Raw genomic sequence first — 55674 nt, forward strand, 5'->3', positions numbered from 1 at the left:
GCCCTCGAGGAAGGGCAGCATGAGCACGGCGAAGAGCTGGACGGCCAGCAGGATCGCCGACGGCTGCTTGCGGATGACCGCCATCCAGTAGGCGCGCCCGGACAGCGGCTGCTTGGGCGCGTACCACTCCTGCTGGGACATGACGACAGACTAGGTGGGCGGGCTCACCGGCCGGTGAGCTGCCACGCGTCCTCGTCCTCGTCGTCGTCGGCGGGGATGTCGGTGCCGATGGGGTCCTCGGCGTAGCGGTCCGGGGTCGCCGCCGCGGTCGTCTCGGCCTCGGCCGCGCCCGGCTCGGCGAAGGGCTCGTCGCCCTCGGCCGGACCGGTCTCGTCGCCTGCCTCGTCGGCACCGTCGGCGGATGCCGCGGCGGGCTCGTCGGCGTCGGGCACCTCCTCGCCGCGCATCCGGGCCAGCGTGGTCGGCAGGTCGTCGGGGGTGACCAGCACGTCGCGGGCCTTGGAGCCCTCCGAGGGGCCGACGACGCCGCGGGACTCCAGCAGGTCCATGAGCCGGCCGGCCTTGGCGAAGCCGACGCGCAGCTTGCGCTGCAGCATGGAGGTCGACCCGAACTGGGTGTTGACGACCAGCTCGGCCGCCTGCAGCAGCACGTCGAGGTCGTCGCCGATGTCCTCGTCGATCTGCTTCTTCGGGGCGTCCGGGACGACGTCCTCGCGGTAGCTCGGGGTGAGCTGGCCGGTGACGTGACCCACGACGTCGTGGATCTCGCTCTCGGCGACCCAGGCGCCCTGGACACGCATCGGCTTGGACTTGCCCATCGGCAGGAAGAGCGCGTCGCCCTGCCCGAGCAGCTTCTCCGCGCCGGGCTGGTCGAGGACGACCCGGCTGTCGGCGAGGCTGGAGGTGGCGAAGGCCATCCGGCTGGGCACGTTGGCCTTGATGAGGCCGGTGACGACGTCCACGGACGGGCGCTGGGTGGCCAGCACGAGGTGGATGCCGGCGGCCCGGGCGAGCTGGGTGATCCGGACGATCGAGTCCTCGACGTCGCGGGGGGCGACCATCATGAGGTCGGCGAGCTCGTCGACGATGACCAGCAGGTAGGGGTAGGGCTGGATGACCCGCTCGCTGCCCGGGATCGGCTGCACCTTCCCGGCCCGCACGGCCTTGTTGTAGTCGTCGATGTGCTTGTACCCGGAGGCGGCGAGGTCGTCGTAGCGCATGTCCATCTCGCGCACGACCCACTGCAGCGCCTCGGCCGCCTTCTTGGCGTTGGTGATGATCGGGGTGATGAGGTGCGGGATGCCCTCGTAGGCGGTCAGCTCGACGCGCTTGGGGTCGATGAGCACCATCCGCACCTCGTCCGGGGTGGACCGCATGAGGATCGAGGTGATCATCGAGTTGACGAAGGAGCTCTTGCCGGAGCCGGTGGCGCCGGCGACGAGGATGTGCGGCATCTTCGCCAGGTTGGCTATGACGTAGCCGCCCTCGACGTCCTTGCCGACACCCATGACCATCGGGTGCTCGTTGTGCCGGGCCACGTCGCTGCGCAGCACGTCGCCGAGGCAGACCATCTCCTTGTCGGCATTCGGGATCTCGATGCCGATGGCCGACTTGCCGGGGATCGGGCTGAGGATGCGCACGTCGGCCGAGGCCACCGCGTAGGCGATGTTCTTGCTCAGCGCGGTGACCCGCTCGACCTTGACGCCGGGGCCGAGCTCGACGACGTACCGGGTGACCGTGGGACCGCGGTGGAAGCCGGTGACCTGGGCGTCGATGCCGAACTCGTCGAGGACGGTGGTCAGCGACTCGACGACCTGGTCGTTGGCCGCGGAGCGCTCCTTGTGCGGCGCGCCCTGCTTGAGGTTGGTGCTGTCCGGGAGGGTGTAGGTGACGTCGCCGGCCAGCGCGAGCTGCTCGACGCGCTGCGGCAGCTGCGCGGTGGGCGGCGCCTGCAGGGTGGTCTTGTCCTCCCCCTTCGACCCGGCGGCAGGCTGCACGGCGTTGGGCATGGGGCGCTTCTCGCCGGGCCGGGGGCCGTCGGCGACCGGTGCCGGAACCTGGTCGGGCTCGGCGGTCTCCGGCACGGCCGTGCTCGCCGGGCGGGCCTTCTTGCGGCGCGGCTGCTCGGCCGGGGCCACCTCGGCGGCCTGCTCGTAGGCGGTGTCCCCGTCCCGCTCGCCGGAGGCGGCGTCGTCGTCGGGGCGGCGTCGGCGTGCCCGCCGGACGGCCTGCTGCGGGGCGTCCTCGACCGGCGGCGCGGCCTGCTGCGGGGGCTCGCCGGTGACCGCGGCCCGCAAGTAGGCGGCCCGGACCGGCACCTCGCGCAGCGGGGTGCCGGTGAGCACGAGCAGGCTGAAGAGGCCCAGCAGGACGAGCAGGATGACCGCGGGCCAGGTGGTCAGGCCGGTGACCAGCGGGTCGGAGGCGAGGAAGCCGACGATCCCGCCGGCCGAGCGCATGCCGCTGGCGCCGTCGGGCGGCTGGGGCAGGCCCTCGACGATGTGGGTGAGGCCACAGACGGAGAGGGCGAGCATGCCCAGGCCGAGGCCGACCCGTCCGCTGGCGACCGGGTCGGCGCCGCGCAGCAGCCGCCAGCCGAGGGCGACGAGTACCACCGGCAGGGCGTAGGCGACGAGGCCGAAGGTGCCGGCGGCGACGGCGTGCACGACGTCGCCGACGAGACCGTCCAGACCCCACCACTCGCGGGCGGCGACGACGACGGCGAGGCCCACGAGCAGCAGCCCCAGACCGTCGCGGCGGTGCTCGGGGTCGAGCTCGCTGGCGCTCTGGCCCACCTTGCGGACGCTGGCGCCAGCGGCGCCGGCCACCCCGTTCCAGGTGGCGGTCACGGCCTGGACCGGCAGCGGGAGGCCGCCGCCCTTCGCCGTCCTGGTGCGGGAGGTCGTGGGGCGGCTGGTGCCCTTGCCGGTGCTCTTGCGGGCCGAGCCCTTGGCAGAGGTGGTCTTGGCGGACGTCTTGCGGGCCGCGCCTGCGCTGCCCCCCGAGGTGCGCCCGCTCCCCTTGGCGCGACTGGTCGTCGCGGTAGGGCGGGTCGAGGTCGAGCGCGCCGGCCGCCCGGGTCCGCGGGAGGCGCCGTCGCGGGACCGGGTGGAGCTGCCGGTAGGTGTGGCCATGCTGGCAGGGTAGGCGATCGTCACCCTCTTCACACGTGTCCCACGCGCACCACCCCTCCCGTCACCCCTTTATCGGGTAACCCGATAAAGGCTCGGTCACCTCATAAGGCTTCTCCGGGGAGCGAGAGGTTCTCGGGTGCGGGTGCCGCCGAGGCACCTTCTCGTGGGCCCTCCGGCCGAGCTGGCGAAGGGGGCACCGCGACCGCACCGGAACGTCACCTCGTCCACAGCCGAGACCGACCGACCCGCCGTGCACGAGGCCGCTGACTACGCTGCCACCGTGCTGATCGCCGTCACCGCTGTCGCCGTGGGCCTCGCCGGCCTCGCGCTCGCCGGCACCTGGACGCGCACCGGCCGGTACCGCCGCGAGGACGAGACCGGCCCGCTGCCGCGGCACACCTGGGTCCTCGCCGCGACCCCGCTGATCGTCGCCGCGCTCGCGGTGGCCGCCGCGGACCAGCCCTGGGGGGTCGCTGCGGCGGCGATGCTGCTGGCCGCGGTCAGCCCCACCCTCGTCGCCGTCGACGCCGACGTGCACCGTCTGCCGAACGTCCTCACCCTGCCGCTCGCCCCGACGACGTGGGCGCTGCTCACGATGGCGGCGGCCACGACCGACCGGTGGCCCGACCTGCGCCGCGCCGGCCTGGCACTGCTCGTCCTGGGCGGCCTCTTCGTCCTGGCCAGCCTGCTCACCGGGTCGCGCGGGCTCGGCATGGGCGACGCCAAGCTGGTGCTCACCCTGGCCCCGCTGCTGGCCTGGTTCGGCTGGTCCCCGGTGCTCCTCGGCCTCTACGGCTCGTTCCTGCTCGGCGGCCTCGCCGCACTGGCCCTCGTGGCGACCCGACGGGCGGACCGCAGCACCCACCTCGCCTTCGGGCCCTACCTGCTCGTCGGCAGCCTGGTCACGCTGCTGCTCGTCAGCTGACCCGGGTCCCCTCGCTTCGTCTCTCCTTCGCATCGGTGGAGGTATCCCCACGCGCCAGAGCGCGCCCCATCACCTCCACCCGGGTGAAGGGCGACCCCGGTGGAGGTATCCCCACGCGCCAGAGCGCGCCCCATCACCTCCACCCGGGTGAAGGGCGTGCGGGTGGAGGTATCCCGACGCGCCAGAGCGCGCCCCATCACCTCCACCCGATCGAAGGGCGACCCCGGTGGAGGTGTCCGCACGCGCCAGAGCGCGCCCCATCACCTCCACCCGAGCGAAGGGCGGCGCATCACCTCCACCCACGACCCGCCCACGACAAGCCCCCTGCCCCGCGTCCCGGATGCCAAGACGCGCCGCACCCTGCACGACGGCCCGCCCAGACCTTGCTACTCTCCTGCACAGGTCATGAGCGCCAGCGCAAAGCCCCGGCTCGCTGGCCGGCAACCCTCCAACCGCGGTGGGGTGCTCCGGGTGACGACCAGGCCGTGCGTCGACCGTCGCGCGGCAAGCGCGGACTCGAGGTCACCGCCCGGGTCCGGTGAGGACCAGGAGAGACGCACATGTCAGTGGCCACCCAGACCCGCCCGCACCGCACCGAGGCTCCCCTGCTGCACGCCGTGACGGGCACCCCCGTCCCGGCCACCGTCGCCGCCGGGCTGCCCTGCGCGACCCTCGACGGGCGCACGGTGGAGCACGCCAACCTCGACCACGGCGCTTCCGCACCGGCGCTGACCGCGGTCAAGCAGGCCGTCGACACCGCCACCCGCAGCTACGCCTCGGTGCACCGCGGCAAGGGGCACGCCTCCCAGGTCTCCAGCCGCTACTACGAGGCGGCCCGCGAGGAGGTGGCCCGCTTCGTCGGCGCCCGCCCCGGCGACGAGGTGATCTTCACCCGGCAGACCACCGACGCCATGACCCTGCTCGCCGGGGCCCTGCCCGAGGGCACCGAGGTCGTCGTCTTCGACTCCGAGCACCACGCCTCGCTGCTGCCCTGGCCGGCCGGGCGCACCACCCGCCTGCCGGTCCCGCGCAGCGAGGACGCCGCCGCCGACGCGCTCGAGCGAGCGCTGCAGGCGCGGACCGACCGGCCCGTGCTGGTCGTCGTCACCGCCGCCTCGAACGTCACCGGCGAGCTGTGGCCGGTCCGCCGCCTGGCCGACCTCGCCCACGCCCACGGCGCCCGCATCGTCGTCGACGCGGCCCAGCTGGCCCCGCACCGCGCGGTGGACCTGACCGCGCTCGGCGCCGACTACCTCGCCTTCTCCGGCCACAAGGTCTATGCCCCCTACGGCACCGGCGTCCTCGTCGGTCGCGCCGACTGGCTGGACGCGGCGCCGCCCTACCTGCCCGGGGGCGGCGCCACGGCCGAGGTCGGCCCCAGCGGCGCCACCTGGCGCACCGGCGCGGCCCGGCACGAAGGGGGCAGCCCGAACGTCCTCGGCGCGGTCGCCCTGGCCGCCGCCTGCGCCACCTTCCGCCGCCACCGCGAGGCGATCGAGGCCCACGAGGCGCACCTCTTCGACGGGCTGGTCGACGCCCTGGAGGCGATCGACGGGGTCCGCACGTACAGCATCTTCTCGTCCGCGCAGCCGCGGGTGCCGGTGGTGACCTTCACGCTCGACGGGCTGCCCGCCGACCTCGTCGCCACCGCCCTCTCCCGGGAGCACGGCATCGGGGTGCGCGACGGCAAGTTCTGCGCGCACCCGCTGGTGACCGAGCTGCTCCAGGACCAGAGCGAAGGGGGCTGCGCCGGCCCGGTCGACGGCACCGGTGCCGGGACCGCCGTCCGGGTCAGCCTCGGCCTGGGCAACCGGCCCGAGCACGTCACCCGTCTCGTGGCCGCGATCCGCGAGCTCGCCGGCGCGGGCCCGCGCTGGGAGTACGCCCGCGGCGCGGACGGCACCTGGCAGCCGGTCGGCGTCGGTGCCGCCGAGGAGGCGCCGCTCCCCTGGTGACCCTCCCGGGCCCGACCCGCCCCACCAGCACCGACACCGCTGCGCCCCCGCCACCGAGGTGACGGGGGCGCAGCGGTGCGCGGGGCTCAGGCCTCGACGACCACCGGCAGGATCATCGGCCGGCGACGGATCTTGCCGCCGACCCAGCTGCCGACGGCGCGACGCACCACCTGCTGCAGCTGGTGGGGATCGGTGGTGCCCTTGGCGGCCGCATCCTCGATCGCCTTGACGATCTTCGGCCGCACCTGGTCGAAGATCTCCTCGCCCTCGGAGAAGCCGCGGGCGGTGATCTCCGGGCCGGCGACGATCTTCCCGGTGGTGGAGTCGACGACCACCATCACCGAGATGAAGCCCTCGTCGCGCAGGATGCGCCGGTCCTTGAGCAGGTCCTCGTCGGTCTCGCCGACGCTGGAGCCGTCGACGTAGACGTAGCCGCAGGGCACCGCGCCGGCCACCCGGGCCCGCCCGTCGACGAGGTCGACGACCACCCCGTCCTCGGCCAGCGGCACGTGGTCGGGGTGCACCCCGGTGGCGATCGCCAGGTCGCGGTTGGCCACCAGGTGGCGCCACTCGCCGTGCACCGGCATGACGTTCTTGGGCTGGACGACGTTGTAGATGTAGAGCAGCTCGCCGGCGCTGGCGTGCCCGGAGACGTGCACCCGGTCCGGCCCGCCGCTGTGCACGACGTGCGCACCGAGGCGCATCAGCCCGTTGATGACCCGCCACACCGAGCCCTCGTTGCCGGGGATCGGCGAGGACAGCAGCATGATCGTGTCGTCGACCCCGACGTCGATCCGGTGATCGCGGTTGGCCATCCGGTTCAGCGCGGCCATCGGCTCGCCCTGGCTGCCGGTGCAGATGAGCACGACCTTGTCGTCAGGCAGCTGGTCGAGCTGCTTGACGTCGACGAGCACCCCGTCGGGCACGTGCAGGTGCCCCAGCTCGGAGGCGATGCCCATGTTGCGGATCATCGAGCGGCCGACGAAGGCGACCTTGCGGCCCGCCTTCTCGGCGGCGTCGAGCACCTGCTGCACGCGGTGCACATGGCTGGAGAAGCAGGCGGCGATGATCCGCCGCTCGGCCCCGCGGAAGACCTTGTCGATCGCCTGCGAGATGTCCTTCTCCGGGGCGGTGAAGCCGGGCACGGTGGCGTTGGTGGAGTCGGTGAGGAAGAGGTCGACCCCCTCCTCGCCGGCCCGGGCGAAGGCGCGCAGGTCGGTGATCCGCCGGTCCAGCGGCAGCTGGTCCATCTTGAAGTCGCCGGTGTGCAGCAGGGTGCCGGCCGGGGTGCGGACGAAGACGGCCAGCGCGTCCGGGATCGAGTGGTTGACGGCGATGAACTCGCAGTCGAAGTTGCCGAAGACCTCCCGGCGCCCCTCGGCCACGCCGAGGGTGTAGGGGGTGATCTTGTGCTCCTTGAGCTTGGCCTCGACCAGGGCCAGGGTCAGCTGGGAGCCGACCAGCGGCAGGTCCGGCTTGAGCCGCAGCAGGTAGGGCACGGCGCCGATGTGGTCCTCGTGGCCGTGGGTGAGGATCACCGCCTGGATGTCGTCCAGCCGGTCCTCGATGTAGGAGAAGTCGGGGAGGATGAGGTCGACGCCGGGCTGGTGGTCGTCCGGGAAGAGGACGCCGCAGTCGACGATGAGCAGCTGGCCGCCCTGCTCGATGACCGTCATGTTGCGGCCGATCTCGCCGAGCCCGCCGAGCGGGACGACGCGGACGGCGTGCTTCGAGAGCTTGCGGGGGGTGCCGAGGTCGGGGTGCGGGTGGCTCATGCGGTCACCGCCAGGCCGGAGGCGGCCATCCCCTTCCGAAGGATCTCCAGGTGCTCCGGTGGTCCCTCGACCAGCGGCAGCCGGACCGTGGCGTGGTCGATCACCCCGAGCTCGACGAGCGCGGCCTTGGCCATGATCGCTCCCTGCGAGGTGGTCATCATCGCCTGGACCAGCGGCAGCAGGCGGGTGTGGATCTGGCGGGCGGTGGCCAGGTCGCCGCGCTCGGTGGCGGCGAGCAGCTCGACGTGCTCCCGGCCGGCCACATGGCCGGTGACCGAGACCATGCCGACCGCGCCGATCGCCAGCAGCGGCAGGGTGAGGGCGTCCTCGCCGGAGTAGATCAGGTGGTCGGTGCGGGCGAGCACCTCGGACGTCGCGGCGAGATCGCCCTTGGCGTCCTTGACCGCCTGGATCCGCGGGTGCGCGTCCAGCGCGACGAGGGTCTCGGTGGTGAAGGGGATGGCGGTGCGGCCGGGGATGTCGTAGAGCATCACCGGCAGGTCGGTGGCGTCGGCGACCGCGGTGCAGTGCGCGATCACCCCGGCCTGGGTGGGCTTGTTGTAGTAGGGCGTGACGAGCAGCAGCGAGCGCGCCCCGACGTCGGCGGAGCGGCGAGCCATCTCGACGCTGTGCCGGGTGTCGTTCGAGCCGACGCCGGCGACGACGGCGACCTGGTCACCGACCTCGTCGACGACCAGGCGCACCGCCTCGATGCTCTCGTCCTCGGTCAGGGTGGCCGACTCGCCGGTGGTGCCGTTGACGACGATGCCGTCGTGACCGGTCTCGACGAGGTGGCGAGCGACCGCGCGCACGCCCCCTTCGTCGACGGCACCGTCGGGGGTCATCGGGGTCACCATCGCTGTCGCGACGCGACCGAAGGGGGTGGTGTCAGGCATGCCCGGAGCGTATCGCCTGACCCTGAGGCCGCTGACCAGGCACCGCGGCGCGGCCGGGTAGATTCGCCGCATGCGTCAGTACCTCGAGCTGCTCGAGCACGTCCGAGACCACGGGGTGGAGAAGTCGGACCGCACCGGCACCGGCACCCGCAGCGTCTTCGGTCACCAGATGCGCTTCGACCTCACCGAGGGCTTCCCGGTGCTGACGACGAAGAAGCTGCACCTGCGCTCGATCATCGGCGAGCTGCTGTGGTTCCTGCGCGGCGACACCAACGTGCGCTGGCTGCAGGAGCGCGGCATCTCCATCTGGGACGAGTGGGCCGACGAGGACGGCGAGCTGGGCCCGGTCTATGGGCACCAGTGGCGCAGCTGGCCCACCCCCGACGGGCGGCACGTCGACCAGATCGCCAAGGTCATCGAGTCCATCCGGACGAACCCGGACAGCCGACGGCACATCGTCTCGGCGTGGAACGTGGCCGAGGTGGACCAGATGGCGCTGCCGCCGTGCCACAGCCTCTTCCAGTTCTACGTCGCCCCGCCCGCACCGGGGCAGGAGCGGGGCCGGCTGTCCTGCCAGCTCTACCAGCGCAGCGCCGACATCTTCCTCGGCGTCCCCTTCAACATCGCCTCCTACGCGCTGCTGACGATGCTCGTCGCCCAGCAGACCGACCTCGAGGTCGGCGACCTCGTGCACACCCTCGGGGACGCGCACCTCTACCTCAACCACCTCGAGCAGGCCGACCTGCAGCTCACCCGGCAGCCGCACCCGCTGCCGACCATGGAGATCGCCCCCCGGCCCAGCATCGACGCCTACGAGCTGGAGGACTTCCGGCTCGTCGGCTACGTCGCCGAGCCGGGCATCAAGGCCCCGATCGCGGTCTGAGGAGCGGGCATGCCAGCCGGACCGCGGATCACCCACATCGCCGCCCTCGGCCGCAACCGGGTCATCGGCGACGGAACCGGCATGCCCTGGCACCTGCCCGAGGACCTGCGCTGGTTCAAGCGCCAGACCATGGGCCACCCGATGATCATGGGCCGGCGCACCTTCGACTCGATGGGCGCGCTGCCCGGACGCCGCTCGATCGTCCTCAGCCGCGACCCCTCGCTCGCCCCGGCCGGGGAGCAGGTGCGGGTGACACGCAGCGTAGACGAAGCGCTGGCGCTGGCCGCCGACGGTGAAGGGGGCGACGAGGTCTTCGTCGTCGGTGGCGGCGAGATCTACCGGCAGACCCTGGAGCGGGCCGACCGGCTGCTGCTCACCGAGGTGGACCTGGCACCCGCCGGCTCGGTGACCTACCCGGAGCTCGACGAGGCGGTCTGGCCCGAGGTGCACCGCGAGCAGCGCGACGGCTTCGCCTGGGTGGAGCGGCGGCGCGCCGGCACGGGCTGACACAAGCCACAGGCTTCATCTGGGCGAAATGAAGATATGCTCTTCACATGAGCGAGATGAAGGCCGTCGCTGTCGCGACGCTCATCGGGGACGTCGTGGGATCGCGCCGCAGCCCCGACCGGGCCGCGCTGCACCGGCGCCTGACCGCAGCCCTCGCCGAGGTCGCGGCGGACGACGGGGTGCTGGAGCCGCCCCGGGTCACCGTGGGAGACGAGCTGCAGGCGACCTACGCCACCCTCGGGGCGGCCCTGCAGGCCACCTGGCGGCTGCGCGCCGCGCTCGCCCCGGAGGTCGACATGCGCTTCGGCCTGGGCTGGGGCCCGGTGACCGCCCTCGACGACGAGATCCAGGACGGGCCGGGCTGGTGGGACGCCCGCGAGGCGATCACCGCGGTGGCGCAGGAGCAGCGACAGCAGGCGTGGACCGGCCTGCGCACCGCCTACCGCAGCCGCGCCGACGACGCCCCCGACCCGGCCGCGGTCGACGCCGCCCTGCGCTGTCGGGACTACCTGGCAGGCTCGCTCGACGACCGCTCCCGACAGATCCTCGAGGGACTCATGGCAGGCCGTACCCAGTCCGACATCGCCGCCGAGCAGGGCATCTCGCCCTCCGCGGTCTCGCAGCGCTACCGGGGCGAGGTCGGGGTGCTGATGCAGGTGATCGCCTCGCTGGCGAGCGTGGGCGCCGGCACGGACGGCACCACCGCGCCCGGGCGGTCGACGGAGCCAGGCGCATGAGCGTCCTCGCCGTGCTGCTCGTCGGGGTCGGCCTGGCCGACCTGGTGCGCGCCGCGCTGGCCGCCCCGGACAGCCCGCCGGGCAGCGACGGCCAGGGCCGCCGCGGCTGGCTGGTCGCCACCGTCGTCGGGGTCGTGACGGTCCTCGCGCTCGCCGCGGCCGCCGGTCTGCTCGCCGTCGTCGGCGGTATCGCCCTGACCCTCCTGGCCGTCGTCTCGCTCGTCAGCTGGATGCTGCTCAGCCGCGCCGCCCTGGTCGGCGACGTCGGCCCGCGGGTACCCGGGTCCGTGGGCTACGTGCTGCCGCTCGCTGCCCTGGGCCTCGGCCTGGTGCTGCAGCTGGCGCTCGCCGGGTGGGCACCGCCGGTGGGCGGCTGGATCGACGGCTGGGCCCGGTGGGCAGACCTGCCCTGGGAGGTCGCGCCGGAGCAGGCGATGCTCGTGCTCGGCCTGGCCCTGGTGCAGCTGGCCACGGGCAACGTCGTCGTGCGGCTGGTGCTCGTCGCGACCGGGGCGATGGAGGCGGCGCCCTCGGTCGACGGGGCCGATCAGGAGCTGCGCGGCGGGCGGCTCCTCGGACCGCTGGAGCGCCTCTTCATCCTCGGCCTGGGGCTGGCCGGCGAGGTCACCGCGGCCGGTCTGGTCATCGCCGCCAAGGGTCTGATCCGGTGGCCGGAGCTGCGCGCGCACCCCTCCCCCGGAGCCGGGTCCAGCGACCGGCCGGACGATACCGCGGCGGGGCCGAGCGGCATCGACAAGGTCACCGAGTACTTCCTCGTCGGCAGCTTCGTCAGCTGGCTGGTGGCGCTGACCGCTCTCGCGCTCGCCTCCTGAGCCACACCGCCACCGCGGCGACGATCACGCCGAGCCCGAGGGGTTGATCCCAGGCGCCACGCGCGAAGGGGCCGCCGTCCGTCGCGACCTGCCCCGGCGTCTGCGGCGTCGTCTCGCTGCCACCGTCACCGGCGGTCCCCGTCGGCTCGCCCGTCCCGACGCCACCTCTGTCGCCACCAGCGCTGGCCGCGCCGTCGTCGCTGCCCGAGCCGCCACCAGCGCTGCCCGAGCCGTCGCCGTTGCCCGCCCCATCGTCACTGCCAGCGCCGTCTCCGTTGCCTGCACCGTCTCCGCTGCCCACGCCGTCGCCGTCGCCGTCACCGTCGCCGTCGCCGTCCCCGTCGCCGTCACCGTCGCCGGATCCGGGCTGCACGCACGGGGTGCCCGTCTGTCCCGGAGCCAGCCGCACCTCCATGCCCAGCGTGACCGACTCCCGCTCGCTGATGTTGCCCGAGGTGCTCGGCAGCTCGACCGAGACCGGGATCGGACGCCGCTCCCCCGGAGCCAGCGGTCCGGTCGTCAGCAGCCGGCAGCCGTCCGGCTGCTCGGCGGGCACGCTCACTCCGGACACCCGGACCCGGAAGGTGTCGTCCTCCGCCGTGCCCGCCGGGAGCGAGGTGGTCACGCCACGGGTGATGACGCTCAGGGTCGTGGTCTCGTCGGAGTCGTTGCGCACCCAGAGGTCTGCCCGGGTCGATCCCCCGGGGACGATCCGCGCGTCCTCGTCGAGCAGCGACCCCGACAGGGAGGGCGCCCAGGTCTGACCGTCGCGGGAGAGCAGGAGGTTGGGCTCGGCCGCCGCCGCCGGTGGCGCGAGCAGCACCATCGCCCCCACGGCTCCGAGCAGCTCAGTCCGCATCGTCGCTCACCGCCTGGTGCCGGCGGCGGTCCCGGGCCGCGGACCCGAGGTTCCACAGCGCGTAGGCGAAGAGGGCCACGGCCAGCCCGGTCGCCAGGAGACCCTTGCGCTCGGCGTCCATGCTGGAGGCGACGTGCCCGATCCACGGCACGTGGTAGCGGACGACGCCGCGGGCCTGCTGCTGGCCGATCTCGGTCTCGTCCGGAGTCTCGTTGGCGTCGCCCTGGGTGGTGTACCGGGGCTTCCCGTCCGTGCCGTAGGAGACCTCGACGACCCGGTGGGTGACCAGGGTCGGGTCGTCCGGGTACGGCATGAAGGTGATCGTGGTGCCGACCCCGATCTTCTCCTCGGCCTCCTCGACCGTCTCGACGGGCTCGACAAAGACCTGGCTGCCGGCCGGGTAGGTCGGCTCCATCGAGCCCGACAGGATCGTCAGCGGCACGTAGCCGCGGGCGCGCGGGTAGGCCACCGTGACGACGAGGACGAGGCAGAGGACGACGAGCAGCACGAGGAGCGGCCACCGCAGGACCCTGCCGAGCGCACCAGGGCGTCGGCCGTCCTCGGTCCCCGGCTCGGAGGGCGTCGTCGAGGTCATGGCATGTTGTGCGGGCCGGCGTCCGGGTTCTGCAGCGGCGTGTGGCACTGCCACCGCCAGAGGAAGCCGAAGAGCCTGACCGCCTCGGCCCGGGCGATCCACGACGACTCGACGTAGCGGGACTTGTCGCCGGCGAAGGGGTAGCCGCGCAGCTTGAAGCTGCGGATGACGTTGAAGTTGTTGTCGATGTCGCCGGCATAGAGACCGGCGATGCTGCGCTCGCTGCCGGAGGCGACCGAGTCCCACACCTCCCAGCCGCCGTTGGAGGTCTGGCGCATGATGTCCCAGCCCCCGGCCATGGCAGGCGTCGCGACCGGGTTCACGTAGCTGTCGGTCGGCGCATCCGGCCAGCCCCAGAAGAACCCGCCGTAGTACCCGCTGCCTGACGGGGCGCCGGAGGGGTAGGTGGTCCGGCAGACGTCGGAGGTGGCCGGGGTGACCGGCGACGGCATCGCCAGGCGGTACCGGCTCGTGACGGTCTGCTCCGGCGAGGCCCAGGTAGCCGGCGCCTCCGAGCGCTGGCCGACGACGGTGGTGATGTCCAGGGCGCGACCGGCGTGGTTGAGCAGCAGGGAGCGCTGGCCCGCGGTCGTGTCGGTGTTGTAGCCGTGCCGCACCTGCGGGCACAGGGTCTGGCTGCCCTGGGGGGCCAGGGTGGCGCCGGCCACCTTCGTCGAGGGCCGGGTGTAGGTGGTGCCGTCGGTGATGCTGCCCTGGCCCCGTGCCTGCCAGTAGCTGGACTGCGAGCCGGTGCCGCAGGCACCGGTGCCGATGGTGTAGTCGAGCGCGGTCTGGTTCAGGATGGTGTTGCTGTCGCCGCCCACGACCTTGGTGACGCGAGTGCTCTTCACGTCGACCCAGCTGGAGTGCCGCGTCGACCGGTTGCTCAGGGTGATCGCGGCCGAGCTCTTCCAGGCCGCGCCCGGGCAGGTCGGCGTGACCCCGTCGGGGACGTTCGTCGCGGTCATCGCGAAGGTGTCCGAGCTCGGTCCCGTGACCTGAGAGGACGCCGTGTCGCGCCACTGCGCCTCGGTGCCCCCGGACGGGCCGAGGGTCACGACGAGGCCGCCGGCGAGCGCCACCGCGGCGGCGGTGGTCAAGGTGCGGCTGCGCGCCACGGGCCCTCCTCAGGTCTGGGTGAAGGTGAAGCTGACGGTGCCGTCGTAGAGCTGCTGGCTGGTCAGCGCGCTGCCCCAGGCGGTACCGGAGCGCGACGGCGGCACGGTGATCGCCGCGCGGACGGTGTACGTCCCGAGGCCCTGGCCGGAGGCGACCGACACCGGGAAGGTGGCGGTCGACCCGGTGACCGGGCCCCCGGAGGGTGGTGTGGTCGTCGTGCTCGTGGTGGCGCTGCCGCTGAGCTGCGACAGCGATGCCGAGGTGAGCCCGCGGGCGTCCATCTGCATCGTGCCGGTGAGGTTGTCCCCGGTGGCGGTGAGCGTGGCCCGCTCGATGACCACGACCCGGTCCCCGGGGATGAGGGCCTCCCGCGCGATCGTGCCGGTGATGACGCGACACTCGGTGAACCCCGCGTCGGGCGTGCATCCCGTGGACGAGGCGTAGGTGCGCGAGCCGACCGGCTGCCGCGAGTGCAGCTCGGCGCGCGAGGGCTCGCTCGTCGTGCTGACGCCGCCGGAGGTGATCGTGCCCGGCTCGCGCTCGACCCGGTCCACCCAAGAGGCGCTCGTGCTGCCGGTGCCCGTGAGCACGACCAGCCCGAGCGCCGCGGCCGCGGCGGCTCGGACCAGCCGGGCTGACGGGCTCACCGGGATCAAGGGTTCGGCGTCTGGACCAGCGAGATCTCCATCGAGCTCAGGTCGAGGGAGGTGTCCTCGCCGCCGTCGGGGTCGGTGACGGTGCCCTCGCCGAACGGCATCTCGATGCGCACGACGGCGTCGAAGGACTCCCCGCTGTTGTCCGGGGTCAGGGTCTGCGTCGCCGCGCCGTCGAGGGTGGCGATGGTCGTGACGAAGTCGGCGAGCTCACCGGTGGCGGTGGACAGGTCGCTCTCGAGCTCGGCCTCGAGGTTGTCGCCGACGAGGTCCTGGGTGATCGTCGCGCGGTACTCGATGGTGTCACCCGGGACGACGCGGAAGGTGCTGGCGTCGAGCTCGGTGTCGTCGCCGGTGGCCGTGGTGCCCTTGGTGTCGTACCAGGTCCCGGCGCTCACCTCCATGTCGAGGTGACCGGCGGTCACGGTGCCGCCGTCGAGGTTCTCCGACTCGCTCCACTGAGCGAAGGTGCCGCCGGCAGCAGTGAGCAGGACGATCCCCGCGCCCACGGCGACGACGGACTTGGTGTTTCGGGACATGGCCATGTGGCGCACTCTTCGGGTTCGGGGGCACCTGCCCCGCGTGGTGATGGTGTTCGGGATCCGGAGATGACATGGATCGACGACCCGAAGGGCTGCGCTGCAGCCCGTCCTCCCTGCCCAGGGATTTACTGGGCGGTGTTCAACTACTCTTGCCTATTCGCGACCTGGCGGCCCGCGGCCTGCCTGCTCATGACCTGGCTAGCCCGCGTCGACCGGCAGCCAGGCGATGGCCGGCTCGGCCAGGCTGCCCAGCCACACCCGCCCGTCCTGCTCCCGCACCCCGGTGGCCATGTGCCAGCCGGCGGCGTCGGCACCCAGGTCGTGCACCACCGTGCCGCCGGCGTCCACGGCCACCACCCGGACGCTGCGGCGGGGTCGGGGCTTGGCCACCTGCGGCACCCGGCGCGCCAGCGTCCGCACCAGCCCCGGCGAGCGCTGCAGCATCCCGAGCGCCGGGTCGGGCGGGGCCGCGACCGTCACCCACACCAGCCCGTCGCTGCCGCGGCTGATGTTGTCCGGGTAGCCGGGCAGGTCGGCGCAGAGCAGCCCGCCGTCGCTCGGGGCGCTCGACCGACCGGCCTGCCCGGGCTCGTGACCGGCCAGCGGACGACCGTCGACCAGACCCACCCGCCGCACCCGGCGCAGCGCCGTCTCGGCGACGTAGACGGCCGACTCGTCGGCCGCCAGGGCGACGCCGTTGGCGAAGGCGAGCCCGTCCAGGACGGTCTCGACGTGCCCGGTCGGGCTGCGCCGCAGCAGCCGACCGGTGCACGTGTGCTGCATGAGGTCGTCCTCCCACTGCTCGATGCCGAAGCGGCGGGAGGAGTCGGTGAACCAGATCGTCCCGTCCTCGGCCGCGGCGGCGTTGTTGACGAAGCGCAGCGGCACCCCGTCGACCTCGGTCACCAGCTCTTCGAGATGACCGTCGTCGGGCCGCACGGCGAGCAGCCCGCGCCGGGCGTCGCAGACCAGCAGCCGGCCGTCGGGCAGCCACTCCAGGCCCAGCGGACGTCCGCCGGTGCGCACCACCCGGCGGGTCCCGGCCCCCTCGGGGTCCACGGCGTGGATGCACCCGTCGGCGGTACCGGTCCAGACGGTGCCGTCCCCGGCGACGAGCACGTCCTCGGCGCCCGGCCCGGGCACCCCGAGCACGGTGAGCGGACGGGTGACGGGCGAGCAGACGGCCATGACACCAGCCTATGCGGGCCGCCCGGGACCGTCCTGAGGAACGCGGAACGTCCCACCTATGCTGGCGGCGTGCCCATCCGAACCAGCACCGACGCCGCGGTCACGACGATCACCATCGAGCGGCCCGAGCGCCGCGGGGCCCTCAACCTCGCCCACCTCGAGGAGCTCGACGCCGCGGTCCGGCAGGCGGTCGCGGACGGTGCCCGGGCGCTGGTGCTGACCGGCAGCGACGGGCACTTCTGCGCCGGCGCCGACCTCACCGAGCTCGAGGACGTCTCCTTCACCGTCCGCCTCGGCGAGGTGCTGCAGCACCTGGCCTCGCTCCCGATCACGACGGTGGCCGCCATCTCCGGCTCGTGCATGGGCCTGGGCATGCAGCTCGCCCTGGCCTGCGATCTGCGGGTCGTCGCCGACGGGTCCCGCTTCGCCGTGCCGGTCGCCCGCCTCGGGCTGATGGTCGACCGGTGGACCCTGGACCGGCTGCGGCGGCACGTCGGCGAGGGCACCGCCCGGGCGATGGTGCTCACCGCCGAGGTGCTCGACGCCGACGACGCCTGGCGCCTGGGGCTGACCCAGCGTCGCGGCGACCTGGGCAGCGCCCAGGAGCTGGCCGCGCGAGCGGTCCCGCTGGCGCCGCTGACCCAGTCCGGCTCCAAGCGGGGGCTCGACCTCGCCGACGGCGAGGACGGTCGGGCCTACGAGGAGGCCTTCGCCGCCGCCTGGGCCAGCGAGGACCTCGCCGAGGGCCGGGCCGCCTTCGCCGAGCGCCGCTCCCCCACCTTCCGCGGCCGCTGATGGCACCGCACGCCGACGCCAGCGTCCGCGGCGCCACCGAGAACGACGCCCCGGCCGTCGGGCTGGTCCAGGCGCTGGTGTGGCAGGAGGCCTACGACGGGGTGGTGCCCCCGGAGGTGCACGCCGCCTTCGAGCCGCAGTCCTTCGCCACCGCCTGGCGGGAGTCATTGCGCCGGCCACCGGAAGGGGTGCACCGGCTGCTCGTGGCCTGCGCCGGCGAGCAGGTCGTCGGCTTCGCGGCGATCGGCCCGAGCCAGGACCCGGACGCCTCGCCGGCCACCGGCGAGATCACCGCGATGGGCGTGCACCCGCAGGCCCGGCGGCAGGGGCACGGCTCCCGCCTGCTCAACGCCGCCGTCGACCTGCTGCGCGAGGCCGGGGCCGAGCACGTCGCCGCCTGGACCCTGGCCCGGCACGAAGGGGTGCGCGCCTTCCTCGGCGGCGCCGGGCTCACCCCGGACGGCGCCTACCGCGACCGGGTGGTCTCGCCGGAGGGCGCCACGGCCCGCGAGGTGCGGCTCGTCGCCACCCTCGACGCGCCCACGCAGGAGTGACCGGCCGGTCCGCGCAGCAGCGGGCCAGGCTCAGATCCCGAGGTAGTGCTCCAGCCCCACGGTCACGCCGGGGTGCGCGCCCACCTCGCGGATGCCGGTGAGCACCCCGGGCATGAAGGAGACCCGGTCGAAGGAGTCGTGCCGGATCGTCAGCTGCTCCCCCTCGCCGCCGAGCAGCACCTCCTGGTGAGCCACCAGGCCGCGCAGCCGCACCGCGTGCACCGGCACGCCGTGCACCAGGGCACCGCGCGCCCCGTCCGGGTCGTCGGTGGTGGCGTCCGGGACCTCGCCGAGGCCGGCCTCGGCGCGTGCCTGGCCGATCATCTCGGCGGTGCGCGCGGCGGTGCCGCTGGGGGCGTCCACCTTGCGCGGGTGGTGCAGCTCGACGACCTCGACCGACTCGTAGAAGCGCGCCGCCTGCTGCGCGAACTGCATCATGAGCACCGCCCCGATGGCGAAGTTGGGCGCGATGAGCACGCCCACCTCGGGCCGCTCGGCGAGCTGCTCGCGCAGCGCCGAGAGCTTCTCCTCACCCCAGCCGCTGGTCCCGACGACGACGTGCACCCCCTGGCGCACGCAGCGGGCGACGTTGCCGGGGCTGACGTCCGGGACGGTGAAGTCGACGGCGACCTGGGCGCCGCCGAGGTCGCCGAGGTCGTCCCCCTCGTCGAACCGGGCCACCAGCTCGGTGCCCGGGGCGGCCTCGACCGCCTCGCAGACCGTCGCACCCATGCGCCCGCCGGCGCCGATCACTGCCACCTGGATCGTCATGACGCCACTCTAGTGAGCCCGGACCCACCCCCTCGGCACGCGCCCGGCTGCCCGGCGGAGAGCCCGCCTCAGCGGACGGGCACCCGGCAGGACACGCCGAGCGATCCCGGCGGTGTTCACCTTTCGTTCACCTTGGTGCTAGTCTTTGGTGAACGGAAGATGAACAGGAGGTGTCCACCATGACTGTCACCACGCTTCGTACGCCCCAGCGCTCCGAGCGGCTCACGCTCACCTGGGTGCCCGTCCGCGGTGCGGACGGCCGGACCCGCATGGAGATGCGCTGGACCGACAACACCCGTCGCGCCAGCCGTCGCTCGGCCGCCTGACCACGGATCGTCGGCAGCACGCCCGCTGCCTCGCCTCGGCCGCGTCACCGCACCGGTGACGGGGCCGAGCTGCGTCTGGGGTGCGTCCGAGGTGCGTCCGGGCGGGCAGCCGCCGCGCCGCCCACCACTGGGTCGTGCCCGGCCCCGCCGAACGCACGAGACGGGCCGGCTCCCGTCGTGCAGGAGCCGGCCCGTCGTCGTGGTCCGAGGGACGAGGTCAGCCCTCGTCGCCCTCGCCGGAGGCGTCGGAGCCCTCGTCGCCACGGCCGCCACCGCGACGGCGGCGTCGGCCGCCCTCACGACGCTCGCCGTCGCCGTCACGACCGCCGTCACGACCACCGCGGTCGCCACGGTCACCGCCGCGGTCGCCCTGGCCGGAGTCCAGCTCGGCCTGCTGCTCGTCGGTCAGCACGGCGGCCAGGCTGAGCTTGCCGCGCGGGTCGACCTCCTTCAGCTCGACCTGGACCTTCTGGCCGACGCCGAGGACGTCCTCGACCGCGTCGATCCGCTTGCCGCCGACGAGCTTGCGCACCTCGGAGATGTGCAGCAGGCCGTCCTTGCCCGGCAGCAGCGAGACGAACGCGCCGAAGGTCGTCGTCTTGACCACCGTGCCGAGGAAGCGCTCCCCGACCTCGGGCATCTGCGGGTTGGCGATCGCGTTGATCGCGTTCCGCGCGGCGTCCGCGGACGGGCCGTCGGTGGCGCCGATGAAGACGGTGCCGTCGTCCTCGATGGAGATGTCCGCGCCGGTGTCGTCCTGGATCTGGTTGATCATCTTGCCCTTCGGGCCGATGACCTCACCGATCTTGTCGACCGGCACCTGGACGGTGATGATCCGCGGGGCGGTCGGGGCCATCTCGTCGGGGGTGTCGATGGCCTCGTTCATCACGTCGAGGATGTGCAGACGCGCGTCGCGGGCCTGGGTCAGCGCCCCGGCCAGCACCGACGCCGGGATCCCGTCGAGCTTGGTGTCGAGCTGGATCGCGGTGACGAACTGCTTGGTGCCGGCGACCTTGAAGTCCATGTCGCCGAAGGCGTCCTCGGCGCCGAGGATGTCGGTCAGCGCGGCGTACTGCGTCTGACCGTCGACCTCGTCCGAGACCAGGCCCATGGCGATGCCGGCGACCGGGGCGCGCAGCGGCACACCGGCGTTGAGCAGCGACAGGGTGGACGCGCAGACCGAGCCCATCGACGTCGAGCCATTGGAGCCCAGCGCCTCGGAGACCTGACGGATCGCGTACGGGAACTCCTCGCGGCTCGGCAGCACCGGCAGCAGGGCACGCTCGGCGAGCGCACCGTGCCCGATCTCGCGGCGCTTCGGCGAGCCGACCCGGCCGGTCTCACCGGTCGAGTACGGCGGGAAGTTGTAGTTGTGCATGTAGCGCTTCTTGGTGACCGGGCTCAGCGAGTCGATCTGCTGCTCCATCTTGAGCATGTTGAGCGTGGTGACACCCATGATCTGGGTCTCGCCGCGCTCGAAGAGCGCCGAGCCGTGCACCCGCGGCAGCACCTCGACCTCGGCGCCCAGGGCGCGGATGTCGGCGAGGCCACGGCCGTCGATGCGGACCTTGTCGCGCAGGATGCGCTGGCGGACCAGCGCCTTCTGCAGGCTGCGGAAGGCGGCGGAGATCTCCTTCTCGCGGCCGGCGAAGGCCCCGGGGGCCTCCGGCGTGCCGGCCAGGTCGGCCTTCAGGCCGTCCTTGATCTCGTCCAGCCGGTCCTCGCGCTCCTGCTTGGCCGCGATGGTCAGCGCCTCCGCGGTCGGGCCGGAGACGGCCTGCTCGACGGCGGCGTAGGCGTCGTCCTCGTAGTCGAGGAAGATCGGGAACTCCTCGACCGGCTTCGCCGACCGGGCGGCGAGGTCGGCCTGGGCCTCGCAGAGGACCTGGATGAAGCGCTTGGACGCCTCGAGGCCCTCGGCGACGACCTCCTCGGTCGGCGCCTGCTTGCCCTGGTTGGTCACCAGGTCCCAGGTGGCGTCGGTGGACTCGGCCTCGACCATCATGATCGCCACGTCGTCGCCGACCATCCGCCCGGCGACGACCATGTCGAAGGTGGAGCGCTCGATGTCCGAGAAGTTCGGGAAGGCGACCCACTGGCCGTCGATGAGCGAGACGCGCACGGCACCGATCGGCCCGGAGAAGGGCAGACCGGAGATCTGGGTGGACGCGGACGCGGCGTTGATCGCCAGCACGTCGTACTGGTGGTCCGGGTGGACCGAGAGCACGGTGATGACGACCTGGACCTCGTTGCGCAGGCCCTTGACGAAGGACGGGCGCAGCGGGCGGTCGATGAGCCGGCAGGTGAGGATGGCGTCGGTGCCGGGGCGGCCCTCACGCCGGAAGAAGCTGCCGGGGATACGTCCGGCGGCGTACATCCGCTCCTCGACGTCCACGGTCAGCGGGAAGAAGTCGAAGTGGTCCTTCGGGGTCTTGCCGGCCGCGGTGGTCGACAGGAGCATCGTCTCCTCGTCGAGGTACGCGGCCACGGCGCCCCCGGCCTGCTTGGCCAGGCGGCCCGTCTCGAACTTCACGGTGCGGGTGCCGAAGGAACCGTTGTCGATGGTCGCCTCGGCGGTCTGGATCTCTGGACCCTCCATTGGGCCCTCGCTTTCTCTCTAGCGGTCCCGGTCATCGTCGTTGTGCCGGGAGGTGTCTCTTGGTCTGCGCGGACGGGCGGCCTCGGCCGCCCTCCCCGGGGTCCGGCGTCCTCGCCGGTCGGGACCGTGCCGCGCGCACGGGAGCTTGGGTGGTTGCGCGCGAAGGGGGCGCCTCCCGGGTGATCGGGAGGCGCCCCCTTCGCGTCAGGTCATCGGCGCAGGCCGAGCCGCTTGATCAGCGAGCGGTAGCGCTCGATGTCGGTGGTCTCGAGGTAGCGCAGCAGACGACGCCGGCGGCCGACGAGCAGCAGCAGACCACGACGGCTGTGGTGGTCGTGCTTGTGCTCGCGGGAGTGCTCGGTGAGGTCCTTGATGCGCTGGGTCAGGAGGGCGACCTGCACCTCCGGGGAGCCGGTGTCACCGTCGCCGGTGCCGTACTCGTCCATGATCTGCTTCTTCACGTCAGCGGTCAGCGGCATGCTGGGACACTGCTCCTTGTCTGGGTCGTTGCGCGGCGCGCCCGGGCTGGTCCACCGGGGCTCTGTCGGTCCGCGGCCGATCTCACGGCACCCTCAACGATACCGGGCGCAGGCCCACGGGCCATAATCGCCCATCCGAGGGGCCAGGCGGCGCCGAAGGCCAGGTCGATCCGCGAGCCGCCCGGCACCGCGGCACCCCCGGACCACCACGCACCGAGAGCAGGAGAGCGATGACCGCACCGTCCGCCGAGACCCGACCCGCCGACGCCCCGGCGCCCGGCACCGCAGGTGGCCGGGAGCCCGTGGCCTCCGCCCTCGAGGAGGCGCTGCGCCCGGTGCTGCGCGGCGGCCTCCCGGTGCGGCTGCGCGCCTGGGACGGGTCCGTCGCCGGACCGGCCGAGGGCCCCACGGTGCTCGTGCACCGCCCGGACGCGCTGCGACGCCTGCTGTGGAGCCCAGGCGAGCTGGGCGCGGCCCAGGCCTTCGTCACCGGCGCGGTGGACGTCGACGGGGACCTCGGCGAGGCACTCGACCGGGGCCGCGCGGCGGTCGCCGAGCGCGGACTGACCCGCCCCTCCCCCACCGACCTGGCCCGGACGCTGGCCGCGCTGGGCCGGATCGCCAAGGACCACGGCGCGCTCGGTCGCCCGCTGCCGCCGCCGGCGACGCAGGCGGTGCTGCGCGGCCGGCTGCACACCCTGGGGCGGGACCGTCGGGCGATCAGCCACCACTACGACGTCTCCACCGACTTCTACGAGCTCGTGCTCGACCCGCAGATGGCCTACTCCTGCGGCTGGTACGGCGACGACCTCGCCGCTGACGGCGTCCTGGCCGACGCGCTCGACCCGGCCGCCGAGGAGGCCGCGCTGGAGAAGGCGCAGGGGGCCAAGCTCGACCTGGTCTGCCGCGCGATCGGTCTGCGCGCGGGCATGCACCTGCTCGACGTGGGCTGCGGCTGGGGCAGCCTCACCCTGCACGCCGCCGAGCACGTCGGCGCCCGGGTCACCGGCGTGACGATCTCGGCGGAGCAGCAGGCCTTCGTCCAGGCGCGGGTGGAGCAGCGCGGGCTCGGTGACCGGGTGGAGGTGCGGCTGCAGGACTACCGCGAGGTCGACGACGGCCCGTACGACGCGGCCGCCTCGCTGGAGATGGGCGAGCACGTCGGCCAGGGCAGCTACCCGACCTACGTCGAGGCGCTGCGGCGCAACGTCCGGCCCGGCGGCCGGGTGCTCATCCAGCAGATGTCGCGGCGCACCCGGCCGGGCGGCGGGGCCTTCATCGAGTCGTTCATCGCCCCGGACATGCACATGCGCCCGCTCGGCGAGACGGTCGAGCTCATCGAGGCCGGCGGCCTCGAGGTGCGCGACGTGCGGGCCATGCGCGAGCACTACGTGCGCACCGTGGACGGCTGGATCGCCCGCTTCGAGGAGAACCACGACGCGATCGTCCACCTGGTCGGCGAGGAGATGGCCCGGGTGTGGCGGCTCTACCTCGTCGGCGGCCGGCAGGCCTTCCGGGACGGCCGGATGGGCGTCGACCAGATCCTCGCCCGACGACCCGAGGCTCGCTGACGCGCACGAAGGGTCCGGGAGGTCTACCGTTGAGCCGTTCACCTGCACCGACGCGGTGAGCAAGCCTCAGGCGCGTCGGTCCCGACGGCCCGGAGGCACGCCATGACCTCACCCGCCACCGCCCCGGCACCCGGTGCCGACGGCGGCTACCACATCGCCAAGGTCGTCCAGCTGGCCGTGGTGGCCGCGCTCGGCGGCTTCCTCTTCGGCTTCGACACCTCGGTCATCAACGGCGCGGTGGACCCGCTCGCCGACGAGTTCGGCCTAGGCTCCGGGATGACCGGCTTCACCGTCTCCTCGGCGCTGCTGGGCTGCATGGCCGGTGCCTACCTCGCCGGTCGGCTGGCCGACCGGATCGGCCGGATCCGGGTGATGGTCCTGGCTTCCGGCTTCTTCACCATCTCGGCGATCGGCTCCGGCCTCGCCTTCGGCGCCTGGGACATGATCTTCTGGCGGGTCCTCGGCGGCCTCGGCGTCGGCGCCGCCTCGGTCATCGCACCGGCCTACATCGCCGAGATCTCCCCCGCCCCGATCCGCGGCCGGATGGGCTCGCTGCAGCAGCTGGCGATCGTCATCGGCATCTTCGTCGCGCTGCTCTCGGACTTCGCGCTGGCCGCGGCGGCCGGCGGCGCCGCCGAGGAGCTGTGGTTCGGGCTGGCCGCGTGGCGCTGGATGTTCATCGCCGAGGCGATCCCGGCGGTGGCCTACGGCGTGCTCGCGCTGACCATCCCCGAGTCGCCGCGCTTCCTCATCCGCCAGGGCGACGAGCGCACCGCGCGCGAGGTGCTCAGCGAGGTGCTCACCACCGGCATCGACACCCGGATCAAGGAGATCAAGCGCACCATCGCCGCGGACCGGCGCTCCTCCTTCGCCGACCTCAAGAAGCCCGGGGGCGGCCTGCTCCCGATCGTGTGGATCGGCGTCGCGCTGTCGGTCTTCCAGCAGTTCGTCGGGATCAACGTCATCTTCTACTACTCGACGACGCTGTGGCAGGCGGTCGGCATCTCCGAGGACGAGGCGCTGCAGCGCACGGTCATCACCTCGGTGACCAACATCGTCGTCACCGTCGTGGCGATCGCGCTCATCGACAAGATCGGCCGCCGGCTGCTGCTGCTCATCGGCTCGGCCGGGATGACGGTCAGCCTCGGCATCATGGCCTGGGTCTTCAGCCAGGCGGACATCGTCGTGAACTCGGCCGGCGAGTCGGTGCCCGTGCTCTCGGACTCGGCGGCGATGACCGCGCTGGTCGCGGCGAACGCCTTCGTCGTCTTCTTCGGCGCGTCCTGGGGCCCGGCGGTGTGGGTGCTGCTCGGCGAGATGTTCAACAACACGATCCGCTCGCTGGCCATCGGGATCGCCGCGGCCGCGCAGTGGCTGGCGAACTTCGCCATCTCCACGAGCTTCCCGTCGATGGCCGACATCGGGCTGTGGTTCGCCTACGGCTTCTACACCTTCTTCGCGCTGCTGTCCTTCTTCTTCGTCATGAGGTTCGTGCCGGAGACGAAGGGCAAGGAGCTGGAGGACATGCAGTAGCCACGAACGCACCCGGTCCGAGGGCGGTCGCCCTCGGACCGGGTCGCTCAGAGGTTGATCATGTGGCCGGCGATGCCCTCGACGGCCTCCTTGACCGACTCGGTCAACGTCGGGTGCGCGAAGACGTTGCGGGCCACCTCGTCGGCGGTCAGGTCCCACTTCTGGGCGAGGGTGAGCACCGGCAGCAGCTCGGTGACGTCCGGCCCGATCATGTGCGCGCCGATGATCTCGTTGTGCTCGGCGTCGGCGACGACCTTGACGAAGCCGACCCCGTCGGCCAGGCCCATCGCCTTGCCGTTGGCGCTGAAGGGGAACTTCGCCGTCTTGACGTCGTAGCCCTTCTCCTTGGCCTGCTCCTCGGAGTAGCCGAAGGAGGCGATCTGCGGGTGGCAGTAGGTCGCCCGCGGGATGAAGTCGTACTCCACCGGCATCGTCTCGGCGCCGGCCAGGTGCTCGGCGGCGACGACGCCCTGGGCCTCGGCGGTGTGCGCCAGCATGAGCTTGGCCGTGCAGTCGCCGATGGCGTAGACCCCGTCGACGTTGGTGCGGCCGTACTCGTCGATGGCGATGGCGCCCTTCTCGGTGAGCTCGACGCCGATGTCCTCCAGGCCGAAGCCCTCGACCCGGGGGGCGAAGCCGATCGCCGAGAGCAGCTTGTCGGCCTCGAGGACCTCGCTCTCCTCCCCCTTCGTCACGGTGACCTTGACCCCGGAGCCGGTGTCCTCGACCTGCTCGACCTTGGTGCCCAGGCGCACGTCGACGCCGAGCTTCTTGTAGTGCTTGAGGAGCTCCTTGGAGACCTCCTCGTCCTCGGTCGGGACCATCCGGTCGAGGAACTCGACGATGGTGACGTCGACGCCGAAGTTCTTCATGACGTAGGCGAACTCGACCCCGATCGCGCCGGAGCCGGCGATGATGATCGAGCCGGGCAGCTCCTCGTCGAGGATCTGCTCCTCGTAGGTGACGACGTTCTCGCTGACCTCGACGCCCGGCAGCATCCGGGTGACCGCACCGGTGCCGATGATGAGGTTGTCGAAGGTGATGCTCTGGGTCTCGCCGTCGTTGAGGTCCACGTCCATCGAGGTCGGGCTGGTCAGGGTCCCCCAGCCGTCGATCTCGGTGATCTTGTTCTTCTTCATGAGGAAGTGGACGCCCTTGACGATGCCGGCGCTGACCTTGCGGGAGCGGGCGTGCGTCGGGCCGTAGGACATCGTGGCGTCGCCCTCGATGCCGAAGGTCTTCTTCTCGTGGGTCAGGGTGTGCGCCAGCTCGGCGTTCTTGATCAGCGCCTTGCTGGGGATGCAGCCGACGTTGAGGCAGACCCCGCCCCAGTACTTCTTCTCGACGACGGCCACCTTCTTCCCGAGCTGGGCCGCGCGGATCGCCGCGACGTACCCACCAGGACCGGCACCGAGGACCACGACATCGAAGTCAGACATGGCTCCACCCTAGTGCGGGCGGGGGCCGCGCATGCAGCCGGGACGCGCGCGAGCCGCCGGGCAGATCGCCCGGCGGCTCGCGTGCTCCCGCGGGTGCGGGTCAGCCCTGGCTGAGCGACTCGGTGCAGGTGGTCTGAGCGTCCTGGAAGAGGCTCACGTCGTCGGGGTTGACGTTGTTGACCTCGCTGTCGGCGAGCGCCTGCAGCGTCTGCACGGAGGCGTCGTCGTAGATCTCGTCGACGAGGCAGGTGGTGGCCTGGTCGACGGCGTCCTCGGGCAGGCTGCTCATCATCTCGGTGACGATGGCGCTGTAGCCGTCGATGACGTCCTGCTTCGGCGGCTTCTCGCCGGAGTCGGCGGCCGCGCTGCTCGAGGAGCTGGAGGTCTCCGACGTGCTCTCCGAGGAGCTGCTGGTCTCCTCCGGGGTCTCGCTGGAGGTCTCGCTCGCGGTGTCCTCCGAGGTCTCGCTGGCGGTGTCCTCCGAGCTGGACTCGGCCGAGCTGGAGGTAGACGTGGCGGTCTCCTCGCTGTCGTCGCCGCAGGCGGCGAGGCCGCCGACGAGGGCGAGGGACATGAGCACCGACAGGCCGGTGCGACGGGTGCGCTGCATGGTGTGGCTCCTTGGGTTCAGGACGGGACGCGCCACGGTCCTGCTGGGAGCCCCGGCCACCCGTGGACGCGCACCGGCAGCCTGCACGGCTGCCGGACGCGGTCCGCGGACCGTCCCCTGCCCTCCCATGGTGCAGGCAGGACGCTAGCCCATGGGGGTACCGAGCCGCACCCTCGTCCTCGGGCTGGGACCGCTCAGCCGCGCTCGTGGGCGGCCAGGTGCTCGTGGATGTCGGCGGCGATCCCGGCCGCCGTCGAGCCGCCGGTACCCCCTTCGTCGACGACCACGGCGACCACGTAGCGCGGGTCGGAGGTCGGCCCCCAGGAGACGAACCAGGAGGTGTCCTCCTCACCGAAGACCTCCGCGGTCCCGGTCTTGCCGGCCACCGACCAGGCGGGCAGGTCGGCGTCGGCGAAGGCCGAGGCCGCCGTGCCCTCGGTGACCACGTCGGCCAGCGCGTCCCGGATCAGCGCGCCGGACCCCTCGGGGATGTCCACCTGCTCCGGCTCGGGCGCCGGCAGCTCCTCCTGCTGCCCGTCGACCGTGACGAGCGCGTCGCCGAGGTGCGGCTGCGGCTCGCTGCCGGCCCGGGCGATGGTGCCGTAGACCTGGGCCATCTGCAGCAGGGTCGTGGTGACGTCGCCCTGGCCGATGGAGAGGTTGACCTCGTCGCCGGGCTGGTAGCGGTAGCCGCGGCGGCAGGTCTCCTCGGCGAGCCTCGTGAGGTAGTCGGCCCGGCTCTCGTCGTCGATCCCGGGGTAGCCGTCCTCGGCCCGGGCGCAGGCCTCGTCCTTGGTCTGCTCCCAGTACTCCCGCTTCCACTCGCGGCCGGGGATGCGTCCGTCGACCTCCCCGGGCAGGTCGACGCCGGTGGCCTCGCCGAGCCCGAACGAGCGGGCGGTCTCGATGAGCGGGTCGCCGTGGTCGCTCTCGGCGTCGATGCCGCCCTGGTCGCGCCACACCTGCTCGGCCACCCGGTAGAAGACGGTGTCGCAGGAGACGACCAGGGCCTGGTGCCAGCTGATCGTGCCGTAGGCCCGGGACTCGAAGTTGCGGAACTCGCGGTCCCCGATCCGGTAGCTCGCGGTGCACGGCACCGGTCGCTCGAGGTCGACCCCGGCCCGGACCGCGCCCGGCAGCGTGACCGCCTTGAAGGTGGACGCCGGCGGCTGCGCGACGCCCAGCACCCGGTCCACGAGCGGGTTGTCGCCGCCGGAGGTCAGCTGCTCGTAGCGCTCCTGGGTGACCGGGCCGCTCCACACCGCGGGGTCGTAGGTGGGCCGGCTGGCCGAGGCGACCACGCCGCCCTCGGCGAGGTCGAGGACGACCGCACCGCCGGAGGTGGCCGGCCGGTCCCGGTCCTGGGCGTCGGCCATCCCGTCGGCCAGGGCCCGCTCTGCGGCCCGCTGCACGCCGACGTCGAGGGTGGTCACGAGGTCCCGGCCCGGCTGCGCGGCGGTCCGCGAGACCTCCTCGACGACCACGCCGCGTCCGTCGACGCGCACCACCCGTTGCCCGGGGCGACCGCGCAGCTCCTCGTCATAGTGCTGCTCCAGCCCGGCGGCGCCGGCCAGGTCGCCCTCGGCCAGCGTCCCGTCGCTCTCGGCGACGGTCTCGGCGTCCGCCCGCGTCAGGTAGCCGATCGTCTGCGGCGCCCCGCCCCCGCCGGCGATCCTCGGGTAGCTGCGGACCGGGCTGGTGACGACCTGCACACCCGGGTAGCGCTCGGGGGTCTCGGTGAGCGCCAACGCCTCCGTCTTGGCCACCCCTTCGACCACCGGCACCGGGACGTAGGCGGAGCCGGGCCAGCAGCGTGGCGGGTCGGCGGCGCCGGGTGCGCCGCACAGGGTGGTGCGGGCCCACAGCTCGTCGACGGGCCGGTCCAGCGCCTCGGCGACCCGCCGCACCAGCGCGCGACCGCCGTCGTCGCTGTCGGCGAGCACCCGCCGGTCGATGGTCACGTCGGTGCGACGGTCGTTGTCGGCGATCGGCACCCCGTCCCGGTCGAGGATCCGGCCGCGCAGCGCGGGCACGGCCACCGTCCGGGTGTCCGGGGCGGCTGCGGCCCCGGCCGCCTCGTCCGGCCCGCTCGCCTGCAGCTGACCGAGCCGGCCGACGAGCAGCGCGGCGAGCAGCGCGAGCACGGTGAGCAGCCCGAGCATGCGCACCTGCAGGTGCGGGGCGCGGCGCATCAGGCCCACCGGCGTCGGACGAGAGCGGCGTCGAGACGCTCCAGCAGGGGCACGACGACGAGGCCGAGGGTCGCGGTGGCAACCAGCTGCCAGGTCAGCGATCCCCAGGCCACCGGGCGGCCGACGGCGAGGTCGAGCAGCACCGGCACGAGCCGGGAGGTGAGGAAGGCCAGCGCGACCACCGGCACCGGCCACCACCACGGGTGCCCGGCCCGGCGGTGCGCGGTCCCGGCCACCCAGCCGGCCGCCCCGAGGGTGAGCGCGGTCAGCCCCAGCGGCTCCCCGCCGGGCGGGGCGAGGTCGAGCAGCCAGCCGCCGACGAGACCGAGGCCGGCGCCGGCGCGTGAGCCGGAGACGAGCGCGGCGGCGACGACGACGAGCAGCACCAGGTCGGGAGGGGCGAGCACGCCGCGGGCGGCGAGGGCGAGCACGAGGGTGAGGGCGAGCAGCACCGCGAGCACCCGCACCGACCAGCGCAGCCGCAGCAGGGCGCCGGCACCGGAGCCGACCCGGGAGCTGACGCCGGGACCGACCCGGCTCATGAGCCGTCCTCGGTGCCGGCCGGGGGGATCAGCACCCCGACGACGTCGACCCCGGCGAGGTCGACCGACGGGGCGACCACGGCCGTGTCGGTGAGCGATCCGGGGCGGTCCGGGACCGAGACCACCTCGCCGACCGCGACCCCCGGCGGGTAGGGGCTCTGCCCGGGGCTGCCGAGGGTGACCACCGCGTCGCCGGCCTCGACCCGGTCGCGGGCCAGGGAGGTCACGACGAGCTCGTCCGCGGCGCGCTCGGTGGTGGGGTCGGCGCCGGTGAGCGAGCCGAGCACCCGGTCGGGCCCGACCCGCACCGCCACCTGGGCCCGGGACGAGCCGAGCACCTCGACGTCGCTGGTGCGTCCGGTGACGTCGACCACCCGGCCGACCAGCCCGTCCGCGGTGATCACCGCGCTGCCGTCCACCACCCCGTCCTGGGACCCGGCGTCGAGGGTGACCTGGGTGGGGCCGGCCGCCCCGGCCCGGCCGATGCCGACCACCCGGGCCGGCAGCAGCTCGTGGTCGCCGGCAGCGGCCGAGCCGCGCAGGTCGGCCAGCTGCTCCGCGGTGGCCGCGTCGTCCTCCAGGGTGCGGACGCGCTCCTGCAGGCGGGCGTTCTCCTCGGCCAGCCGGTCCTGCGCGTCGGCGCCCGGGGCGACGACGCGCTCCAGCGGCCCCAGGACGCTGGAGCCGGCGCCGCGCAGCGGTCCCAGCGGCGCGCCCATGACGTCGGCGACGACGACCAGCAGGGTGAGCCCGAGCAGCGCGGCGAGCAGGCGGCCGGGCAGCGAGCGGGGCATCAGAAGCGGTGGCCGTCGACGAGCACGGGCTGCAGCGCGGCGAAGTCGTCGACGCAGCGCCCGACACCGCGGGCGACGGCACGCAGCGGGTCGGTGGCGGCGGTGACCGGCACCCCGAGCTCGTGCTGCATCCGCGCCTCCAGCCCGGGCAGCAGCGCCCCGCCGCCGGTCAGGGTGACGCCTCGACCGAGCACGTCGCCGGAGAGCTCCGGCGGGCAGCGGTCCAGCAGGGCGCGGACGAGGTCGATGATCTGCCGGACCGGCGGGTCGATCGCCCGGCGCACCTGCCCCGAGCCCAGCTCGACGGTCCGCGGCAGCCCGGTGAGCAGGTCGCGTCCGCGCACCCGGGTGCTGTGCTCCTGGGCCAGCGGGTAGGCCGACCCGACGGCGATCTTCACCTCTTCGGCGCTGCGCTCCCCCAGCAGCAGGGACAGCTCGCTCTTGACGTGCTGGGTGATCGCCTCGTCGAGGGCGTCGCCGGCGACCCGGGCGCTGCGCGAGGCGACGACGCCGCCGAGGGCGAGGATGGCGGCGTCGGTGGAGCCGCCGCCGATGTCGACGACGACGCTGGCCTGGGTGTCGGTCACCGGGAGGGCAGCGCCGATGGCGGCGACCACCGGTTCCTCGACGAGGTAGACCGAGCGGGCGCCGACCCGCAGGGCGGCCTCCTCGACGGCCCGTCGCTCGACCCCGGTGACCTCGCTGGGCACGCAGATCACCATCCGGGGGCGCAGCACCCGGGAGATGCCGACCTGGTCGGTGAAGTAGCGCAGCATCTGCTCGGTGACGTCCGGGTCGGAGACGACGCCGTGCCGTAGCGGGCGGACCGCGCGCATGGTGCCCGGGGTGCGGCCGAGCATCTCCTTGGCGCGGGATCCGGCGGCGACCAGCGCGCCGGAGGCGGCGTCGAGGGCGACGACGGTGGGCTCGTCGAGGACGATCCCCTCGCCCTGACGGTGGATCAGGGTGCTGGCGGTCCCGAGGTCGATCGCCAGGTCAGCGCCCACCCACCACCGACGACCTGCCACGGGAGGATGCTACGTCGGCGTCGGTCAGGACGCGATGCCCGGGAACCAGATGGTGATCTCCCGGGCGGCCGACTCCGGGGAGTCCGAGCCGTGCACGATGTTCTGCTGGACGGCCAGCCCCCAGTCACGGCCGAGGTCGCCGCGGATCGAGCCGGGCGCGGCCTCGGTGGGGTTGGTGGCGCCGGCCAGCGAGCGGAAGCCGGGGATGCAGCCGTGCCCCTCGATGACGGCCGCGGTCAGCGGTCCGGAGGACATGAACTCCAGCAGCGGCTCGTAGAAGGGCTTGCCCTCGTGCTCGGCGTAGTGCTGCGCGAGCTGCTCCCGGGTGGCGGAGGTGACCTGCAGGGCGACCAGGGTGTACCCCTTCGCCTCGATCCGGCGCAGCACCTCCCCGGTGAGGCCGCGGCGGTAGCCGTCGGGCTTGATCAGGACGAGGGAGCGGTCGATCTCGGTCACGCGGCCCACCCTACTGGGAGGCCGGTCCGGCCTCCGCGGCGGCGGTGCGGGCGTCGATCTTCGTCCCCTGCCACTGGCAGTAGCCGTAGAGCGCCCCGAAGACCACCGCGATCGCCAGCATGGTCGGCACCCAGATCGCGCTGAGCAGGGTGAGCCCCTGGACCACCCAGCCGAGCACCGGACCGCCGGGTCGGCGCACCATCCCGGCGGCGAGCAGCGCGAGCACGGCGACCGCGCACATCACGACGAAGGGGGTCAGCCCGAGCGGCAGGTCGCTGCTCTCCTCGACCCGCAGGCCGCGGGCGACGAGCGCGCCGAAGAAGATGACCAGCGCCTGCCCGCCGAGGACGGTGGCGAGCATCCGCCAGGTGAACTTGCCAGGGGCCCGCATGCCGCTCACCCTAGGCGACCCCCTCACCTCCCCTTTATCGGGTAACCCGATAAAGGCTCGTTGTCGGGGGAAGGCTTGTCCGGGGACCGAGAGGTTCTCGACACCGGCTGGCGAAGGGCGTCCTGACGAAGGGCGTCGCCGAGAGGTGCGTGCTGCCCCGGTCGCAGAGCGATGTCAGTCGCGGACCACCGTGACCAGGGCGGCCTCGGCCTGGGCGGCGCTGAGGTGCCCGGCTGAGACGAGCAGCGCCAGCCCGTGGACGGTGCCCCAGAGGGCGTGCGCGATCTCCTCGGTCGGCCCCGCCGGCAGCAGCCCGGCGCGCTGCCCCTCGGCGACGACCTCGGCAAGCTCCGTGTCGAGCTGGGTGAGGTAGGGGATGTTCTCCGGCTTCGGGTCGGCCGGGTCGCACAGCTCGGGATCGAAGACGAGGGCGAAGAGGCTCGGTCGGCGCACGGCGAAGTCGAGGTAGGCCCGGCCGAAGGCGAGCAGCCGCTCCCGTGGGTCGTCCTGCCCGGCCACGCTGTCGTGCTGGTGCGCCGCCAGCCGCCGCAGGCTCTCGGTGCCGCAGGCGGCGACGAGCGCGTCCTTGTCGGCGAAGTGGTGGTAGGGCGCCCCGTGCGAGACGCCGGCCGCTCGGGCCACCTGGCGCAGGCTGAGCCGGGTCGCGGGGGTCTCGACGAGCAGCTCGAGGGCGGCGTCGAGCAGCGCCTGCCGCAGGTTGCCGTGATGGTAGGGCGTCGACGCGCTCCCCTGGGCGGTGTCCACGGCGTCGTGGCCGGCCACATCGCGGCCGACGACTCCCTCAGCATCGGCCGAGCCCTCGCCGGCGGAGACCTCCGAGACAGATCTTGACATGCGCAAGATCCTACGTCAGGCTCAGGATCACCCGAACTAGACAGTGACTAGATCAGGGTGAGACTCGGCCCCACGCCGAGGCGCGACGGCCCTCCTGCATGCAGGGCCGAGCCGCGAACCCGCCCGTCCCGAGATGGAGACCCCGATGACCCAGCTGCTCGTCATTGACGCCCACCCCGACCCCGACTCGCTGTGCGCCGCCCTCGCCGACCGGTACGCCCAGGGCGCGTCCGACCGGACGCAGGTCGCCCGGCTCACCCCGCGCGACCTCGACTTCGACCCGGTGCTGCACCAGGGGCTGCGCGGCGCGCAGCCGCTGGAGCCCGACCTCGTCCGCGCCCAGCAGGAGATCTCCGACGCCCGGCACCTGGCGGTCGTCGCCCCGATCTGGTGGGGCTCGGTGCCGGCCCTGCTCAAGGGCTTCTTCGACCGGGTCTTCGAGGTGCGCTGGGCCTACCACTACAGCCCGCGGGGCCTGCCGGTCGGCCACCTCAAGGGCCGCACCGCCCGGCTGATCCTCACCACCGACTCCCCCGGCTGGTACCTCAACCTGCTCAGCGGTCGCCCGACCGAGCGCCAGGTGGGCCGCGGCACGCTCGGCTTCAGCGGCGTCTCCCCGGTGCGGGTGACCCGTTACGGCCCGGTGCGCAGCTCCGATCTGGCGGGCCGGCAGGGCTGGCTGGACGAGGTCGCCAGGCTCGGCACCAAGGATGCGGCGGGGCTGCCGAGCACCCCGCCGGAGCCGGTGCGGCGGACCGAGCCGGCGACCGTCGGCGCGCACTGAGCCGACCACGGTCGGCGCACGCTGAGCGCGCTCAGCCCTGGGGCAGGTCCTCGGTGCTCTCCGTGCCCAGCAGCATCCGCACCTCCGCGGCCGTGATCACCGACCCGGTGGCGACGACGCCGCCGGCGACGCCCCCTTCGTCGGCCAGCTCGGCGGCCCGGTCCAGGGCGTCCGGCAGGTCGCGGACCACGGTCACCCGGTGCTCGCCGAAGACCCCGACGGCCAGCTCGCCCAGCTGGCGGGCCGACATCGCCCGCGGCGAGGTGGTCTGGCTGATGACCACCTCGTCGAGCACCGGGTCGAGGGCCTCGAGGATCTCGGTGGCCTCCTTGTCCTTGAGCACGGCGAGCACCCCGACGAGCCGGACGAAGGTGAAGGAGTCCTTCAGCGCCGCCGCGAGCGCCCGTGCTCCGTGCGGGTTGTGCGCGGCATCGACGAGCACCGTCGGGCTGCGCCGGACGATCTCCAGCCGGCCCGGCGAGGTCGCCGCGGCCAGCCCGGCGCGCAGCACGTCCTCCTCCAGCGGCTGCTCGCCGCCGCCGACGAAGGCCTCGACCGCGGCCACCGCGACCGCCGCGTTGCTGGCCTGGTGCTCGCCGTGCAGCGGCAGGAAGACGTCGCTGTACTCGGCCGCCAGCCCCTTGATCGAGACCTGCTGGCCACCGATCGCGACGTCCCGCTCGGTGATCCCGAAGTCGTTGCCCTCGAAGGCGATCCGTGCACCGACCTGCTCGGCGCGCTCGACCAGCACGCCGATGACGTCCTCGTCCTCCTGGACCCCGACGAGGGTGATCGCGTCGGCCGCGATGATCCCCGCCTTCTCCTCGGCGATGTCCAGCACCGAGTCGCCGAGGAAGTGCTGGTGGTCCAGCGCGATCGGCCCGACCACGCTCACCGGGGCGTCGACGACGTTGGTCGCGTCCCACGAGCCACCCATGCCGACCTCGACCACCGCCACGTCGACCGGGGCGTCGGCGAAGGCGGCGTAGGCGATCGCGACGAGCACCTCGAAGTAGGTCATCGGCGGCCCACCCTCGGCGACCGAGCGGGAGTCCACGGCCTCGACGAAGGGGGCGACGTCCGCCCAGGCGGCGAGGAAGGCCTCGCGGCTGATGAGCTCACCACCGATGGTGATCCGCTCGCGGATGTCGTGCAGGTGCGGCGAGGTGAAGCGGCCGACCTTCAGGCCCATCTCGCGCAGCAGCGACTCGGCGATCCGCGCGGTGGAGGTCTTGCCGTTCGTGCCGGTCAGGTGGATCACCGGGTAGGTCCGCTGCGGCTCCCCGAGCAGGTCCATCACCGCCTGGATGCGCTCCAGGCTCGGCTGCAGGTCGTGCTCGGGGGCACGGGCGAGGATCGCCTCCTCGAGCTCGCGAACCTGCTTGCGCAGCTCGAGCTGTCGGGCGGCCTCGCGCTGGGCGGAGTCGGGTGCGGGCATGCCGAGCATCCTCCCAGGAGCGCGGCGCACCACGGAAACGGGCGTACCCGCCTGGCCGTGGCGGCGGGGGTCGCAGCGGCCGCGGTCACCCTCCGAGGATCGTCGCCCTCCCCGGCCCGACGACGGTGACGAGCACGAGCAGCAGCAGCCCGCCGCCGAGCCCCGCCGCGATCACGCTGGTCGCCGCCAGGCTGCCGCCACCCCACCACCAGGCCACCCCGGCCACGGCGACGACGAGCAGCATGGGCCCGAGCCACCACAGGATCAGCATGATGATCATCGAGCGCGGCGGGACGGCCTGGATGGCCGGCGGCGAGCGGAAGGCGGCCCAGGTGACCGCAGCCAGGCACACCGGCACGAGCGCCGCCGCGAGCAGCAGGGCGCCGGCCCACGACACCCCGTCGACCGCTCGCCCGCCCGGCGAGCCACCGATGACGAGGACCGCTGCCGCCGCCAGCGTCGGCAGCAGCACCCCGGCGAGCGCGGGCAGGGCCTGGTGCCGCAGCGCCTCCCCCTCGGCGGACCAGCCGAGCAGCGGCGGCGCCCCGGACCGGTCGGCCTGGGCGCGCAGCCCGAGACTCCAGCCGGAGACCCCGAGGTGCAGCAGCACCGCGCCCACCGGCAGCAGCAGCGGCAGGTCGTCGAGCACCGTCCGGGCGAGCACCCAGCCGGCGACGAGCAGCAGCAGGCTGGGCACGACCCAGCCGGTGCCGCGGCGCACCGCGAGCAGGTCGCGGCGCAGCACGATCCCCCGGCCCGGCCGCAGCCGGGCGCGACCGGCGCGCGGCGACCGGACGAGCTGCTCGCGCAGCACCGAGCTCTGGCCGAGCAGCGCGCCCCCGGCGACCAGGGTGGTGCGCTCGGCCTGGGCGAGCAGCGAGGTCACCGACAGCCGACGCAGCTGACCGGCCGGCCGCCAGGCGCTCTGCCCGGCCAGGTCGGGTTCGACGAGCGCCTGACCGGTGAGCCAGACCCGGGCCACGAGGAGCCCGGCCAGCGCACCGACGAGCGCGCACAGGGCCGCACCCAGCGGGCCGGTCACCCCGGCGGACCACAGCGAGAGCCCGAGGAAGAGGGCGAGCACCAGCCCCGTGCCGACCACCCCGCCGAGCGCCAACCACCACCACCGTCGCAGCGCCAGCGCCCGGTCCACCGGTGCGGCGACGACGTGCCGGGTCCACACCGGCGGCGGCGCCACCGGCCCGGTGATCCGGGCGCCGCGCAGCGCGACGAGCAGCAGCCCGAGATAGCCGACGGCCACGAGGACGATGGTCAGCGGGTCGCGGGCCAGGCGCTCGACCTGGTCGCTGCCGAGGGAGGCGAAGATCGTCCGGCCGTAGGGGAAGCCGTAGACCGCAGCCAGCAGGGCGACGACGTAGACGACGTAGGCGACCCCGCCGGCGGACCCGGCCGAGGAGCCGCGTCGCAGCACCGTCAGCGCGCCAGCGACCCGGGACCGGGAGCCGGCGGCGTCGACGGCCGTGTCGAGGGCAGGGGCCTGCTCAGCCACCGGCGGCCTCGTGGTCGGCGGTGGTCAGGGTGAGCACCTCGTCGGCCACCGCCTCGGTCAGCTCGGCGTCGTGGGTGGCCATGAGCACCGTGGCGCCGGCGTCTGCGCGATCACGCAGCACGTCCGCGACGATCGCGCGACGCTCGTCGTCCAGACGCTGCTCGGGCTCGTCGAGGACGAGCACGTCACCAGGCCGGAAGAGCACCAGCGCGAGGTCGACGAGGTGGCTCTGCCCCGAGGAGAGCTGGTGCGGGAAGCGGTCGGCCAGGCCCTCGATCCGCAGCAGGTCGAGCACCCGCCCGGCGCGGTGGTCGACGCTCGCCTCGTCCCCGCCCCAGGAGGCGTCGATGAGCAGCAGGTGCTCCCAGACGGTCAGGTCGCGGTAGGCGGCGCTGCCGCCGAGCAGGGTGGCCACCTGCTGCCGGGTGCGTGGCAGCCGCTCGTCGACGACCTGGTCGCCGATCCGTACGCGGCCGCTGCTCGGGCGCAGCAGCCCGGCGACCACCCGCAGCAGCGTGGTCTTGCCGGAGCCGTTCTCGCCGCGCACCGCCAGGCAGGTGCCCGGCTCGACGGTCGCGCTGACCGGCGCCAGCAAGGGCCTCCGGTCGATGGCGACCGAGACCTCCTCGATGACGACCCGGTTCTCGCGGCCTTCGCTGGCGGCAGCGCCGCTCCCCCCGTCTCCCTTGTCGCCGTCGGTGTCCCCCATCAGGGGACGATCTGGTCGCGCGGGTCCCAGGGCACGAAGGCGGGCAGCTCGCTGGCCCGGGAGGTGAACTCGGCCTCCCGCTTGTCGAGGAAGGCGGCCACCCCTTCCTTGCCGTCGCCCATCGAGGTCTGCTGCATGGCGATCGACTCCACGGCGTGCGCCTCGAAGGGGTGCGTGGCCGCGGAGTTGCGGTAGAGCATCCACCGGGTCAGCGCCACGCCGACCGGGGAGCGGCCCTGGACGAGGCGGCGGGCCAGCTCCTTGGCTGCCGGCAGCAGCTCGTCGGGCTCGTGCACGGAGCGGACGAAGCCGAGGTCGGCCATCTCCTGCGCGCCGCGCACCTCGGCGGTGTAGCAGAGCTCCAGGGCGGTCTGCAGGCCGACGATCCGCGGCAGGAACCAGCTGCTCGCAGCCTCCGGGACGATCCCGAGCCGGCCGAAGACGAACCCGATCTTCGCGCTGCTGGAGGCCAGCCGGAAGTCCATGGCGCAGGTCATCGTCGCGCCGATGCCGACGGCCGGGCCGTTGATGGCGGCGATGACCGGCTTGGGGCAGCGGAAGATCGCCAGGGTCACCTTGCCGCCGGTGTCCCGGATGCCGTCGAGCATGTCCGGGTCGGTGGGCCGCTCGGCGACCTCGGCCGGGGTGGGCTCGCGGTCCTCGGCGATCCCGAAGACGTTGCCCTCGGCGCTGAGGTCCATCCCGGCGCAGAAGGCCCGGCCGGCGCCGGTGACGATCACCGCGCGTGCGCTGTCGTCCTGGCCGGCCCGGGTGATGACGTCGATGAGCTCGTGGTGCATCTGCACGGTGAAGGAGTTCAGCGCGTCCGGCCGGTCGAGGGTGATCGTCGCGATGCCGTCCTCGTCGACGGCGTACCGCAGGGTCTCGTAGGTGCCGTCGGTCATCGGGCGCTCCCTTCGTCCATGGTGGCCCGCAGCTGGGTGGCCGCCTCGTCGTACTCGGTGCACAGCTGCTCGACGAGGTCGGCCACCGGCAGCACCTCGTCGATCGCCGCGACCCCCTGGCCGGCGGACCAGATGTCGCGCCAGGCCTTGCTGTCGCTGGCCGCCCCGTCGTGCGGGTTGGTGACGTGCTCGAGGTCGACCCGGTCGGGCTGGGCGAGCCGCTCCGGGTCGAGGCCCGCCGAGACGATGCTGCCTCGGAGGAAGTTCGCCGGGATCGAGCTGATCGAGGGGGTGTAGACGATCTCGGTGGCGCCGTGGCTGGTGATCATCTCCTTGTAGTCGGTGGTCACCGTGGCCTCCTGCGTGGCCAGGAAGCGGGTGCCCATGTAGGCCAGGTCGGCGCCGGCCGCCTGCGCGGCCAGCACGTCCCGCCCGGTGGAGAGGGCGCCGGCGAGCACCAGCGGCCCGTCCCAGACGCGGCGCACCTCGGCGATGAGCGCGAAGGGGTTGATCGCCCCGGCGTGCCCGCCCGCACCCGCGCTGACGAGGATGATCCCGTCTACCCCGGCCTGCGCGGCCTTCGCGGCGTGCCCCGCGTTGGTGACGTCGTGGAAGACGAGCCCGCCGTAGGAGTGCACCGCGTCGACGACCTCCTTGACGGCGCCGAGGCTGGTGATGACCAGCGGCACCTGGTGGGCGACGATCCGCTCCAGGTCGGCCTCGAGCCGCTTGTTGGTGCGGTGCACGATGAGGTTGACGCCGAAGGGGGCGGCCTCCCGGCCCCCGTCGGCGGGGGCGGCCAGCGCCTCCTCGATCTGGGTCAGCCACTCCTCGAAGCCCTCGGTGGTGCGCTGGTTGAGCGCCGGGAAGGTGCCGAGCAGACCGGCACGGCAGGTACCGATGACGAGGTCGGGCCCGGAGGCGAGGAACATCGGCGAGGCGATGACGGGCAGGCGCAGGCGGCCGCGGAGCTGGTCGGGAAGAGTCACGCTGGCCACTGTGCCACGCGTGGTCGGGCACGTCCGAGGGGCCGCACGAGGCGTGGACGGCATCGGCGCGCCCACCCGACCAGCGGGAATGGCTCATAGGGTCAGGTATGGCTACCCTGTCCTCGTGGGCAAGAAGGTCCGGGTCGGGTCGCTGAAGATCAAGCAGAAGTGCTGCGTGAGCAAGAAGCGCTGCAGCAGCTGCCCGGTGCGCCTGCTCAAGGAGGGTCGGCTGCCGCCGGGCTACACCGTGCACAAGCGCAAGCTGGTCACCGTGAAGAAGAAGGCGAAGAAGAGCGCGAAGGCCAAGCAGCTCCGCGAGGAGCGCGCCAAGGCCACCCGCACCGCCGCCTGAACCGGCTGAGAGCGCATGAGATCGCCTGAGATCCGCTCTCTCCCAGGCCAGGACAGGCTCACCTGAGCGCAGGTTGGCTCGCCTCACCTCACAAGACACGCCCGGGATTCCGCCCTACTCTCGAGGCATGACCTCTCGATTCATCGCCCAGCTGAACACCCAGATCGGTGAGGAGTTCGCCGCCCACCAGCAGTACGTCGCGGTGGCCGCGCACTACGACGCCCTGACCATGCCGCAGATGGCCGGTCTCTTCTTCCGTCAGGCGAAGGAGGAGCGCGGCCACGCCATGATGATGATCCGCTACCTCCTCGACGTCGACGCCCCGGTGGAGATCCCCGCGGTCGAGGCCCCGACCAGCGTCTTCGACGGGGTCGTCCCGCCGGTCGAGCTCGCGCTGGCGCAGGAGCGCCGGGTCACCGAGCAGATCCACACGCTGACCCAGATCGCCCGCGAGGAGGGCGACTTCGCCGCCGAGCAGTTCATGCAGTGGTTCATCAAGGAGCAGGTCGAGGAGGTCGCCACGATGCAGGACCTGCTGGCCGTGGTGCAGCGCAGCGGCGACGACCTCAACGACATCGAGAACTACGTCGAGCGTGAGCTCAGCGGGAGCGACGACGACCCGACGGCTCCGCCGATGGCTGACGCCTGAGCGTCACCTGCTGGGCCCGACGGTCACCCGTCGACCGAGAGCGCGCGCACCAGCTCCCGGGCCCGCTCGGCGTCGACCTCGGCGTGCCACGCCTCGCCCGGTGACACCTTGACCACCGGGGCCTGGTTGCACGGGTAGAGGCAGCCGGTCTGCGCCGCCAGGATCTCGTCGCCCTCGCAGGTCCGCGCGATCTCCTCGCGCAGGGCGTCCCAGGTCTCGTCCGCCCCGCGAGCGGTGCAGCGCGGGCCGCGGCAGACCAGCACGTGGTGGTGGTAGTCCGGGGGCTGCTCCCACGCCGGCGAGGTGAGCGGGGCCTCGGTGCCGAGCACCGGTCGGCTGGGCAGCGCGTAGCTCGCCGCGGTGACCGGTCGGCCGGAGGGCGCCATGGCGATCCTCACGGCGAGCCGGCCGTCGTGCCGTCGCACCCAGTCGCCGGCCACCCGCCGGACCCAGGATCCGGCCCGCAGACCGTCCGGGCCGGTGGAGGCCACGATCGTGCACCGTTGCCGTCCGTCGGCGGCGAGGTCGTCCAGGGCTGCTGGGAGGGTGGGTCGCCCTTCGCCCTGCAGGTAGCACAGGGTGGCGTCGCACTCCGCCGCCAGCGCCAGCAGCTCGTCCTCGTGCCGGGTGTCGGTGAAGGCCATCGCCACCAGCAGCCGGCTCTCCGTCGGCGGCTCCGCAGACTCCGTGCTGGCGCCCGGGGCGGTCTCGTCCGTGCTCATCGATCCTCCGTCACCCTCTGCCACCGCAGCCGGTGGCGTCCGTCGTGCTCGCTGATCTCGGTCTCCACGCCGAAGACCTCCCGGACCTGCTCCACGGTGACCACGTCGCCGACCGCGCCGGCGGCCACGACCTCGCCCCGGGAGAGCAGCACCGCGTCGTCGCCGTGGGCCACCGCCAGGTCGAGGTCGTGCAGCACCGCGACCGTCGTGATCGCCAGCGACCGCACCGTCTCCATGAAGCGCAGCTGCTGCCGCAGATCCAGGTGGTTGGTCGGCTCGTCGAGGAAGAGCACCTCCGGCTGCTGGGCCAGCGCCCGAGCCAGCTGCACCCGCTGACGCTCGCCCCCGGACAGGGTGCTCCAGGCGCGTCCGGCCAGGTGCTCGGTCCCGGTCCGGGCCATCGCCTCGGCACAGGCCTGCTCGTCGCCCCGGCCCAGACCGCGCAGGCTGCGCCGGTGCGGGATCCGCCCCAGCGCCACCACCTGGTCCACGGTCAGCTCCAGACCGGTGCTCGGCTGCTGCTCGACCACCGCCACCCGCCGGGCCCGCTCCCGATGGGCGATGCCGTCCAGCCGCTGCTCGTCGTAGGTGACCTGGCCGGTGGTCGGCGTGCGCAGCCCGGCCAGCAGGTGCACCAGGGTGGTCTTGCCGGTGCCGTTCGGCCCGAGCACCGTGGTGAGGGCACCGGGGCGCACCGACAGGCTCGCGCCGGCGAGGATCGGCCGCTCGCCGACGCTCCACCCGAGCTCCTGGGCGACGATCCTCATCCGCGCCTGGCCTGACGTCGCAGCAGCACGACGAGCAGCGGCGCCCCGAGCACCGCCGTCACCACCCCGACCGGGATCTCCTCGCCCTCGCGCACGGTGCGTGCCAGGGTGTCGGCCCAGACCATGAGCAGCGCCCCGGCCAGGGCGCTCAACGGCAGCAGCGCCCGGTGCGTCGGCCCGACGACGATCCGCACCAGGTGCGGCACGGTGAGCCCGACGAAGCCGATCGGCCCGACCACCGCGACCGTCCCGGCGGTCAGCAGCGCGGTGAGCACGAGCAGCGTCCACCGTGCCCGGGTGACCGGGATGCCCAGCGCCTGCGCCGAGACGTCGCCGAAGGCGAAGGCGTCCAGCACCCCGGCGGCCGCGACCAGCACGAGCACCGCCACGAGGCCGAGCACGAGCAGCGCCAGCGCCTGCGTCCAGCGCACCGAGGCGAAGGAGCCGAGGGTCCAGCTGAGCACCTGCCGGGCGAGGTCCCGCTCGCCGAAGACCATGATCGCCAGCGAGGTGAAGGCGCCGGCCAGCTGCGCGACGGCGACGCCGGCGAGGATCGTGCGGCTGGGCGGCAGGTCCCCGCCCCGGCCGGTCGCCATGGCCAGCACCAGGGCCAGGGCGACCAGGCCGCCGACGAAGGAGGCGAGCGTCATCGCCGCCGGCAGCGCCAGGCTGGAGAGCCCGACGCCGAAGACGAGGACGAGCACCGCGCCGACGGCAGCGCCGCTGGAGATGCCCAGCAGGTAGGGGTCGGCGAGGTCGTTGCGGGTCAGGGCCTGCAGCACCACCCCGCAGAGGGCCAGCACCGCCCCGACCGCGGCGGTGGCCACGACGCGGGGCAGCCGCAGCTGCCACACGATGCGGTCGTCGATGGCGCTCACCCCGTCGCCGGCGACCAGGTGCATCCGGCGCAGCACCACCGCGGCGACGTCGGCCGGCGGCAGCCGGACCGAGCCGAGACCGACCGCGACGAGGACGCTGCCGAGCAGCAGCAGGGCGAGCACGACGGCCGGCACGGCCGCCCCGCGCACCCTCGGCGTCACGAGGCGTCGAGCTCGGCGAGCCCGTCGGACAGGCTCTGCGCCCCCTCGACCATGGTCGCGCCCGGGGTGGCCTGGCTGTAGGTGATCTCCACGATCCGGTCCTGCTGCACCGCGTCCAGCTCGGAGAGCACCGGGTCGGACTCGAGGTGCTCCACCTTCTCCTCGGCGCTGGACCAGGCCGCGTCGGGGACGACGATGACGTCCGGCTCGGCGTCCACGACGTCCTCCCACGAGCCGTCCGCCCAGCCGCCCTCGAGGTCGGCGAAGATGTTGGTGCCGCCCACGGCGTCGATCAGCAGCTGCGGGCCCCCTTCGCCGGCCCCGACGAAGGGGGTGTCGTCGCCGGAGTCGTACCAGAGGATGTCCGTCCCCTCGCCGCTCGCCTGCTCGCGCACCTCGTCGAGCTGCTCGCGCTGGCCGTCGACGAGCTCGGTGGCGGTGTCCTCGACGCCGAAGATGGTGCCGACGGTCTCGATCTCGGACCAGACGTTCTCGAAGGTGGTCTCCGGCCGCTCCGCGTCGTCGCCGCAGCCGAAGGGGCTGAGGTAGGTGCCGATGCCGTCCTGCTCCAGCTCATCCTCGCTGGCCACCCCGTCGTCGGCGAAGGCGCTGCCGTAGGAGGCGTAGGCCAGGTCGGGCTCGACGGAGAGCAGCTGCTCCAGGCTGGGGTACTCCTCGGCCAGCACCGGGACGCTGTCGTAGGCCTCCTGCCACCGCGAGGAGACGCCGTCGTCGATGTAGGCGGTGCCGGCCATCCGGTCCTCGAGGCCGAGCGCCAGCATGACCTCGGTGGCGCCCTGGTTCAGGGTGACCGCAGCGGTCGGCGCCTCGTCCAGGGTCCGCTCCTGGCCGCAGCTGGTGTAGGTGACGGATCGGGCCGAGGCGTCCGAGGACGAGCCGTCCTCGCCCTCGGAGGGGGCACCGGCGCAGCCGGCCAGGGCGAGCGCGCAGGTCAGGGACAGCAGGGTGGCAGGGGTGCGTGGCAGCACGGTGCGTGGCAGCACAGAGGGCTTCTCTCTCTCGGAGCCTGGGTCGCGAGGCTCACCGACGGATGGACATGCGTCGGCAGGTCTTCGGACTCGAGATCGACCGCCCTCGGCGCCTTCCCGACCCCTTCGGGTCAGTGGCGTCGTGCCGAGGACGTCCCTCTTACCGCTGCGCGTCAGCTCCGGGTTCGCACCGGATTCCCTGGCACTCTCGTGCGACCGACCCAGCGAGCATAGCGCTCGCTCAGACCGCGCCCGGCAGGAGGCCGAGCCAGCCACCCCTGGGTACCGCCCGTGTCTCCCAGCGCCCCAGGACCGCTTACGTCCGCCAGGACGGGTCGCGCTCGCGCCCGGGCGACAGTCCTAGGATTGTCTGCCCGGACCGGCCGCGCGCGCGGTCCAGGGCGACAGTCCTAGGACTGTCGATCCCCGGGGCGCGAGGGTCAGGCGCGCTTGTCCAGGCGCACCCGCACCGTCTCGCCGCCGGCCAGCTCGGCCTGGACAACCCCGTCGCCGAGCGGCAGCACGTCGAGGTCGCCGGCCGAGCCGAACTGGACCGCCAGGGTCTCGTTCATCACGAGCGTCTGGTGGGCGACGACCGCCTCCCACACCCGGCCCGTGCCGGTCACGGTGAGGCTGATCCGGTCCGAGACGTCCAGCCCGGCCTGCTTGCGGGCGTCCTGCACGGCCCGGACGACGTCGCGGGCCAGGCCCTCGTCGGCGAGCTCCTCGGTGACCTCGGTGTCGAGGACGACGAAGCCGCCGCCGGGCAGCACCGCGGTCGCCCGCGCCCCGGAGCCGTCGTCCTCGGCGACCGCCTCGACGGTGTACTCCCCCTCGACGAGCGTGATCCCGCCGGCGGTGACGGTGCCGTCGTCGGCGACCGACCAGTCGCCGGACTTGCTGCCCTTGATGGCCTGCTGCACCTGCTTGCCCAGCCGCGGCCCGGCCGCCCGGGCGTGCACGGTGAGCCGCTCGCTGACGCCGAAGCCGGCCGCGGCCGGGTCGTCGAGGTCGAGCAGGCTGACCTGGCGCACGTTGACCTCCTCGGCGATCACCGTGCCGAGCTCGGCCAGCGCGGCCGCGCCGGGCACGACGACGGTGAGGTCGCGCAGCGGCAGCCGGGTGCGCAGCTGGTGCGCCTTGCGCAGCGAGGAGGCGACCGAGCAGACCTGCCGGGCGGTGTCCATGGCGACGACCAGCTCGTGGTCGGCCGGGTAGTCGGGCGGGTCCGGCCAGTCGGTCAGGTGCACCGAGCGCCCGCCGGTCAACCCGCGCCAGACCTCCTCGGTGACCAGCGGCAGCAGCGGCGCGGCCACCCGGCACAGCGTCTCCAGCGCGGTGTAGAGGGTGTTGCAGGCGTGCTCGGCCTCGGCCCGCGCCGCCTCGTCGCCGTCGGCCGCCCAGAACCGCTCCCGGCTGCGGCGGATGTACCAGTTCGTCAGCACGTCGGTGAAGCCGCGGGTGGCCTCGCAGGCGCCGGCGATGTCGTAGGCGTCCTGGCGAGCCTGGCTGTCCGCGACGTACTCCCCCAGCTTCGCCAGCAGGTAGCGGTCCAGCAGGTGCGGCGAGTCCGTGCTGAAGCGCGCCTCGTAGCCGGGGCCGTCCGGGCCGCCGAGCGCGTTGGCGTAGAGGCTGAAGAAGTACCAGGAGCTCCACAGCGGGATGAGCACCTGACGCACCCCTTCGCGGATGCCCTCCTCGGTGACGACGAGGTTGCCGCCGCGCAGGATCGGCGAGGACATGAGGAACCAGCGCATCGCGTCGGCGCCGTCCCGGTCGAAGACCTCCGAGACGTCCGGGTAGTTGCGCAGCGACTTGGACATCTTCTGCCCGTCGTTGCCCAGCACGATCCCGTGGCTGATGCAGCTGGAGAAGGCCGGCCGGTCGAAGAGCGCGGTGGCCAGGATGTGCAGCGTGTAGAACCAGCCCCGGGTCTGCCCGATGTACTCGACGATGAAGTCGCCCGGGAAGTGGCTCTCGAACCAGTCCTGGTTCTCGAAGGGGTAGTGCACCTGGGCGTAGCTCATCGACCCGGAGTCGAACCAGACGTCGAGCACGTCCTCGACCCGGCGCATCGTGCTCTGCCCGGTCGGGTCGTCCGGGTTGGGCCGGGTCAGGTCGTCCACCCACGGGCGGTGCAGGTCCGGCTCGCCGTCGGCGGTCAGCGGCAGGCGGCCGAAGTCGCGCTCGATCTCCGCGAACGAGCCGTAGACGTCGGTGCGCGGGTGGTTCGGGTCGTCGGAGACCCACACCGGCACCGGCGAGCCCCAGAAGCGGTTGCGGGTGATCGACCAGTCCCGGGCGTTCTCCAGCCAGCGGCCGAACTGGCCGTGCTTGACGTGCTCGGGCACCCAGGTGATCTGCTCGTTGGCGGCCAGCATCCGCTCCTTGACCGCGGTGACCTCGACGAACCAGGACTCGACGCCCTTGTAGATGAGCGGCTGCCGGCAGCGCCAGCAGTGCGGGTAGGAGTGGTCGTAGGTCTCGTGGCGCAGCAGCACGGTGCCGGTGGTGACCCCGCCGGTGCCGGGCTGGTCGCTGCCGGCCCCCTTCGTCGTGGCCTTGAGGGCGTCGATGATCTGGCCGTTGGCCTCGAAGACCTGCAGGCCCTCGTAGTCGGCGACCGGCGCGGTGAAGCGGCCGTCCTTGCCGACCGGCATGACCGCGGCGATGCCCTCGCGGTCGGTGACCTCCTTGTCCACCTCGCCGAAGGCGCCGGCGCTGTGCACCAGGCCGGAGCCGTCGGTGGTGGTGACCTCGTCGCCGCCGTCGACGACGCGGAAGGCGTGCTCGTGCCCGAGGTAGTAGCCGAAGGGCGGGGTGTAGGAACGCCCGAGCAGGTCGGCCCCGGTGTACCGGCCGAGCACCTCGAGCTCGGCGACGTCGCCGCCGGCGGCCAGCTCGCGGGCGTAGGCGGGCAGCCGGGCCTCGGCGAGCAGGTAGCGGGCGGTCTCCTCGGTGCCCGGGACCGGTCCCTCGACGACGACGTAGTCGATCTCGCGGCCGACCATCACCGCGAGGTTGCTCGGCAGGGTCCACGGGGTCGTCGTCCAGATCAGCGCCAGCGCCCCGTCGAGCACCGGGTCCTCGCCGGTCTCGGTCAGCCGCAGGCCGACGGTCACCGCGGGGTCCTGCCGCATCTGGTAGACGTCGTCGTCCATCCGCAGCTCGTGGTTGCTCAGCGGCGTCTCGTCCTGCCAGCAGTACGGCAGCACCCGGAAGTCCTGGTAGATCAGGCCCTTGTCGAAGAGGCTCTTGAAGGCCCAGATCACCGACTCCATGAAGTCGGGGTTCATCGTCTTGTAGTCGTGGTCGAAGTCGACCCAGCGGGCCTGCCGGGTGACGTAGTCGCGCCACTCGTCGGTGTAGCGCATCACCGACGCGCGGCAGGCGTCGTTGAAGGTCTCGATGCCGAGCTCACGGATCTCGTCCGTGGTCTTCAGCCCGAGCTGGCTCATCGCCTCGAGCTCGGCGGGCAGCCCGTGGGTGTCCCAGCCGAAGCGCCGCTCGACCCGCTTGCCGCGCATCGTCTGGTAGCGCGGCACGACGTCCTTCACGTAGCCGGTGAGCAGGTGGCCGTAGTGCGGCAGACCGTTGGCGAAGGGCGGCCCGTCGTAGAAGACGAACTCGCCGTCCCGGTCCAGGCCGGGGTCGCGCTGCTCGACGGACGCGGCGAAGGTGCCGTCCTGGTCCCAGTAGCCCAGCACCGCCTCCTCGATCGCCGGGAAGCGCGGGCTGGCGGGGACGCCGGCGCTGCTGCCGGTGCCGGGGGTGACGTGGGAGACCTTGGGGTAGGTCATGCTCGGGCCGCTCCATCGGGTCGTGCTCGTGCCGGTCTGCACGAGGACGACCCGCGCCGGGAGGCGCGGGGCCGCGGTACCACCTCGCTTGTCGCCGGCCCTGGGTCCGGCGACCACTGTTGGTCGAAGGCGGTGACGGGCCCACCCGTCCGGGTCTAGTGAGGCCGACCGACCCTTCGATCGTCGACCCGTTCTTCCGGAGGCTCGCCGCTGATGACGGCTCGAACGCCTGTGCCGGGGAGTCTACGGCGCGGGCGGCGGTGGCCGCCAACCGATACCGCAGCCGGCCGTGACGCACGAGGCGGCCGCGGCGGGGAGGCGGCGGGAGCCGGCCGACCGGCCCACGGCCCCGGGCGGGTCAGCCGCCGACGACGGCGATCGCCTGACGGGCGATCTCCAGCTCCTCGTCGGTGGGCACGACGAGCACCCGCACCGGCGAGCCCGGCGTGGCGATGTCCCGCGCGGCGCTCGAGCGTTCCTCGTTGGCCTGCTGGTCGAGCTCGATACCGAGCACCTCGAGGTCGGCCAGGGCGCGCTCGCGCACCTGCGGCGAGTTCTCCCCCACCCCGGCGGTGAAGACGACCGCGTCCACCCGGCCCAGCACCGCGGTGTAGCCACCGAGGTAGAGGCGCAGCCGGTGGCAGTAGACCTCCAGCGCGAGCTCCGCGTCGGCGTCCCCGGCCTCGGCGGCGGCGACGAGGTCGCGCATGTCCTGGTGGCCGCTGAGCCCGAGCACCCCGGAGCGCTTGTTGAGCAGGTCGTCGACATCGGCGACGTCCATCCCGGCGGTGCGCTCCAGGTGCAGCACGACCGCCGGGTCGATGTCCCCGCTGCGGGTGCCCATGACCAGCCCCTCCAGCGGGGTCAGACCCATCGAGGTCTCCACCGACTCCCCGCCGCGCACGGCGCAGGCGGAGGCGCCGTTGCCCAGGTGCAGCACGATGACGTTGGTCGCCTCCGGCTCCTGGCCGAGCAGCCGGGCGGCCTCGCGGGAGATGTAGGCGTGCGAGGTGCCGTGGAAGCCGTAGCGGCGGATCCGGTGCTTCCGGGCGACGTCGCGGTCGATGGCGTAGGTGTGCGCCGCAGCCGGCATGCTCAGATGGAAGGCGGTGTCGAAGACCGCGACGTGCGGAAGGTCCGGCAGCTGCTCGCGGGCCACCCGGATGCCGGCGGCGTTGGCCGGGTTGTGCAGCGGCGCCAGGTCGGCCAGCTCCTCGATGGTCGCCACCACCTCGTCGTCGATGGCCACCGAGCGGCCGAAGCGGGCGCCGCCCTGGACCACCCGGTGCCCGACCGCGACGAGGTCGAGCGTGCTCAGGTCCGGGCCGTAGGCGGCGAAGGCGTCGGTCATCGCCTCCATCGCCGCGGCATGGTCGGGCACCGCGACGTCGCGGGCGTGCCGCTCCCCGTCGACGGTGTGGGTCAGCCGACCGCCCTTCGGGTCGCCGACCCGCTCGATCAGCCCGACGGCGAGCGCCTCGGCCCGCTCGGCGTCGACCACCCGGTACTTCAACGACGAGCTGCCGGAGTTGATGACCAGCACCGGGGCGCTCATGCCTGCACCGCCTGCGCCTGGATCGCAGTGATCGCCACGGTGTTGACGATGTCCTGCACGGTGGCTCCTCGGGAGAGGTCGTTGACCGGGCGGCGCAGACCCTGCAGCACCGGGCCTATGGCGACGGCCCCCGCGGAGCGCTGCACCGCCTTGTAGGTGTTGTTACCGGTGTTGAGGTCGGGGAAGACGAAGACGGTGGCGTGACCGGCGACGGTCGAGCCCGGCAGCTTGGTGCTGGCCACCGAGGCGTCGACGGCCGCGTCATACTGGATCGGCCCCTCGAGGTCGAGGTCCGGCCGGCGCTGACGCACCAGCTCGGTGGCCGCGCGCACCTTGTCGACGTCGGCGCCGGAGCCGGAGGTGCCGGTGGAGTAGGAGAGCATGGCGATCTTCGGGTCCACCCCGAAGCGGGTGGCGGTGCCGGCCGCGGAGACGGCGATGTCGGCGAGCTGATCGCTGGTGGGGTCGGGGATGACCGCGCAGTCGCCGTAGACGAGCACCCGGTCCTCCATCGCCATGAAGAAGACCGAGGAGACGGTGCTGACGTCGGGGACGGTCCTGATGATCTGCAGCGCCGGGGTGATGGTGTGCGCGGTGGTGTGGCGCGCCCCGGAGACCATCCCGTCGGCCAGGCCGAGGTGGACCATGAGGGTGCCGAAGACGGAGACGTCGGTGACCACCTCCCGGGCCCGCTCGAGGGTCATCCCCTTCGCCGCCCGCAGCTCGGCGAGCTCCGCGGCGAAGCGCTCTCGCAGCTCCGGGTCGCGCGGCGAGACGATCGCGGCCTCGGTGAGGTCGAGGCCCAGCTCGCTGGCCCGGGCCCGGATGCTGCTCTCCTCGCCGAGGATGGTCAGGTCGGCGACCTCGCGGGCGAGCAGCGTGCTGGCGGCGCGCAGCACCCGGTCGTCGTCGCCCTCGGGCAGCACGACGTGCCGCCGGTCGGCCCTCGCCCGCTCGATGAGGTCGTACTCGAAGATCAGCGGGGTGACCACCTCGGAGCGGGGCAGGTCGACGGCCGCCAGCAGGGCGTCGGTGTCGACGTGCGCGGCGAAGGTGGAGCGGGCCACGTCGAGCTTGCGCTGCGAGCGCGGGGAGACCAGCCCGCGGGCGTGCGCGGCCCGCTCGGCGGCCTCGAAGGTGCCCAGGTCGGTGGCCAGGATCGGCAGCCGCTGGGGCAGCCCGTCGACCAGCCGGGCCACCTGCGGGGAGAGGTCGAAGCCGCCGTTGAGCACCAGCGCGGCCAGCGACGGGAAGCCCTCGGCGGCGTGCGCGGCGACCATCGCCAGGGCCACCTCGGAGCGGTCGCCGGGGACGATGACCGCGGCGCCGTCGACGAGCCGGTCGAGGATGTGGTCCATGGTCATCCCGCCGACCACCCGGGCCTCCACCTCGCGCTCGAGCAGGTCCGGGTCGCCGGTGACCAGCCGACCGTCGACGGCCGCCATGAGCTCGCCCACGGTCGGGGCGATGAGCAGCGGCACGTCGGGCAGCGCCCAGGTCGGCAGCGGCACGTCGGCCAGCGCCTCCCGGACGCGCTCGAGCTCGTCCGGGGCGGCGCGGTTGGCGACGACCGCGACCACCTCGGCGTGCGCCGCGCCCAGCTCGGCCGTGGCCACCTCGACCATCTGCCGCACGTCACCGGGTGACCGGTCGAGCGCGGAGACGACGAGGACCACGACCGAGCCGAGGTTGGCGGCGACCCGGGCGTTGTAGGCGAGCTCGGTGGGACCGGCGACGTCGGTGTAGTCGGAGCCGAGGATGACCACCGCGTCGCAGCGGTCCTCGATCCGGCGGTACCGCTCGACGATCCGGGCCAGCGCCGCGCCCGGGTCCTCGTGCACCTGCTCGTAGGTGACCCCGAGGCACTCCTCGTAGCCGAGGTCGACCGTGTCCCGCTCCAGCAGCACCTCCAGCACCGGGTCGCGGCCGTCCTCGGACCGGGCCACCGGCCGGAAGACCCCGACCCGCCCGCGGGCGGCGAGGAGCTCGACCAGCCCCAGCGCCACCGTGGACTTGCCGGTGCTGCCCTCCGGGGAGGTCACATAGATGCTGCGGGCCACCCTCGCCTCCTTCGTCACGTCGGTGCGGCGACGCTACTCGTTGTCCCCGCCGGTGGAGACCGCGCCGTCGGCGAGCGTCGGCGTCCCGCCGGCCGCCTGCACCCTGGCCGCGTCCGGCCACACCCAGTCGCGCACCTCGGGCAGGTCGTCGCCGTGCTCACGGGTGTACTGGCGCGCCGCCAGCCGGGCGTCGGCCATCTGCTGACGCAGCGTCGCCGCCCGCGACCCGAGGCCGGGCACCCGGTCGATGACGTCCATCACCAGGTGGTAGCGGTCCAGGTCGTTGAGCATGACCATGTCGAAGGGGGTGGTCGTCGTCCCCTCCTCCTTGTATCCGCGCACGTGCAGGTTGGCGTGCCCGGTGCGGCGGTAGGTCAGCCGGTGGATCAGCCAGGGGTAGCCGTGGAAGGCGAAGATCACCGGCCGGTCGGTGGTGAAGATCGTGTCGAAGTCGCGCGTGGACAGCCCGTGCGGGTGCTCCTTCTCGTCCTGCAGCCGCATGAGGTCGACGACGTTGACCACCCGCACCTTCAGCTCGGGCAGGTGCTGGCGCAGCAGGTCGGCGGCGGCCAGCACCTCCAGGGTGGGCACGTCGCCGGCGCAGGCGAGCACGACGTCGGGGTCCTCGCCGACCACCTCGGTGCCGGCCCACTCCCAGATCCCCAGGCCCCGGGTGCAGTGCGCGACCGCCTGGTCGGCGTCGAGCAGCTGCGGCCCGGGCTGCTTGCCGGCGACGACGACGTTGATGTAGTCCCGGCTGCGCAGCAGGTGGTCGTAGGTCGAGAGCAGCGTGTTGGCGTCCGGCGGCAGGTAGACCCGCACCACCTCGGGCTTCTTGTTGAGCACGTGGTCGAGGAAGCCGGGGTCCTGGTGGCTGAAGCCGTTGTGGTCCTGGCGCCAGACGTGCGAGCTGAGCAGGTAGTTGAGGCTGGCGATCGGGCGCCGCCAGGGGATCTCCCGGGTGACGTCCAACCACTTCGCGTGCTGGTTGAACATCGAGTCGATGATGTGGATGAAGGCCTCGTAGCAGTTGAAGAGGCCGTGCCGGCCGGTGAGCAGGTAGCCCTCCAGCCAGCCCTGGCACTGGTGCTCGCTGAGCACCTCGACGACCCGGCCGACCCGGGCGAGGTGGTTGTCCTCGTCCGCGTCGAGGTAGTCGGCGTTCCACTGCTTGTCGGTGTCGTCGTAGACCGCCTGCAGCCGGTTCGAGGCGGTCTCGTCGGGCCCGAAGATGCGGAAGGTGTCCGGGTTGCGGCGGATCACCTCGGTCAGCCAGGTGCCCAGCACCCGGGTGGCCTCGGCGACCGTGGCGCCCGGCGCCGGGACGTCCACGCAGAAGTCGCGGAAGTCCGGCAGCCGCAGGTCCCGCAGCAGCAGCCCACCGTTGGCGACCGGGTTGGCGCTCATCCGCAGCTCCCCCTCGGGGGCCAGCGCCGCGATGTCCGGCTGCACGGCGCCGGCCTCGTCGAAGAGCTCGTCCGGGCGGTAGGAGCGCAGCCAGCCCTCGAGCACCGCGAGGTGCTCCGGGGTGTCCCGGGCGTTGGCCAGCGGCACCTGGTGGGCCCGCCAGGATCCCTCGGCGGGCTTGCCGTCGATCTCGGCCGGGCAGGTCCACCCCTTCGGGGTGCGGAAGACGATCATCGGCCAGGCCGGGCGCCCGGTCTCCCCGGCGGCGGCGCTCGCCTTCATCTCGGCGATCTGGTTGAGCACCTCGTCGAGCATCCGGGCGAACCGCTGGTGGATCGAGGCGGCCGGCTCGTCGTCGAAGCCGGCGACGAACTCGTAGGGGGTGTGCCCGTAGCCGCGCATGAGGTCGGCCAGCTCCTCGGAGGGGATCCGGGAGAGCAGGGTGGGGTTGGCGATCTTGTAGCCGTTGAGGTGCAGGATCGGCAGCACCGCCCCGTCGTGGACAGGGTTGAGCAGCTTGTTGCCGTGCCAGGCGGTGGCCAGCGGACCGGTCTCGGCCTCGCCGTCGCCGATGACCGTGGCCACCAGCAGGTCGGGGTTGTCGAAGGCGGCGCCGTAGGCGTGCGAGAGGGCGTAGCCGAGCTCGCCGCCCTCGTGGATCGAGCCGGGCGTCTCCGGGGCGACGTGGCTGGGGATGCCGCCGGGGAAGGAGAACTGCCGGAAGAGGGTGCGCAGGCCCTCGGCGTCCTCGGTGATGTCCGGGTAGGTCTCGGTGTAGGTGCCCTCGAGGTAGGAGCTGGCGACGAGGCCGGGGCCGCCGTGGCCGGGGCCGGTGATGTAGATCGTCGAGGTGTCGCGCTCGGCGATGGCCCGGTTGAGGTGGGCGTAGAGGAAGTTCAGGCCCGGGGTGGTGCCCCAGTGCCCGAGCAGGCGCGGCTTGATGTCCTCGGCGACGAGCTCGCGACGCAGCAGCGGGTTGTCCAGCAGGTAGATCTGCCCGACGGAGAGGTAGTTGGCGGCTCGCCACCAGCGGTCGAGGCGCTCCAGGGTGGCCTCGTCCAGGTCGGCGACCTCGCGGACGGGCCAGGTGCCCGTCGTGCGAGCAGGGTCAGGTGCGGTGTGCGTCATTTGGTGTCCCTTCCGAAACGTCGACACCCCCATCCAACTCCACCTCGGCGGTGCGTGTCCTGCGGGGTGGCTGTGCGCTGGGCGTGAACATCGGGTGAACGAGAGGCCTGGGCTGGGGTGTCGTGACGGGATGCGGTCTGGCGCAGCGCGGTCTGGCAAGGGGCGGTCTGGCCGGGACGCGTCCGGTGGCTCTGGCAGGATCGGGCCATGCCCACCGAGACCGAGCGTGAAGAGTCCTGGCTGACCCGCGACGAGCTGGAGGACGTGCGCGGGCGCGTGCCGATGCTCTACGTCATCGCGGTCCCGGTGCGGGTCGGCGAGGCGGGCGATCTCGACCAGGTCGGGCTGCTGCTGCGGGCGAGCGACACCGGGCGGATGGAGCGCGAGCTCGTCGCCGGGCGGGTGCTCTACCACGAGCGGATCCGGGACGCGCTGGTCCGCCACCTGGAGAAGGACCTCGGGCCGATGGCGCTGCCGCGGATCCCGGTCTCGCCGCAGCCGCTCACGGTGGCCGAGTTCTTCCCGACGCCGGGGGTCACGCCGTACCACGACCCGCGTCAGCACGCGGTGGCGCTGGTCTTCGCCGTGCCGGTGCACGGGGACTGCGCGCCGCAGCAGGATGCGCTCGAGCTCGCCTGGCTCACCCCCTCCGAGGCCGCCAGCACCGACGTCGAGGCCGAGATGGCTGGCGGGCACGCGGTGCTGCTGCGCCAGGTGCTGGCCCACCTCGGCCAGACCCTCTGACTCCCCTTCACCCTCCCTTCGCACACCCCGTCACCCCCGTCACCCCGAGCCTTTATCGGGTTACCCGATAAAGGCTCCTTCGCCGGAGAAGGCTTGTCGTGCTTTCGAGAGGTTCTCGCACATCGTCAGCGGCTCGGCCCGGGGAGCGCGCTGGGTGGAGGTGATGGCACGCTCCCTGGCGCGTCGAGACACCTCCACCCCTTCGCTCATCACCATCGGTGGAGGTGATGGCACGCGCCCCGGCGCGTCGAGATACCTCCACACACCCGGGATACCTCCACCGAAGGGGGTCAAGCGGGCCCAGACGTCCCGCTATGCCTCCGTTCGCGCGGCTGAGCCCCCTTCGCCTCACGGGACGAGGCCACGGGCACCGTCCGCCGAGCTCGCGACCCCCTGCTGCAGAGAACCTCTCGTTCACCGGAGAAGCCTTCCCCGGCAGACGAGCGATTATCGGGTTACCCGATAAAGGCTCGGGGGGTCAGGCGGTCTTGCGGGTGAACTGGTCCTTCTTGCGGGTCATGTCGGAGCGGTCCCGCTCGTAGGCCTCTTCGTAGGTGGGCGCGGTGCCGCCGAGGCGGGCCGGGTGGAAGCGCAGCTCGTCGCCGTGCGGCTCGGGGTAGGCGGCGATG

Annotated in this window: 51 protein-coding genes and 2 riboswitches (2 of these 53 cut by a window edge); of the genes, 15 read left to right on the forward strand and 36 right to left on the reverse strand. The window is 73.3% G+C overall.

Features of this window, described 5'->3' with window-relative positions; genetic code table 11:
- Together BJY28_RS14940 and BJY28_RS14945 are read right to left on the reverse strand one after the other, a co-directional pair.
- A protein-coding gene (locus tag BJY28_RS14940; RefSeq protein ID WP_179463697.1) for an ion channel crosses the window boundary here: on the reverse strand, positions 1-141 show its 5' portion. Its footprint begins 567 nt before the window's first position; 141 of the gene's 708 nt are visible here — the first part of the coding sequence; its start codon is at positions 139-141; the stop codon falls past the left edge of the window.
- A 23-nt stretch (positions 142-164) separates the two neighbouring features.
- Complete coding sequence (locus BJY28_RS14945; RefSeq protein WP_179463698.1) at positions 165-3095, reverse strand: FtsK/SpoIIIE family DNA translocase; 2931 nt, start codon at positions 3093-3095, stop codon at positions 165-167.
- A gap of 280 nt (positions 3096-3375) precedes the next feature.
- On the opposite strand from BJY28_RS14945, the gene BJY28_RS14950 reads away from it, so the two are divergent.
- Complete coding sequence (locus tag BJY28_RS14950) at positions 3376-4020, forward strand: prepilin peptidase (protein WP_179463699.1); 645 nt, start codon at positions 3376-3378, stop codon at positions 4018-4020.
- 401 nt (positions 4021-4421) lie between these two features.
- Positions 4422-4537, forward strand: a riboswitch (SAM riboswitch).
- A gap of 43 nt (positions 4538-4580) precedes the next feature.
- Positions 4581-5975 carry an aminotransferase class V-fold PLP-dependent enzyme gene (locus tag BJY28_RS14955; RefSeq protein WP_179463700.1) on the forward strand — a complete coding sequence of 465 codons (1395 nt, stop codon included), beginning with the start codon at positions 4581-4583 and terminating at the stop codon, positions 5973-5975.
- Between the two features lie 86 nt (positions 5976-6061).
- Here the strand turns inward: BJY28_RS14955 and BJY28_RS14960 are convergent, their stop codons facing one another.
- Positions 6062-7750: a ribonuclease J gene (locus tag BJY28_RS14960; protein WP_179463701.1), complete on the reverse strand. Its 1689-nt coding sequence runs from the start codon at positions 7748-7750 to the stop codon at positions 6062-6064.
- Positions 7747-8646 carry a 4-hydroxy-tetrahydrodipicolinate synthase gene (gene dapA, locus BJY28_RS14965; RefSeq protein WP_179463702.1) on the reverse strand — a complete coding sequence of 300 codons (900 nt, stop codon included), beginning with the start codon at positions 8644-8646 and terminating at the stop codon, positions 7747-7749. The genes BJY28_RS14960 and dapA overlap by 4 nt, the downstream gene beginning before the upstream one ends.
- A 70-nt stretch (positions 8647-8716) precedes the next feature.
- Between dapA and BJY28_RS14970 the strand changes: the two genes are divergently transcribed.
- Genes BJY28_RS14970 through BJY28_RS14985 form a run of 4 tightly spaced genes read left to right on the forward strand, consistent with a single transcriptional unit; the run spans position 8717 to position 11606 of the window.
- Positions 8717-9529 (forward strand): thymidylate synthase, encoded by an 813-nt coding sequence (locus tag BJY28_RS14970; RefSeq protein ID WP_179463703.1) that lies wholly within the window; start codon positions 8717-8719, stop codon positions 9527-9529.
- A 9-nt stretch (positions 9530-9538) separates the two neighbouring features.
- Positions 9539-10036, forward strand: coding sequence for a dihydrofolate reductase (locus BJY28_RS14975; protein WP_179463704.1), 498 nt, complete (start codon positions 9539-9541; stop codon positions 10034-10036).
- A 47-nt stretch (positions 10037-10083) separates the two neighbouring features.
- Positions 10084-10773 carry a SatD family protein gene (locus BJY28_RS14980; protein ID WP_179463705.1) on the forward strand — a complete coding sequence of 230 codons (690 nt, stop codon included), beginning with the start codon at positions 10084-10086 and terminating at the stop codon, positions 10771-10773.
- On the forward strand, positions 10770-11606 hold the full coding sequence (locus tag BJY28_RS14985) for a hypothetical protein (protein ID WP_179463706.1): 837 nt from the start codon (positions 10770-10772) through the stop codon (positions 11604-11606). Before BJY28_RS14980 ends, BJY28_RS14985 begins: the two co-directional genes overlap by 4 nt.
- On the opposite strand, the gene BJY28_RS14990 is transcribed toward BJY28_RS14985, so the two are convergent.
- The 6 genes from BJY28_RS14990 to BJY28_RS15015 form a co-directional block, all read right to left on the reverse strand.
- Entirely contained in the window at positions 11563-12465 is a 903-nt protein-coding gene (locus BJY28_RS14990; protein WP_179463707.1) for a hypothetical protein, read from the reverse strand. The genes BJY28_RS14985 and BJY28_RS14990 overlap by 44 nt on opposite strands.
- Positions 12455-13060: a signal peptidase I gene (locus BJY28_RS14995; protein ID WP_179463708.1), complete on the reverse strand. Its 606-nt coding sequence runs from the start codon at positions 13058-13060 to the stop codon at positions 12455-12457. Before BJY28_RS14995 ends, BJY28_RS14990 begins: the two co-directional genes overlap by 11 nt.
- Positions 13057-14178 (reverse strand): hypothetical protein, encoded by a 1122-nt coding sequence (locus tag BJY28_RS15000; RefSeq protein WP_179463709.1) that lies wholly within the window; start codon positions 14176-14178, stop codon positions 13057-13059. The genes BJY28_RS14995 and BJY28_RS15000 overlap by 4 nt, the downstream gene beginning before the upstream one ends.
- 9 nt (positions 14179-14187) lie before the next feature.
- Positions 14188-14826 carry a hypothetical protein gene (locus BJY28_RS15005; RefSeq protein WP_179463710.1) on the reverse strand — a complete coding sequence of 213 codons (639 nt, stop codon included), beginning with the start codon at positions 14824-14826 and terminating at the stop codon, positions 14188-14190.
- A gap of 5 nt (positions 14827-14831) precedes the next feature.
- Complete coding sequence (locus BJY28_RS15010) at positions 14832-15377, reverse strand: alternate-type signal peptide domain-containing protein (RefSeq protein ID WP_179463711.1); 546 nt, start codon at positions 15375-15377, stop codon at positions 14832-14834.
- A 195-nt stretch (positions 15378-15572) separates the two neighbouring features.
- Positions 15573-16562 carry an SMP-30/gluconolactonase/LRE family protein gene (locus tag BJY28_RS15015; RefSeq protein ID WP_179463712.1) on the reverse strand — a complete coding sequence of 330 codons (990 nt, stop codon included), beginning with the start codon at positions 16560-16562 and terminating at the stop codon, positions 15573-15575.
- 69 nt (positions 16563-16631) lie between these two features.
- Between BJY28_RS15015 and BJY28_RS15020 the strand changes: the two genes are divergently transcribed.
- A complete protein-coding gene (locus BJY28_RS15020; RefSeq protein ID WP_179463713.1) occupies positions 16632-17357 on the forward strand; it encodes an enoyl-CoA hydratase-related protein in 726 nt (241 codons plus the stop codon).
- Positions 17357-17911 carry a GNAT family N-acetyltransferase gene (locus tag BJY28_RS15025; protein WP_179463714.1) on the forward strand — a complete coding sequence of 185 codons (555 nt, stop codon included), beginning with the start codon at positions 17357-17359 and terminating at the stop codon, positions 17909-17911. Before BJY28_RS15020 ends, BJY28_RS15025 begins: the two co-directional genes overlap by 1 nt.
- A 30-nt stretch (positions 17912-17941) precedes the next feature.
- Here BJY28_RS15025 and dapB read toward each other — a convergent pair whose 3' ends face one another.
- Positions 17942-18682 carry a 4-hydroxy-tetrahydrodipicolinate reductase gene (gene dapB / locus BJY28_RS15030; RefSeq protein WP_179463715.1) on the reverse strand — a complete coding sequence of 247 codons (741 nt, stop codon included), beginning with the start codon at positions 18680-18682 and terminating at the stop codon, positions 17942-17944.
- Positions 18683-18861: 179 nt separating this feature from the next.
- On the opposite strand from dapB, the gene BJY28_RS15035 reads away from it, so the two are divergent.
- The gene (locus tag BJY28_RS15035) at positions 18862-19008 is read left to right on the forward strand and encodes a hypothetical protein (RefSeq protein WP_179463716.1); all 147 of its coding nucleotides are present in this window, start codon (positions 18862-18864) and stop codon (positions 19006-19008) included.
- A gap of 217 nt (positions 19009-19225) precedes the next feature.
- On the opposite strand, the gene BJY28_RS15040 is transcribed toward BJY28_RS15035, so the two are convergent.
- Positions 19226-21607, reverse strand: a complete 2382-nt coding sequence (locus BJY28_RS15040) for a polyribonucleotide nucleotidyltransferase (RefSeq protein ID WP_179463717.1) — start codon at positions 21605-21607, stop codon at positions 19226-19228.
- Between the two features lie 209 nt (positions 21608-21816).
- Entirely contained in the window at positions 21817-22086 is a 270-nt protein-coding gene (rpsO, locus tag BJY28_RS15045) for a 30S ribosomal protein S15 (protein ID WP_179463718.1), read from the reverse strand.
- 230 nt (positions 22087-22316) lie between these two features.
- Between rpsO and BJY28_RS15050 the strand changes: the two genes are divergently transcribed.
- Together BJY28_RS15050 and BJY28_RS15055 are read left to right on the forward strand one after the other, a co-directional pair.
- A complete protein-coding gene (locus BJY28_RS15050; protein ID WP_179463719.1) occupies positions 22317-23657 on the forward strand; it encodes an SAM-dependent methyltransferase in 1341 nt (446 codons plus the stop codon).
- Between the two features lie 102 nt (positions 23658-23759).
- The gene (locus BJY28_RS15055; protein WP_179463720.1) at positions 23760-25190 is read left to right on the forward strand and encodes a sugar porter family MFS transporter; all 1431 of its coding nucleotides are present in this window, start codon (positions 23760-23762) and stop codon (positions 25188-25190) included.
- A gap of 47 nt (positions 25191-25237) precedes the next feature.
- On the opposite strand, the gene lpdA is transcribed toward BJY28_RS15055, so the two are convergent.
- The 9 genes from lpdA to BJY28_RS15100 form a co-directional block, all read right to left on the reverse strand.
- The gene (lpdA, locus tag BJY28_RS15060) at positions 25238-26629 is read right to left on the reverse strand and encodes a dihydrolipoyl dehydrogenase (protein ID WP_179463721.1); all 1392 of its coding nucleotides are present in this window, start codon (positions 26627-26629) and stop codon (positions 25238-25240) included.
- A gap of 100 nt (positions 26630-26729) precedes the next feature.
- Complete coding sequence (locus tag BJY28_RS15065; protein ID WP_179463722.1) at positions 26730-27239, reverse strand: hypothetical protein; 510 nt, start codon at positions 27237-27239, stop codon at positions 26730-26732.
- 194 nt (positions 27240-27433) lie between these two features.
- Positions 27434-29431, reverse strand: a complete 1998-nt coding sequence (locus BJY28_RS15070) for a penicillin-binding transpeptidase domain-containing protein (protein ID WP_246313429.1) — start codon at positions 29429-29431, stop codon at positions 27434-27436.
- A complete protein-coding gene (gene mreD / locus BJY28_RS15075; RefSeq protein WP_179463723.1) occupies positions 29431-29973 on the reverse strand; it encodes a rod shape-determining protein MreD in 543 nt (180 codons plus the stop codon). Before mreD ends, BJY28_RS15070 begins: the two co-directional genes overlap by 1 nt.
- On the reverse strand, positions 29970-30767 hold the full coding sequence (mreC, locus tag BJY28_RS15080; RefSeq protein WP_179463724.1) for a rod shape-determining protein MreC: 798 nt from the start codon (positions 30765-30767) through the stop codon (positions 29970-29972). Before mreC ends, mreD begins: the two co-directional genes overlap by 4 nt.
- On the reverse strand, positions 30767-31795 hold the full coding sequence (gene mreB, locus BJY28_RS15085; RefSeq protein WP_179463725.1) for a rod shape-determining protein MreB: 1029 nt from the start codon (positions 31793-31795) through the stop codon (positions 30767-30769). Before mreB ends, mreC begins: the two co-directional genes overlap by 1 nt.
- Before the next feature lie 24 nt (positions 31796-31819).
- Entirely contained in the window at positions 31820-32251 is a 432-nt protein-coding gene (ndk, locus tag BJY28_RS15090; RefSeq protein WP_179463726.1) for a nucleoside-diphosphate kinase, read from the reverse strand.
- 10 nt (positions 32252-32261) lie between these two features.
- Positions 32262-32642 carry a DUF4233 domain-containing protein gene (locus BJY28_RS15095; RefSeq protein ID WP_179463727.1) on the reverse strand — a complete coding sequence of 127 codons (381 nt, stop codon included), beginning with the start codon at positions 32640-32642 and terminating at the stop codon, positions 32262-32264.
- A gap of 174 nt (positions 32643-32816) precedes the next feature.
- On the reverse strand, positions 32817-33497 hold the full coding sequence (locus BJY28_RS15100) for a TetR/AcrR family transcriptional regulator (protein ID WP_179463728.1): 681 nt from the start codon (positions 33495-33497) through the stop codon (positions 32817-32819).
- Positions 33498-33642: 145 nt separating this feature from the next.
- Between BJY28_RS15100 and BJY28_RS15105 the strand changes: the two genes are divergently transcribed.
- A complete protein-coding gene (locus tag BJY28_RS15105) occupies positions 33643-34281 on the forward strand; it encodes an NAD(P)H-dependent oxidoreductase (protein WP_179463729.1) in 639 nt (212 codons plus the stop codon).
- Between the two features lie 31 nt (positions 34282-34312).
- On the opposite strand, the gene BJY28_RS15110 is transcribed toward BJY28_RS15105, so the two are convergent.
- The 5 genes from BJY28_RS15110 to BJY28_RS15130 all read right to left on the reverse strand — a co-directional run bounded on the left by BJY28_RS15110 (position 34313) and on the right by BJY28_RS15130 (position 39832).
- Positions 34313-35719, reverse strand: a complete 1407-nt coding sequence (locus BJY28_RS15110; RefSeq protein ID WP_179463730.1) for a bifunctional folylpolyglutamate synthase/dihydrofolate synthase — start codon at positions 35717-35719, stop codon at positions 34313-34315.
- Between the two features lie 85 nt (positions 35720-35804).
- Positions 35805-37229: a hypothetical protein gene (locus BJY28_RS15115; RefSeq protein ID WP_179463731.1), complete on the reverse strand. Its 1425-nt coding sequence runs from the start codon at positions 37227-37229 to the stop codon at positions 35805-35807.
- The gene (locus BJY28_RS15120) at positions 37222-37938 is read right to left on the reverse strand and encodes an ABC transporter ATP-binding protein (protein WP_179463732.1); all 717 of its coding nucleotides are present in this window, start codon (positions 37936-37938) and stop codon (positions 37222-37224) included. The genes BJY28_RS15115 and BJY28_RS15120 overlap by 8 nt, the downstream gene beginning before the upstream one ends.
- Positions 37938-38843 (reverse strand): crotonase/enoyl-CoA hydratase family protein, encoded by a 906-nt coding sequence (locus BJY28_RS15125; protein ID WP_179463733.1) that lies wholly within the window; start codon positions 38841-38843, stop codon positions 37938-37940. The genes BJY28_RS15120 and BJY28_RS15125 overlap by 1 nt, the downstream gene beginning before the upstream one ends.
- Positions 38840-39832 (reverse strand): nitronate monooxygenase, encoded by a 993-nt coding sequence (locus tag BJY28_RS15130; protein ID WP_179463734.1) that lies wholly within the window; start codon positions 39830-39832, stop codon positions 38840-38842. Before BJY28_RS15130 ends, BJY28_RS15125 begins: the two co-directional genes overlap by 4 nt.
- Before the next feature lie 124 nt (positions 39833-39956).
- Here BJY28_RS15130 and BJY28_RS15135 point away from each other — a divergent pair, with 124 nt between their 5' ends.
- Both BJY28_RS15135 and BJY28_RS15140 read left to right on the forward strand, forming a co-directional pair.
- The gene (locus BJY28_RS15135; RefSeq protein ID WP_218875401.1) at positions 39957-40184 is read left to right on the forward strand and encodes a hypothetical protein; all 228 of its coding nucleotides are present in this window, start codon (positions 39957-39959) and stop codon (positions 40182-40184) included.
- Between the two features lie 127 nt (positions 40185-40311).
- A complete protein-coding gene (locus BJY28_RS15140; RefSeq protein WP_179463735.1) occupies positions 40312-40833 on the forward strand; it encodes a ferritin in 522 nt (173 codons plus the stop codon).
- A gap of 23 nt (positions 40834-40856) precedes the next feature.
- Here the strand turns inward: BJY28_RS15140 and BJY28_RS15145 are convergent, their stop codons facing one another.
- From BJY28_RS15145 to BJY28_RS15180, 8 genes are all read right to left on the reverse strand, one after another.
- Entirely contained in the window at positions 40857-41555 is a 699-nt protein-coding gene (locus BJY28_RS15145) for a (2Fe-2S) ferredoxin domain-containing protein (protein WP_179463736.1), read from the reverse strand.
- On the reverse strand, positions 41552-42322 hold the full coding sequence (locus BJY28_RS15150) for an ABC transporter ATP-binding protein (RefSeq protein WP_179463737.1): 771 nt from the start codon (positions 42320-42322) through the stop codon (positions 41552-41554). The genes BJY28_RS15145 and BJY28_RS15150 overlap by 4 nt, the downstream gene beginning before the upstream one ends.
- Positions 42319-43362: a FecCD family ABC transporter permease gene (locus BJY28_RS15155; protein ID WP_343037143.1), complete on the reverse strand. Its 1044-nt coding sequence runs from the start codon at positions 43360-43362 to the stop codon at positions 42319-42321. Before BJY28_RS15155 ends, BJY28_RS15150 begins: the two co-directional genes overlap by 4 nt.
- Positions 43359-44366: an ABC transporter substrate-binding protein gene (locus BJY28_RS15160; RefSeq protein ID WP_343037144.1), complete on the reverse strand. Its 1008-nt coding sequence runs from the start codon at positions 44364-44366 to the stop codon at positions 43359-43361. Before BJY28_RS15160 ends, BJY28_RS15155 begins: the two co-directional genes overlap by 4 nt.
- A gap of 43 nt (positions 44367-44409) precedes the next feature.
- A riboswitch (cobalamin riboswitch) is annotated at positions 44410-44587 on the reverse strand.
- A 204-nt stretch (positions 44588-44791) separates the two neighbouring features.
- Positions 44792-48151, reverse strand: coding sequence for an isoleucine--tRNA ligase (gene ileS / locus BJY28_RS15165; RefSeq protein WP_179463738.1), 3360 nt, complete (start codon positions 48149-48151; stop codon positions 44792-44794).
- A gap of 358 nt (positions 48152-48509) precedes the next feature.
- Positions 48510-49706, reverse strand: a complete 1197-nt coding sequence (locus BJY28_RS15170) for an acetate/propionate family kinase (RefSeq protein WP_179463739.1) — start codon at positions 49704-49706, stop codon at positions 48510-48512.
- On the reverse strand, positions 49703-51766 hold the full coding sequence (gene pta / locus BJY28_RS15175; RefSeq protein WP_179463740.1) for a phosphate acetyltransferase: 2064 nt from the start codon (positions 51764-51766) through the stop codon (positions 49703-49705). Before pta ends, BJY28_RS15170 begins: the two co-directional genes overlap by 4 nt.
- 33 nt (positions 51767-51799) lie before the next feature.
- Entirely contained in the window at positions 51800-54301 is a 2502-nt protein-coding gene (locus tag BJY28_RS15180; RefSeq protein WP_179463741.1) for a phosphoketolase family protein, read from the reverse strand.
- A 207-nt stretch (positions 54302-54508) separates the two neighbouring features.
- Here BJY28_RS15180 and BJY28_RS15185 point away from each other — a divergent pair, with 207 nt between their 5' ends.
- Positions 54509-55045, forward strand: a complete 537-nt coding sequence (locus BJY28_RS15185) for an NUDIX hydrolase family protein (protein WP_179463742.1) — start codon at positions 54509-54511, stop codon at positions 55043-55045.
- 478 nt (positions 55046-55523) lie between these two features.
- Here the strand turns inward: BJY28_RS15185 and BJY28_RS15190 are convergent, their stop codons facing one another.
- Positions 55524-55674: the end of a lysophospholipid acyltransferase family protein gene (locus BJY28_RS15190; protein WP_179463743.1), read on the reverse strand. The gene runs 620 nt beyond the window's last position; only the last 151 of its 771 coding nucleotides appear in the window; its start codon lies beyond the right edge, outside the window; it ends in the stop codon at positions 55524-55526.

Source organism: Janibacter alkaliphilus, assembly GCF_013408565.1.
Taxonomy (GTDB): Bacteria; Actinomycetota; Actinomycetes; order Actinomycetales; family Dermatophilaceae; genus Janibacter; species Janibacter alkaliphilus.

Bases quoted from the DNA above. Each gene is read 5' to 3' on its own strand.
- BJY28_RS14945 (WP_179463698.1), bottom strand. From the start codon at position 3,095: ATGGCCACACCTACCGGCAGCTCCACCCGGTCCCGCGACGGCGCCTCC.
- BJY28_RS14955 (WP_179463700.1), top strand. From the start codon at position 4,581: ATGTCAGTGGCCACCCAGACCCGCCCGCACCGCACCGAGGCTCCCCTG.
- BJY28_RS14960 (WP_179463701.1), bottom strand. From the start codon at position 7,750: ATGAGCCACCCGCACCCCGACCTCGGCACCCCCCGCAAGCTCTCGAAG.
- dapA (WP_179463702.1), bottom strand. From the start codon at position 8,646: ATGCCTGACACCACCCCCTTCGGTCGCGTCGCGACAGCGATGGTGACC.
- BJY28_RS14970 (WP_179463703.1), top strand. From the start codon at position 8,717: ATGCGTCAGTACCTCGAGCTGCTCGAGCACGTCCGAGACCACGGGGTG.
- BJY28_RS14975 (WP_179463704.1), top strand. From the start codon at position 9,539: ATGCCAGCCGGACCGCGGATCACCCACATCGCCGCCCTCGGCCGCAAC.
- BJY28_RS14980 (WP_179463705.1), top strand. From the start codon at position 10,084: ATGAGCGAGATGAAGGCCGTCGCTGTCGCGACGCTCATCGGGGACGTC.
- BJY28_RS14985 (WP_179463706.1), top strand. From the start codon at position 10,770: ATGAGCGTCCTCGCCGTGCTGCTCGTCGGGGTCGGCCTGGCCGACCTG.
- BJY28_RS14990 (WP_179463707.1), bottom strand. From the start codon at position 12,465: ATGCGGACTGAGCTGCTCGGAGCCGTGGGGGCGATGGTGCTGCTCGCG.
- BJY28_RS14995 (WP_179463708.1), bottom strand. From the start codon at position 13,060: ATGACCTCGACGACGCCCTCCGAGCCGGGGACCGAGGACGGCCGACGC.
- BJY28_RS15010 (WP_179463711.1), bottom strand. From the start codon at position 15,377: ATGGCCATGTCCCGAAACACCAAGTCCGTCGTCGCCGTGGGCGCGGGG.
- BJY28_RS15015 (WP_179463712.1), bottom strand. From the start codon at position 16,562: ATGGCCGTCTGCTCGCCCGTCACCCGTCCGCTCACCGTGCTCGGGGTG.
- BJY28_RS15025 (WP_179463714.1), top strand. From the start codon at position 17,357: ATGGCACCGCACGCCGACGCCAGCGTCCGCGGCGCCACCGAGAACGAC.
- dapB (WP_179463715.1), bottom strand. From the start codon at position 18,682: ATGACGATCCAGGTGGCAGTGATCGGCGCCGGCGGGCGCATGGGTGCG.
- BJY28_RS15035 (WP_179463716.1), top strand. From the start codon at position 18,862: ATGACTGTCACCACGCTTCGTACGCCCCAGCGCTCCGAGCGGCTCACG.
- BJY28_RS15040 (WP_179463717.1), bottom strand. From the start codon at position 21,607: ATGGAGGGTCCAGAGATCCAGACCGCCGAGGCGACCATCGACAACGGT.
- rpsO (WP_179463718.1), bottom strand. From the start codon at position 22,086: ATGCCGCTGACCGCTGACGTGAAGAAGCAGATCATGGACGAGTACGGC.
- BJY28_RS15050 (WP_179463719.1), top strand. From the start codon at position 22,317: ATGACCGCACCGTCCGCCGAGACCCGACCCGCCGACGCCCCGGCGCCC.
- BJY28_RS15055 (WP_179463720.1), top strand. From the start codon at position 23,760: ATGACCTCACCCGCCACCGCCCCGGCACCCGGTGCCGACGGCGGCTAC.
- lpdA (WP_179463721.1), bottom strand. From the start codon at position 26,629: ATGTCTGACTTCGATGTCGTGGTCCTCGGTGCCGGTCCTGGTGGGTAC.
- BJY28_RS15065 (WP_179463722.1), bottom strand. From the start codon at position 27,239: ATGCAGCGCACCCGTCGCACCGGCCTGTCGGTGCTCATGTCCCTCGCC.
- BJY28_RS15070 (WP_246313429.1), bottom strand. From the start codon at position 29,431: ATGCGCCGCGCCCCGCACCTGCAGGTGCGCATGCTCGGGCTGCTCACC.
- mreD (WP_179463723.1), bottom strand. From the start codon at position 29,973: ATGAGCCGGGTCGGTCCCGGCGTCAGCTCCCGGGTCGGCTCCGGTGCC.
- mreC (WP_179463724.1), bottom strand. From the start codon at position 30,767: ATGCCCCGCTCGCTGCCCGGCCGCCTGCTCGCCGCGCTGCTCGGGCTC.
- BJY28_RS15095 (WP_179463727.1), bottom strand. From the start codon at position 32,642: ATGCGGGCCCCTGGCAAGTTCACCTGGCGGATGCTCGCCACCGTCCTC.
- BJY28_RS15100 (WP_179463728.1), bottom strand. From the start codon at position 33,497: ATGTCAAGATCTGTCTCGGAGGTCTCCGCCGGCGAGGGCTCGGCCGAT.
- BJY28_RS15105 (WP_179463729.1), top strand. From the start codon at position 33,643: ATGACCCAGCTGCTCGTCATTGACGCCCACCCCGACCCCGACTCGCTG.
- BJY28_RS15110 (WP_179463730.1), bottom strand. From the start codon at position 35,719: ATGCCCGCACCCGACTCCGCCCAGCGCGAGGCCGCCCGACAGCTCGAG.
- BJY28_RS15120 (WP_179463732.1), bottom strand. From the start codon at position 37,938: ATGGGGGACACCGACGGCGACAAGGGAGACGGGGGGAGCGGCGCTGCC.
- BJY28_RS15125 (WP_179463733.1), bottom strand. From the start codon at position 38,843: ATGACCGACGGCACCTACGAGACCCTGCGGTACGCCGTCGACGAGGAC.
- BJY28_RS15140 (WP_179463735.1), top strand. From the start codon at position 40,312: ATGACCTCTCGATTCATCGCCCAGCTGAACACCCAGATCGGTGAGGAG.
- BJY28_RS15145 (WP_179463736.1), bottom strand. From the start codon at position 41,555: ATGAGCACGGACGAGACCGCCCCGGGCGCCAGCACGGAGTCTGCGGAG.
- BJY28_RS15150 (WP_179463737.1), bottom strand. From the start codon at position 42,322: ATGAGGATCGTCGCCCAGGAGCTCGGGTGGAGCGTCGGCGAGCGGCCG.
- ileS (WP_179463738.1), bottom strand. From the start codon at position 48,151: ATGACCTACCCCAAGGTCTCCCACGTCACCCCCGGCACCGGCAGCAGC.
- BJY28_RS15170 (WP_179463739.1), bottom strand. From the start codon at position 49,706: ATGAGCGCCCCGGTGCTGGTCATCAACTCCGGCAGCTCGTCGTTGAAG.
- BJY28_RS15180 (WP_179463741.1), bottom strand. From the start codon at position 54,301: ATGACGCACACCGCACCTGACCCTGCTCGCACGACGGGCACCTGGCCC.
- BJY28_RS15185 (WP_179463742.1), top strand. From the start codon at position 54,509: ATGCCCACCGAGACCGAGCGTGAAGAGTCCTGGCTGACCCGCGACGAG.